This window comes from Microbacterium sp. KU4F (assembly GCF_056868075.1).
The window spans coordinates 1,964,311-2,019,596 of sequence record NZ_CP200324.1 but is presented as its reverse complement, the minus strand read 5'-3'; the positions used below and the strand labels follow the sequence as shown (position 1 = coordinate 2,019,596).

Sequence of the window (55,286 nt, the reverse complement as noted above, 5' to 3'; positions counted from 1 at the left end):
ACGAGCGCGGATAGATCTGGTAGATCACGGCGGTGCGCCACCACTCGGATCCGGGCGCGGCGATCAAGGTCGAGGCATCGTGCGTCGAGGTCATGCATCCGATGGTAGCGGGTGGGATCGTATCGATTCGAAGCCCGGTTTTCCGTGGGGTGCTTCGTGTTCTCCTGCTCCGGTGGCGGGCGGCGTCCACGGTGCGGCGACTACCATCGACGGGTGACCCCCTCGAATTCCGCCGCGCTCGAGCGCGCCGAAAAGCTCATCGCCGTCATCCCCGACTACCCGGAGCCCGGCGTGCTCTTCCGCGACATCGCCCCGCTGCTCGCCGACGGTGAGGGCCTTCGCGTCGTGATCGACGCGATGCTCGAGCCGTTCACCGGAACGTACGACGTGGTCGCCGGTATCGAAGCGCGTGGCTTCCTGCTCGCCGGTGCCGCCGCGATCGCCGCGGGGGTCGGTCTGGTTCCGATCCGCAAGGCGGGCAAGCTGCCGCGGCCGGCCGCATCCGTCGACTACGCGCTCGAGTACGGCACGGCGACGATCGAGATGCACGACGACATTGCGCCGGGCACGCGCGTGCTGCTCCTGGACGACGTTCTCGCGACCGGCGGCACGATCGCTGCGGCGCGCGACCTCGTCGAGCGGATCGGATGCTCGGTGGCGGGTGTGGCGGTGCTGATGGAGCTCGATGCGTTGGGCGGCCGCTCGGTGGCCGGACACGACGACCTGCATTCGGTCTTCCACGCCTGAGTCCGCGTCACGCGGCGTGTGGTCAGAACGCGGCGCGTGGTCAGAGCGCCGCGCGTGATCAGGCTGCGTAGATGATGCTGCGAAACAGGAGATAGCCGCCGAGGACGACGATGCTGCCCACGAGCGGAGCCCACGACCGTGCTCGTTGCCGGATGTAGCCCGTCACGATCCCGGCGAACGTGATCACCCATCCGACGACCAAGGCTCCCGTGAGAACCCAGCGTGCGGTCTGCACCGCCGGGAAGCACTCCGCGCAGGCGATCTGGGAGAACGCATCCCAGAACGCGAACAGCAGGACGAGGCCGGTGACGACGAGCTGCAGGAGCGCGAGGCCGATGCTGGGTGCCACGACGCGGATGTCGCGCGTCTGCTCCGTCGACGTCATGGTCCCGAGTATGGGCCCTTGCGGCCGACGCGCGCAGCAGCCGGTTTCTCGCTCGACGGTGGACCTCGTGGGAATCTCTTCACCGACGCACGCGTGCGCCGTACGCTCGGGGTATGGCCTCCGCCTCGACCGACGTGCCCGCGTGGCTCCGTGTCGTGGTCTGGTCACTCGCTCTCGGACTCGCCGTGCTCGGCGCCGCGCTCGCTCTGGCCGCTGCGAGTTGGTGGCCGCTCGTCGCTTTCCTCGGGCTTGCCATCCCGCTCCTCCCGATGTCTGCGACCCGCTCTCGACGCTGATCTCCGCGATCCGCTCTCGACGCTGATCTCCGCGATCCGCTCTCGACGCTGATCTCCGCGAGTCGCTCGGCACTGCGACGTGCTCTCGGGCCCACCCTCTGTGACGCGCTCCGGATCCTGAGCTTTGTGGGCCTGCTCTTCACGATCTCTGCGGGCGGCTGTCGAGGCTGATCTCTGCGAGTCGCTCGTCACGATCTCTGCGACCGGCTCTCGAGGCCGCCCTCTGTGACGCGCTTCGGATCCTGAGCTCTGTGGGCCTGCTCTCGCCGCCTGGCTCCTGGCCGCCGATCTCTGCGATCTGCTCGCGACACGTCTCCTCGACGCCGCGCGCGCCGAAGGGTCGCGTGCGCGCGGTCGAGCATCAGCCGAACCTGGGGTCAGAACGGCGGGGACGCCCCGGAGGGTGGATCATCGGGCTCGAGCGGACCGAACTCGGGGATGAAGTGCACGCTGGGCGAGGGCGGTTCGTCGATGTAGGTGTATCCGAGGGGCGAGGTCCACGCGAGCACGCCCGCGTGAATCTGTTTCACCCGCCAGCCGGTGAACTGCTTCATAGAGTGGTGGCGCTGGCACAGGCCCTCGAGGTTCTCCAGCGTCGTGCTCCCGCCGAGGGCGTGGTCGTGCGTGTGATCGTGCTCGTGGCGGATGGCCGGCACCCGGCATCCGGGAAACCGACAGTGCGCGTCGCGGGCGCGCAGTCGACGTCGGAGGTCGGGGGTGGGCTGGTAGCGGTCGGTGGCGAGCACCTGGCCGGAGACCGGGTGGGTCAGGAGGCGATCCCATCCCGGTGCGATTCCCGCCAAGAGCCGAGCCGTCTGGGCATCGATCGGGGCGCGTCCGGCGAGGTCGGCCGGGTGCTCGGATGCGTGAAGCAGGGTGAGGGCGGGCACGACGACCTGCACGTGGGCGCGGATCGCACCGAGCGAGCCGGGCTGGTCGCCGCTCGCGGTGGGGTCGGCCGTCGGGGCCGCGCTCAGGAGGAGGTCGGCGAGCACATCCGCACGCACCTGGTCCATTGTCCGCGTGTCGGACGCCACGATCTCGTCTGTCGATTCACCGCCCGTGCGGAGCCGCTGTGCGGCGGCACCCCGGGCATCGTGGATGACGGTGGCCATGCGAGTGAGGCGATCGTGGATGGCGTCGCCCAGCAGCAGAGGAATCGTGGCGGTCAGCTCGCACATTCCGTCGTCGAGCGGCTGCACGGTGACGGCGCGTCGCTCGGCCGCGTCGCGGTGGCGCTCGGTGAGGGTTCGAGGGTGCAGCCGCTCCGCGAGCATCTGCACGCTGGTGCGTACGCGGCCCGCGGTGTCTTCCTCGCATCGCACGAGCGCGTACTGCTCGAACTCCGCGCGCGTGTGCGCGGGAAGACTTCCGCCGCTCTCGCTGATCACGCGGACGTGGGCCTGCGTGATGTGTCCCGCCTCCCACGCGTCGACGGTTGCCGGGTAGCTGGTCACGAGCTCCGCGGCCTCGACCATCCGGCGCTGCATCGTGCGGTCGGAGATCCGCAGCGGAACCGCCAGTTCGCTCGCGATCGCACGATGGGCCATATCCGCGCCGCGCGCCGAGCGACTCTGCCCGTCGCTCATCCGGCAGGCGAGCTCCTCCGCGCGGGCGAGAGCTCGCACCAGACGCGCTTGGGCCGCGGCCAGCTCGGCCTGCGCCGTATCCACCTGGTGTGCGATGGATGCGAGCGCCGCCGCATCCGCGTCGGAGAGGCCGACGACACTCGCAACCTTCGAAGACATGTTCTAAGAGTAGGAGGGGCCTCAGACATCGCGACCGGCGTCCGGCTCGGCGTTTCGTCTCTCTTCGCTCGCCCAACGATCGAGGGGCAGTGCCTCGCCAGCGCTCGTCCCGCGCGTGCAGACGCGAGGGCCGGAGAATTGAGAATCGATCTCGGATCGTTGCCTCCGCGGCGGGCGTAGCCTGACGATGCGCACGGTTACATACGTGCGCATTGAGTTTTCTCAGGAGGTTTGCCATGTCCACCACCGCCCTCGCCGCCGTGCTCAATGGAGTCGACGAATCGTTCGTCTTCGAAGACGTCGTGCTTCAGGATCCCCGTCCCGACGAGCTGCTCGTCCGCATCGTCGCGGCCGGCCTGTGCCACACCGACCTCGCTGTGCAGCACGGCCACATCCCGAGCGCCTTCCCGCGTGTGCTGGGGCACGAGGGGGCCGGCATCGTTGAGCGCGTCGGCGCTGATGTGACCGGCTTTGCCGAGGGCGACCACGTCGCCGTGTCGTTCGCGTCGTGCGGTCGCTGCGAGAACTGCCTCGCCGGGCGTCCTGCCTACTGCCTGGAGTTCATGCTCCTCAACATCGGCGGCGTGCGGGCCGACGGAACCGGCACGATGGCCATGCCCGACGGCGGCGAGGTCGTCGGCAGCTTCTTCGGGCAGTCGTCGTTCGCGACGCACGCACTCGTCGCGGCGCGCAATGCCGTGAAGATCGACCAGGACGTCCCTCTCGAGCTCGTGGGTCCGCTCGGATGCGGCATCCAGACCGGCGCGGGAACCGTGCTCAACTCGCTCGGCGTCGGCGCGGGTGACGCGCTCGTGGTCAGCGGAACCGGCGCCGTCGGGCTGTCGGCCATCATGGCGGCGAAGGCCGCGGGCGCGACGACGATCGTCGCCGTGGACGTCCTCCCCGAGCGCCTCGAGGCAGCCAAGCGCCTCGGCGCCACGCACCTCGTGGACGGCAAGGCGGACGACGTCGTCGACCAGATCAAGGCGGCCACCGGCGGCGTCGGTGCCGAGTACGCGGTCGACACGACGGCCATCCCGGCGGTCATCGGCAACCTCATCGCGTCGGCTCGCTTCGGCGCGAAGATCGCGACGGTCGGCGTCCCGAAGCCGGATGCGGTCGCCCCCGTCGCGCTGTTCTCGGGCTCGGGCGTGACGCTCGTCGGCGCGATCGAAGGGGATGCGGTGCCGCAGACCTTCATCCCGAAGCTGCTCGCCATGTACAAGGCGGGCGAGTTCCCGTTCGACACACTGGTGACGACCTACCCGTTCGATGAGATCGAGAAGGCGATCGCCGACACGCAGTCCGGTGCGGCGGTCAAGGCCGTGCTGGTCATGCCCTGACCGTCTCCTGATCGGGGGCGACCGGCGGATTCCGCAGGTCGCCCCCGAAGGCCCCAGGGGTCGCGGCGCAGCGTCGGCGCCCACTGGCATGGTGGCGGCATGGTCATGCTGTTTGATTTCGGCCGGAAGCCCACACTCGCCGACGTGAAGGCTTACAGGTCTCTGTCCGAAGAGGAACGTCTGCAGGCGCGCATCGCGCTCGCGGGCAAGGCCCAGGTGAACACGGCCGTCGCGGTGTCTGCCACTGCCCTGGTCGTGGCCACGATGGGCTTCGTCCCCCGGCTCACCGAAAGCTGGTCTCTTCCGAACCTGGTCGTCATCCTGCTCTTCTGCGTCGCGGTCATCTCCTTCGCGGGCATGGCCCTCGTGTTCGCGGGCCTCGACCCGCAGCGCACACGTCGCGCCTGGCGGGAGGTCTTCGACTATGTCGATGCCCACCATCCACCGGCCCCGGATCCTGATCCGGAACGGTCGATCCTCACGCGGTGGCGGAGGCGCCTCGCGTCGATGCGCGCCCGGTGAATCGAGCGGCTCGGGCGCTCGGCGACCGGTGCGCGTCCGTCAGCCGACGCCGCCGAACTCCTGCACGCCGACCACATCCAGCAGCCGCAGCTTCTCCTCGTCGCTCGAGCCGGGCTCCGCGGTGAGCACGAGGAGGGCCTGTGACTGGTCCTCGGTGAACAGCACCTGGCAGTCCACCTCGATCGGTCCGATCTCGGGGTGCACGAGCACCTTGTGGTCGCTGAACCGACGGGCGACCTCCTGCCTCTGCCAGAGCGCGGCGAACTCGCCGCTGACCCGCAGCAGCTCGTCGACGAGCGCCTGCGCACGTGTCCCCTCGACAGCGAGCACGGCGCGAAGTCCCGAGACGAGCGCGTGCGACTGCCGCTCGTGGTCGTCGCTCGGATAGTGGGCGCGTTCCGCATCCGGATGCGCGAACCAGCGGTACGCCTCGTACCGCTCCCACCCGCTCGCCCCGGCGTGGTCGCCGAGCAGCGCCGCCCCCATCCGGTTCTGCAGCAGCGTCTCGCCCAGCGACGAGATGATCACGGCAGGCGTATCGCCGAGGCGGTCGAACACGCGCTGCAGCGGCGGCGCCACGTGGTCACGAGCCAGGATGCGGTCGGGAGCGTTGTGCCCGGCCACGCGGAACAGATAGTCGCGCTCATCCGCCGACAACCGCAGTGCCCGCGCGAGCGAGGCGAGCATCTGCGTGCTCGGCTGCGGGCCGCGCTGCTGCTCCAGACGGGTGTAGTAGTCGGTCGACATCGCGGCGAGCTGCGCCACCTCCTCGCGGCGCAGACCGCTCGCACGCCGGCGCGGCCCCGCCGACAGTCCCACGTCGCCGGGCCGCAGCCGCTCGCGACGCGAGCGGAGGAAGTCGGCGAGAGCGGCGCGATCCATGCGTCCATTGTGCGCGCCGCGCCGCATCCTGAACCAGGGATCGACGATCCGCCCGTGACACGGCAGGGTGGGAGTGACGCGACGAGGGGAAGAGTGGGATGCGCAGACTGTTCGCCGCCGTGGCGCTCCTCGCTGCCGCGATCGCGCTCGCCGGATGCACCTCCGTCGCGTGCGGCGAGTCCGCCGGCTCCCGCGCCACGCTCTACGACTCGATCGAGGCGCTCGCGGCGGACAGCTCACTCGTCGCCGTCGTCACGATCACCGAGCGTTCGGCCGCCGGCTGCGACACGACGGTCACCGCCCGCATCGACCGGCGATTCGAGCCGCCAGCGCTCGGCGGCACCCCCACCGCCGAGCGGAACGACGTGGTCGTCCGCCGCACGGGGCCGAGCGACACGCTCGTCGAGGGCCGCTCCTACCTGCTCTTTCTCACACCCACGATGCTCGAGGGCTCGGCCGCCGACGACTACTTCGTGACGGGCGTGACGGCCGGTGTCTACCGCGTGGAGGGCGATCGCTTCGTGCACGTCCCCTCGGAGGGCGACGACCTGCCGGCAACGTTGACGCCCGCCGACCTGCAGGGATGATCGCGCGAGAGCTTGAGCGGAGGGGACCTCGCGGTTAGGGTCCGACGCATGACCGACCGCGCGGTTCCCCACCTCCCGTCCCGCGACTTCGACGCCACGGTCGTGTTCTATGGCGGCTTCGGGTTCGCGACCACGTATCGCGACCGCGAGTGGCTGATCATGGAACGCGGCGGCCTGCAGCTCGAGTTCTTTCCCGCCGCCGAGCTGGATCCGGCGCAGAGCCCCTTCATGTGCGGACTCCGCGTCGACGATCTCGATGCGCTCTACGCCGCTATCCGGGCGAGCGGAGTCGCCGAACGGACGACGGGGCACCCGCGGCTGCACGCCCCGGTCCTTCAGCCCTGGGGGCGGCGTGTCGCGCACCTCATCGACCTCGACGGCACGCAGGTGAACCTCATCGAGAACGAGGTCTAGGCGGAGACCTCCGTGCGTGCGAGCAGACGCCAAACCCTCGCGCCGACAAGGAATGCGGTGACCGCCATCGCGGCGGGAACGACGAGCCATTCCACCCCGCCCGACCAGCCGATGCCGATCCCGTCCGCGTTCGAGAACGCCATGACCGGGACGAACAGGAAGTGCGCCTGCGCGCTCATGGGCGAGGCGGCATCGACCACCGCCAGCATCCCGCCGGCGAACGTGAGGAACACGACCCAGTACCCGAAGAGCGCGGTTCCCGCGGTGACCACCCCGATCGACCAGAGCGGCCGCTGTCGCCCGCCCTCGCCGTAGCGCGCCGCGAGCGTGCGCGGTGACCCGAGGTCCGCGAGCGCCTCCTCGACCGGCCGCGGATCCTGGTCGATCTCCTCGCGCAACGAGCGCAGGATGCGGCGGCGTTCGGATCCGGAGACCACGGCTTCGAGGTGCCAGTCCAGGCGCATCAGATACAGCGATGCGCGGAGCTCGGACGAGCGCCGGGTGAGTCGGGAGCCGGTCATGTGCGTTCCTTTCCGGAGGCCATCGCGCGATCGACGGCTGCGGCCGCCTGCTCCCACTGCGCCCGCGTGTCTGCAAGCGCTGCTACGCCCGCAGCGGTCAGCGAGAAGTACTTGCGGGGCGGACCGCTCGGCGAGGGCTTGGAGAGGGTCCGCACCCAGCCATCGCGCTCCATCCGGTTCAGCACCGGATAGACGAGGCCCGTGCTCACATCCAGGCCGAGCCCCGCGAGCCGCTGGACGAGCTCGTAGCCGTACGACTCGCGGGCATCGATGAGTCGGAGCGTGAGCAGCGGAAGAACCGCACGCGTGAGCTGCGCATCCTGCCTCGCCTGTATCCGTGACACGCTAATAGTGAAACACGAATAGCGCCATGCCTCAAGCGGGTCCAGGGACCGCCGATCCCCCGATGAGCGATCCCTTCCGGGACTCGGCTACGCGGGCGACGCTCGAGACATGGACATCACCGGAAACACCGTCTTCATCCCCGGCGCGACCAGCGGCATCGGCCTGGCGCTCGCCCTTCGTCTGCAGGCCGCCGGTAACACGGTCATCGTCGGCGGTCGGCGCCGGCAGCTGCTCGACAAGATCGCGCAGGAGCACCCCGGCATCGACACGGTAGAGATCGACACGGCGGATGCGGCCTCCGTGCGCACCGCCACCGCATCCGTCATCGAGCGTCACCCTGCCCTGAACGTGCTCGTCACGATGGCCGGCATCATGCACGTCGAGGACTGGACCCGAGCCGACGGGTTCCTCGCCTCGGCCGAGCAGACCGTCACCACCAACGTGCTGGGACCCATCCGGCTCATCGCCGCGGTCATCGAGCAGCTGCGCGCGCAGCCGTCCGCGACGATCATCACGGTCTCGTCCGGCCTCGCCTTCGCGCCGCTCGCCGCGACCCCCGGCTACAACGCGTCGAAGGCCGCCATCCACATGCTCAGCGAATCGCTGCGCCTGCAGTTGGCGGGAACGTCCGTCGCGGTGAAGGAGCTCGAGCCGCCCTCGGTGGCCACCGACCTCCTGCCGGGTCAGCGTGACAGTGCGTTCGCGATGCCGCTCGATGCGTTCGTCGACGAGGTCATGCAGCTGCTGCGCGACGAGCCGGACGCGCCGGAGATCCAGGTGGAGCGGGTCAAGTTCCTGCGGTACGGCGAGGCGCGCGGCGACTACGACCAGGTCGTTGCGACGCTCAACCAGTCCGATCCGCACGGCAAGTGAGTGCGCCGACATCTGCACGACCGGGTGCCCTGATGTCGCCTCATCTGCCGCATCCGTTCACTCCCGTACCGCCGGTCGTGCAGATGTCGCGCTACCGGCGGCCCCGCGAGGGTTCGGCGCGCCGCGCTCCCCGGCGAGCGGACGCGGCGCGCCGCTTCGCCGGGATCAGTGTGAGATGACGGTGAAGGTCATCGTGGCGCGGTAGGTGCCCCCGGGAGATCCCTCAGGGGCGGCGAGGCGCAGCCCCGCGCCCAGCACCGCGGTGCCGACGCCGGAGCCCGCCGGTGCGCTCGCGAAGACCGTGCTCGCCGCCGAGCCCGCGAACGCCGCCGCCGGCACGACGCCGAGGGCCGTGCTTCCGGGTTCGAGTCGGGGGGTGACCGTCATCGATGCAGCGGGAATCTCCGCGGACCCGGAGGAGAAGTCGGTGATCGTGGTGTGGACGGTGTACCCCGGCCTGCTGAGCGCGCGACCGTCGACCACTCTGAACGTGGTCAGGTCGCCCGTCGAGACCGAACGGCCGTCGACGATCTGCGGCGCATCGAGCTGCGCCGGTGTCGATGCGGGCACCTCGAGCGAGAGTTGCGTGTCGTGGGGCGACAGCACGTCGGCCTCGATGCCGATCTCCGAGGCGGACGCCTGCTTCGCCGGGATGCGGGCGATCTGCGCGCGCCCCGCGGCGACGAGCGCTGCGGGAAGCGGGGCGTACCCGAGGCCCGCCGCTGCGGCCTGGCCCTCGCCGAGTGCGTAGTCGGCGAAGGCGCGCAGTGCGGCGGCGCGCTCGGGAGTGAACGTGCCCCCGAGGCGGGTCGGGACGATGAGATAGGTGTAGCTCGAGAGCGGGTACGCGGTCGGCGCGGGGTTGGCGTAGACGTCGTCGAGCACCTGCGTCAGGTAGTCGGGCGAACTCGGGTCGTCGACGGTCCTCGCGGACCCGAGGGCCGTCTGCACGTTCACCGCATCCGGCGCGACGTATGCGCCAGACGCATTGCGCAGATCCGCGACGGGGAGCCCTGCGCCGTGCGCGTAGGCGTTCTCGACGTAGGTGATCGATCCCGAGCTGGAGGAGGCGCTGACGTACCCCGACACACCGACCGAGCCGCTCTGTGACTTCCAGCCGAGCGTCGCCGGAAAGAGTTGTGTCGCCCCGTGGGTCCAGATCTGCGGGTACTGCGCCGCCATCCAGGCCGTGAACTGCGCCGTGGACCCCGATCGGTCGGACCGCACGACCGGGGTGATCGCCCGATCGGGCAGCTCGAGCCCGGGATTGTCCGCAGCGATCGCCGCGTCGTTCCATCGGGTGATGTCGCCGGCGAAGACACCGGCGACCGTCGCCCCGGACAGGCGGAGGTCGGTGACGCGGCGTCCGTCGATCTGGAGGTTGTAGGCGAGCGCCGTGCCGCCGGCGACGAGCGGCACGTAGGTGAACTCGCGGTCGGGCACCTCCGGCGCGGACCCGTCCTCGGACTGGCGCTGGAAGGGGAGCTCGCTCATCGCGAAGTCCACGCTGCCGCGGATGAAGTCCGCCCGGCCAGCGGATGCACCGGTTCCGGAGTACGCGACGGCCTGGCCGCTCGTGACGGAGAGGTCGCGACGCCAGGCGTCGACCAGACTCTGGACGGCGGTCGATCCCGAACCCGAGACGGATGCCGCGGTCCTGGCCTGAGCGCTCAACGGCAGCATCGACCCCAGCACGATCGCCGACCCCGTCAGCGCCGCGAATGCGCGCCATGACCGTGAACGCATGTCGCATCCTCCCCAGACACTGCGACGTTATCGGTGAGGCGGGCGGAGGACGGGTCGCTCACCGGATGGTCGCCGAGCCTTCATCTGCCGCTCACCTGCGCGCGGGCCGCGGGAGTCGGCCCGCTCGGGGCGGCCGCGTTCGGCGGAGTCAGCTCCCGCGGTAGGTGGAGTACGCGAACGGGCTCAGCAGCAGAGGCACGTGGTAGTGCGGGCGGTCGGCGACCGTGAAGGTGACCGTCGCGAGCGGATAGAAGGTCTCCACGCCGCGATCGGCGAAGTACGCCCCCGTCGCGAAGGTCAGCGCGTACATGCCGGGCTCGAGCAGGTCGGGGCCGATCGCGAGCCGGCCGTCCGCATCCGTGAACCCCTCGGCGACGCTCTCGATCCCCCCACCCTCGAGATGCCGGTGCAGCGTGACCGCGACATTCGGCGCCGGCGTCCCGGCGGTGGCGTCCAGGATGTGGGTGGTCAGGTGGCTCATTCCGCCTCCTCCGGCTCGACGCGGTCGGCGACGATCGTCGAGTCCAGGCGCAGCAGCGCGATCTCGGCGAGCTGAGCGGTCGCCTCGCGGGCCTCGGTGTCGTCGTCGTTGTCGAGTCTGCGGTGCAGCTCGGCGAGCATCTCCTGGGGGCTGCGACCCGCGGCGCGGATGAGGAAGACGCGCCCGAAGCGCTCCTCGTACGCCCGGTTGCCGGCGGAGATCGCGGCCGCAACCTCGTCCGCCGCGCTCGCCATCGCGGACTGCTCCTTCCGGGAAGCATCTGCCGCAGCACCCGTTCCCGACGGCTTCTCGCCGATCCGCGGATGGTGGGCGAGGGCCGCATCCAGGTCGGCGCGCGACCAGACCGCTGCGAGGTCGCCCGCGTAGGAGCGCAGGGCGTCGATCGAGGCGTAGGGGCGCGCCGCGACGATCGCGTCGACCCAGCCGGGCACCGCCGCCCACACCGACACGACCAGGGATGCCTCGGCGGCATCGAGGGCGTTGAACTCGTCCAGTTGCATGCGCGCCACCCTACCCAGCCCGCGTTGCCACGACGTGACTCGCCGGATGCGGGTGCCCGGAATGTTGGTAACAGTTACATTTGCGAAATGTGGAGCACTTAGCGTTGTCGGCATGACGACCCCCGCATCCGCCGTCATCGCGGCGCGACGTGTGTTCCTCGACGGGGCCTTCCGCCCCGCGACCGTGACCGTGGCCGACGGGCGGATCAGCGGGATCGGAGATTTCGATCCGGACGCGGAACGCGTTCTGCCGGAGGATCTCGTGCTGCTGCCGGGACTGGTCGACTCGCACGTGCACCTGAACGACCCGGGCCGGGCGAGCTGGGAGGGCTTCGACACGGGGACGGCGGCGGCCGCCGCGGGCGGCGTCACGACCGTGCTCGACATGCCGCTCAACAGCATCCCGGTCACCACCTCGCCCGATGCGCTCGCCGCGAAGCGCGCCGCAGCGACCGGGCGCCTGGCCGTCGATGTGGGTTACTGGGGCGGCGCCGTGCCCGAGAACATCGGGCACCTGCGGGAGCTCGCCGAGGCGGGCGTCGTTGGCTTCAAATGCTTCCTCTCCCCGTCGGGCATCGACGAGTTCGGACACCTCGGCGCCGAGCAGCTCGACGAGGTGCTCACCGAGCTCGCCGCCTTCGACGGACTGCTCATCGTCCACGCCGAGCACCCCGCCCACCTGCACGCCGACGGCGCGCTCGGTGTGCATTACGCGGACTTCCTCGCCTCCCGCCCGCCCGCCAGCGAGCGGGCGGCGATCCAGCTCGTAATCGAGACCGCCCGGCGCACGGGTGCGCGTGTGCACATCGTGCACGTCTCCGACGGCACGGCGCTCGACGACGTGAGAGCGGCCAAGGCCGAGGGTGTACGGATCACGATCGAGACGTGCCCGCACTATCTGACCCTGGATGCGGCGGCCGTCCCCGACGGCGCCGCATCCTTCAAGTGCTGCCCGCCGATCCGCGACCTCGCCAACCAGGACCTGCTGTGGCAGGGCGTCCTCGACGGCACGATCGACGCGATCGTCAGCGACCACTCGCCCGCGACCCCCGAGCTCAAGGGCGAGCCCGACTTCGGCCTCGCGTGGGGCGGGATCTCGGGCCTGCAGACGGGGCTGTCGAGCGTGCACACGAGAGCGCGCGAGCGCGGCATCCCGCTCGAGGCGTTCCTGCCGCTCATGACGACGGGGCCCGCGCGGATCGGCGGACTCGGCTCCCGCGGCACGATCGCGGTCGGCGAACCCGCCCATCTGGCGATCTTCGCGCCCGACGAGGAGTTCACCGTGGATGCGGCCGCCCTCGAGTACCGCAATCCACTGTCGCCGTGGGACGGCGCGCGTCTCACCGGGGTGGTCGCCGAGACCTGGCTGCACGGGGAGCCGGTGTACCGTCGCGGCGAGGGCCTGCTCGCGCGCACCGGGCGCGAGCTGATCGCGGCAATCGACGAGGAGCGCCAGTGAGCACACCCATCCTGCAGCCGGGCGTCGGCGACGTCACGGGCGAGCACTATCTTCCCGCCGCCGTCGAGAACGTCTTCTGGGGCCGGCTGCCCTGCGCCACCGACGCGCCCGTGCTCCGGATCGAGCCCGGCGCCACCGTCACGGTCGACACCGTCAGTCACGAGGGGATCCTCGAGGACCAGGGCAAGGACCCCCTCGCGTTCTTCGGCGCGCACGGCGTCGCGGCCGAGCAGGTGCTCGACGATGCGGTGGCGATCGCCGCATCCCTCTCGCGCGACGTGATCGCCGACGGCCCGCACGTGGTGACCGGGCCGATCCACGTCGCCGGCGCAGAGCCCGGCGACCTGCTGCAGATCACGGTCGTGCGGCTCGAGCCCCGGGTGCCCTACGGAGTGATCAGCAATCGTCACGGAAAGGGTGCGCTCGTGGGCGAAGCTGCCCCGCGGCGAGCACAACGTGAGCGTGTTCACCCCCGTCGTGGAGCAGGACGGCGCCCTCGTGGGCGCGTTGCCGCTGATCGAGGGGGGACCGGCCGCGGTGACCTTCCCGCTGGCGCCGTTCCTCGGCACGATGGGGGTGGCCGTCGCAGGCGACGACCGCCCGCACTCCGTGCCGCCCGGCGCGCACGGCGGCAACATCGACATCAAGCTGTTGACCGAGGGCGCCGTGCTGTACCTGCCGGTGCAGGTGGCGGGCGCGCTCGCGTACGTCGGCGATCCGCACTTCGCGCAGGGCGACGGCGAGGTCGCGCTCACCGCGCTCGAGGCGTCGCTGCGGGCCACCCTGCGGTTCGACGTCGTGCCGCGTGCGGTGGCGCTGGCCGAGTTCGGCGAGCTCCTCGGTCCGCTCGTGCGCACCGACGAGTACCTCGTCCCCACGGGGCTCGACCCCGACCTCGGCGAGGCGATGCGCCGTTGCGTACGCGCGGCACTCACCCTGCTTCAGGCGCGGTACGGCATGGCAGAGCACCTCGCCTACGCGTACCTCTCGGCCGCGACCGACTTCGACATCTCGCAGGTCGTGGACATCGTGTGCGGTGTGCATGCCCGCATCCGCGAGTCGGACTTCGCGAATCCATCTTCCGCGACGGATGCGGAGGATCGGGCATGAGCGAGATCCCCGCCGACCTCCGCGCCGCCTTCGACCGCTACGAGCGTGCCATCCTCGACAACGACCTCGCGGTGCTCGACGAGATGTTCGCCCCCGGCGACGAGACGCTGCGCGGGGATGCGGCGGGCCTGCTCGTCGGCCACGACGTGATCAGCGCCTTCCGGGGCGTACGCGGCGGAGTCGCGCCGCGCACGATCCAGCGCATCGAGTACCGTCCGCTCGCCGATGATCTCGCGCTGCTCGTATCGGTGTCGCGGTTCACCGGCGGTGGCACGGGGCTGCAGACCCAGCTGTGGCGCCGCGGCGAGAGCGGATGGGTCATCGAGGCCGCGCACGTGACGGGCAAGGCGCAGGCGCTCGACCGATCGGTCTGGCGCACGGTCGGCGACCCGCTGTGGCAAGGGGCGTGGGAGGGGCCGCTCGAGGGGCTCAACGTCGCCGTCAAAGACCTCTTCGCCATCAAGGGCTACCGCATCGGTGCGGGCAACCCGACCTTCCTCGAAACGGCGAGGCCGGAGTCCACCACGGCTCCCGCCGTCGCCGATCTGCTGCGCGGCGGGGCGTCGCTGCGCGGCATCGCGCGCACCGACGAGTTCGCCTACTCGATCGCGGGCGACAACGCGCACTACGGCACCCCGCCCAACGGTGCGCTTCCGGGGGCGCTGCCGGGCGGCTCGTCGAGCGGGCCCGCATCCGCCGTCGCGACAGGGCAGGCGGAGGTGGGACTCGCCACCGACACCGCGGGGTCCGTCCGTGTGCCCGCGTCGTACCAGGGACTGTGGGGGCTGCGAACGACCCACAACCTCGTGCCGCGTCAGGGGATGCTGCCCCTCGCGCAGTCCTTCGACACGATCGGTTGGCTCACGCGCGACGGCAACACCCTCCAGCGCGTCGTCGACTGGTGCCTGAGCTACGACGGCTCCGAGTCGACCGAGAGCGTGTTCGGCGAATCCGCGGGCGACCTGCCGTGGCGCTTCGCCGTTCCCGAGGAGGTGCTGACGCACGTCGAGCCCGACACTCGGGCGGCGTTCGACGCGTACGTCAAGCGGCTGGCCGCATCCGAGAACGCGCCGGAGGTCCAGACGGTCTCGATCGGCGATCTCGACGAGTACTTCGAACCGTTCCGCACCGTGCAGGCAGCGGAGGCGTGGCGCAACAACCGCGACTGGCTGCGCGCGCACCCGGGCTCCACGGGTGCGGCGGTCGCCGAGCGGTTCCGCATCGCCAGCGAGGTCACGGCCGACGCGGAGCGCGTCGCGCGACAGGCGCTCGAACCGCTTCGGGAGCGCGTGCAGTCGCTGCTGCAGAGCGCCGTGCTGCTGCTGCCCACGGTGCCCGGCCCCGCGCCCATGCGCACATCCGACCCGGCGAAGGTGGATGCGGTGCGCCAGGCGACGCTGCGCATGACGACGCCCGCGGCTGTCGCCGGCACCCCCGCCCTCTCGATCCCGCTGCTGACCGTCCGCTCGGCAGCTGGGCCCGCACCCGTCGGCGTCTGCCTCGTCTCGCGCAGTGGCACCGACATCGCCCTCGTCCGTCTCGGTCGCCGCCTCGCCGCGCTCTGACCGCGATCATCCAGGAAGCACTCATGACCGACACCCTCCCGATCGACCCGCCCGCCCGCCTGCTCATGGGGCCGGGGCCGATCTCCGCCTACCCGTCCGTGCTGCGCGCCATGTCGGCGCCGCTGGTGGGCCAGTACGACCCGTTCATGACCCACACGATGAACGAGACGCAGGAGCTGTACCGCCAGGTGTGGGCCACCGAGAACGAGGCGACCCTGCTCGTCGACGGCACCTCGCGCGCCGGCATCGAGGCCGCGATCGTCAGCCTCATCCGTCCCGGGGACCGCGTGCTCGTGCCCGTGTTCGGACGCTTCGGGCACCTGCTCGCCGAGATCGCGGAACGCGCGCTCGCCGAGGTACACACGATCGAGACCGAGTGGGGGCAGGTGTTCACCCCCGCGGCGATCGAGGAGGCCATCGTCCGGGTGAAGCCGACGCTTCTCGCCCTCGTGCAGGGCGACACGTCGACCACGATGCTGCAGCCGCTGGAGGAGATCGGCGCGATCTGCCAGAGGCACGGCGTGCTCTTCTACTCGGACGCCACCGCGTCCCTGGGCGGCAACGCGTTCGAGGCCGACGCCTGGGGACTGGATGCGGCGACCGCCGGCCTGCAGAAGTGCCTGGGCGGCCCGAGCGGCTCCGCTCCGATCACGCTGAGCGAGCGCGCCGTCGAGGTCATCCGCTCGCGCAAGCGGATCGAGGCCGGCATCCGCGAGGCGGGCGACGAAGACGCCCCGGACTTCGTGCGCTCCAACTACTTCGACCTCGGCATGATCCTCGACTACTGGGGTCCGCGCCGGCTCAACCACCACACCGAGGCGACGAGCATGCTCTACGGCGCCCGCGAGTGCGCGCGTCTGCTGCTCATCGAGGGCCGGGACGCGGTCATCGCCCGGCACGAGCTCGCCGGCCGCGCGATGCTCGCCGGCGTCGAGGCGCTCGGTCTCGCCGTCTTCGGCGACGTGGCGCACAAGATGAGCAACGTCGTGGCCGTGTACATCCCCGAAGGCGTGCCCGGAGATACCGCCCGCGCCGCGATGCTGGAGGACTTCGGCATCGAGATCGGGACATCCTTCGGCCCGCTGCACGGCAAGGTGTGGCGCATCGGCACGATGGGCTACAACGCCCGCAAGGACACGGTGCTCACCACGCTGGCCGCACTGGAGGCGGTGCTGCGCCGCCACGGCGTCGCCGTTCCCGCCGGCGGCGGGGTGGAGGCCGCATCCGACGTCTTCGCGGGGCGCGCATGATGCTGGAGGTGTCGCCCGATCGCATCGCGGCCGCCGCGCGTCGCGTGATGGCGCGGTGCGACGAGCTCGCGCGCGTCACGGCGACGCCGGGCCGTATCGAGCGGGTCTACCTCTCGCCCGAGCACGCACGCGTGAACCGCCTCGCAGCCGAGTGGATGCGCGAGCTCGGCATGCGTACGCGCCAGGATGCGGCCGGCAACCAGATCGGCCGGCTCGACCGCATCGTCGGCGACACGCTCGACCCCGACGCGCCCGCGCTGATCATCGGCTCGCACCTCGACACCGTGCTGGATGCGGGGCGATTCGACGGGATCGTCGGTGTGCTCATGGGACTCGAGATCGCCCGGCTTCTGCGGACGCCGGTAGGCGACGGACGCTTCGGCGTCGCCCTCCCGTTCGCCCTCGAGGTCGTCGCGTTCTCGGACGAGGAGGGCACGCGCTTCGGCAAGGCCCTGCTGGGGTCGTCGGCGGTGGCGGGACTGTGGGACGAGGACTGGTGGGCGCTGACGGATGCCGACGGCACGAGCCTGCGACAGGCCTTCCTCGAGTTCGGACTCGACCCTGCGCGCATCGGTGAGGCCGCCCGACGACCCGACGAGCTGATCGGGTACCTCGAAGCGCACATCGAGCAGGGACCGGAGCTCGACCGGCGCGGTGAGCCGCTCGCCGTGGTCTCCTCGATCGCCTCCGCGCGTCGCTTCCAGCTCGTCGTCGAAGGTGAAGCCCGCCACGCTGGCGGCACCCCCTACGACATGCGCCGCGACGCGCTGCTGGGCGCGAGCGAGGCGGCGCTCGCCGTCGAGCGCATCTGCCGCGACGAGCACCACATCATCGGCACCGTCGGCCAGCTCGAGGCCTATCCGGGTGCGGTGAACGTCGTGCCCGGCGAGGCGCGCTTCTCGCTCGACCTGCGCGGTGAGTTCGACGAGACCCGCGACCACGTGTGGGACGAGCTCTCCCGCGAACTCGACGTGATCATGGGCCGCCGGGGGCTCCGCTGGAGCTCACGCGAAGTGCACAGCGCCGCCGCCGTCATGTGTGCGCCGCTCCTGCAGGACGTCGTGCGCGAGGGCATCGGTGCCGCCGATGCGCCGGGCGGCACCGACCCGGCCGTGATCTTCAGCCGCGCCGGCCACGATGCGATGTCGATCGGGGCGATCACCGACGTGGGGATGCTGTTCCTGCGCAACCCCGACGGCATCAGCCACCATCCGGGGGAGTCCGTCTCGGCCCCGGACGTGGCGCTCGGCATCCGCGCCCTCGCCGAGTCCGTGCTGGCGCTCGCCGCCGACGTCCGCGTGCGCTGACGCAGGGGTGCGGTCCGGCAGGTGATGGCCGCGCCGCCGGGCCCGCATCCGCTACACCTTTCCGCATCCGCGACAGTGTTTGACTGGCGCAGGTGCGCATTCGTGTGGCACTTGCGCACCTGCGTCGCAACTCGGGCACGAGATCCCAGGAGACCGCGCCGGGCGATCAGCGGGGGCGGGGGACGCTCGTGACGAAGAGGGCGACGACACGCTCCTCGCCGACGAGACGCCAGCGGTCGCGGGCGCCCGCGGGGAAGCGGATGAAGTCGCCCGGCCCGAGTGCGTAGGTGCCGGCGCCGAGCACGTCCACCTCGAGGCGTCCTGAGACCAGGTACAGGCCGCTCTCTCCGGGCGACTCGAACCACTCGGCGATGTACTCGTCGGGACCGAAGGCGTACTCGACGACCTCGAGCGCCGAGCTCTCACGCAACAGCAGCGCGCGCCCGAGCGCCGCGTCGTCTCGCTCAGCGACGGGGATGCGGCGTCCCTCCCCGGCGCGGACGACATCGACCTCGTCGGCGCCCACGGCCGGCAGCAGGTCGCCGGGGCGCACTCCGAGCGCGCGGGCGAGGCGGTAGACCGACGCCATCGAGGGGGCGCTCGCACCGCGCTCGATCTGGCTCAGAAACGGCTGGCTCATCCCCGCTGCGGCCGCCAGTTCGCGGGTCGAGAGGCCGGCCGCATCCCGTAGCCGCCGGATCTCGGCACCGACGACCGAGCCGAGATCGGCCTCGAGGGAGGGATCGCTCAATTTACGCTCCGGAAACGTTCGCCGAATGCTCTCGTCATCGCATCCATCGAATATGAATGCTGTCAGTTATCGCCGAGGGCGTCTCCCTCAGTTTAGAAGCACGGGGAGCCCATGAGCACAACGGCCGAGATCGAGCGGATCGTGCGGGGCCTGCCCAAGGTCAGCCTGCACTGCCACCTCATCGGCTCGGTGCAGGCGGCAACCCTCGTCGAGCTTGCGGCCAAGCACGGCGTCGTGCTCGACGGCGGACGCACCGCGGAGAACCTGTTCGACCACGCCAGCTATGAGGACCTCGACGAGTTCCTGCGCGTGCTGGATGTGGCGGGCTCCGTCACGCCGACGACTTCCACCGCGTCACCTACGAGTCGCTGACGGCGGGAGGTGCGGCGCACAACGTGCTCTACCGCGAGATCTTCCTCAGCCCTCCCGGCCACCCCGGCATCGGGTACCGCACGATCATCGACGGCGTCCGAGCCGGGATGCGTGACGCCGAGACCGACACCGGCATCCGCAGCAACCTCATCGTCGGCCTCAACCGCAACGACACCCCCGGGGCCGCCACCGAGCTCGTCGAGACGATGATCGCCAACCCCTACGACGAGGTCATCGGGATCGGGCTCGACTACTCCGAGATGATCGGGCCACCCGAGAAGTTCTGGAAGGCCTTCCGCCTCGCCGGCGAAGCGGGTCTGCAGCGCACCGCGCACTCCGAATCGGGGCCGCCGCACAACATCGAGACCATCCTCGACCTGCTCGGGTGCAGCCGCGTCGATCACGGATATCACGTCGTCGACGACCCCGACATCACACGCCGCTGCGTCGAGGAGCGCATCCCCTTCACCTGCACGCCCGTCTCGAGCGACATCGGCCGCTACTCCGGCAGCGGCGACGGCAGCCACCTCCGCATCAAGCAGATGGTGGATGCGGGGCTGCTCGTGACCATCGACTCCGACGACCCGCCGATGTTCGGCACCGATCCCACCAACGACTACCGCGCCCTCGCTCACGCGCTCGGGTACGGCCTCGAGACCCTCGCCTCCTTCACCGACAACGCGATCGAGGCGAGCTGGCTCGACGCGGACGGCAAACGCGACCTGCGCCAGCGCGCCGACCGCATGGTCGCCGACCTCGCCGCACCGGTCGCGACGACCCCCTGACCCACCCATCCACCACCAGGAGCACCCATGTCACGCAGCCACCGATCCCGCCTGGGAGTCGCCCTCGCGGGCCTCGTCGTCTCGGCCGCCGCCCTCACCGCCTGCGCCGGCGGGTCGGCGGAGCCGGCCGCATCCGGATCGTCCGACGGGGCCGGTCTCGGCGACGTCACCCTCCAGCTCAGCTGGATCCTCAACGAGGAGTTCGCCGGCGAGTACTTCGCCGACTCGAAGGGCTACTACGAAGAGGCGGGCCTCGGAAAGGTGCGGCTGATCCCCGGCCCCTCGACCGGCGTCGCGGAGCTGCTCAGCGGCACGACCGACATCGCGATCAACGATGCCGTCTCGGCCGGCACGGCGGTGGCCACCGAGGGTGCGCCCATCAAGATCATCGGTGCCACGCTGCAGAAGAACCCCTTCACCATCCTGTCGCTGGCCGACGGGGGCAACATCCTGAAGCCCGCCGACATGATCGGCAAGCGCATCGGCGTGCAGGACTCCAACCGGGCGCTCTTCTCGGCGCTGCTGGCGGCGAACGACATCGACCCCTCCCAGGTCGACATCGTCCCCGTGCAGTACGATCCGGCGCCGCTGACCAACGGTGAGGTCGACGGCTTCACGGCTTACCTCACGAACGAGGCCATCACGGTTGAGATGGCCGGGTTCAAGACGGCCAACCTGCCGCTCGCCGAGAACGGCCTGCCGTTCGTCGCGGAGACGTTCTCGGTCACCGACGACACCCTGAAGAACCGGCGCGACATGCTCAAGGCATTCCTCGTCGCCGAGATCCGCGGGTGGACCGACGCTCTCGCCGACCCCGACGAGGGTGCGCGTCTCGCGAAGGACGTCTACGGCACCGACCTGAACCTCGATCCCGCCAAGACGATCGCCGGACTGTTGGCCACCAACGCGCTCATCACCACGGACGAGACCGCCGAGAACGGCCTGTTCACCATCTCCGACGCCCTGCAGAAGCAGACGATCGCGAGCCTCGCCGGGGCCGGCATCACGCTGGAGGCGTCCGATCTGTTCGACATGAGCCTGCTCGACGAGGTCTACCAGGAGAACCCCGACCTCATCGCGTACGCGGGCTGAGTCATCCCACGCCGCCGCCCCGCATCCCACGCCGGATGCGGGGCGGTGTGCCGTGTGTGGGGGGCCATGTGGGGTGTCGGGTGCGGCCCCATCCGTCGCCGCGGGCTCGAGAGCGACACATTTCCGCATCCGCCACAGTGATGAACTGGCGCACGTGCGCAGAAGTGGCGCATCTGCGCAGATGCGACGCAGTTCGGCACCGGAAGCGCGCCTCGCGCACCGGAAGCGCGCTTCGGGCGGGGGCTTGGCGCCACGCGCGCGAAACATCGCAGTGTTAGCGTCACCAACATCCGTGTCGTCCGCCCCGAACCGAACAGGAGTCCCATGAGCCTGCTGATCACGCACGCCCGCCTCATCACCGTGCCCGCCGGCACCGAGGACGCCGGCTACATCGAAGACGGGTGGATGCTCGTCGAGGACGGACGGATCGCTGCGCTCGGGTCGGGAGTTCCCGCGGTCACGGCCGACGAGGTTCTCGACGTCGACGGCGCCTTCGTCGCCCCGGGGTTCGTGTCGAGCCACTCGCACCTGTTCACGAGCGGGCTGCGCGGTCTCGGCGTGGGCGAGACGCTCTACGGATGGTGCGACTCGATGCTCGGCATGACCTCCGCGGCGACGCCCGAGGACATCTACTGGTCGACCCTGCACGGTGCCCTCGACTTCCTCGGAAACGGCGTCACCACCGCCTACAACTTCACCGACCCGCTGCAGGCCTGGGAATCGATGGTCGACGGCAAGCGCGTCGGCAACGCCGCGATGCGCGGGCTCGAGTACCACACCCGTCAGGCCGACGGCTGCCTCGATGCCGGCATCCGCTTCGTCGACGCGATCGGCATGGATGCGACCGTCGGCAGCGACGAGGAGATCTTCGACCGGTTCGCCGCCGAGGTCGCGCACTCGCGCGCGATGGACCCGGCGTTCGCGCTGGGCGCGTCGATCATGGGCCAGGTGCAGTGGTCGCCGCGACCGGATGCGGCCGAGGTCGAGGTGGAGGCGATGCGCCGCTTCGGGGTGACCAACCAGGCCCACTTCCTCGAATCCCCCGAGGCCGTGCCGCTGCAGCAGTCGAAGTTCGCCATGTACCGGGATGCGGGAGCGCTCGGCCCGGGCATGATGTTCGGGCACTTCATCCAGACCACGCCCGAGATCATCGAGCAGACCGCCGCCGGCGGTGCTTCTATGTCGTGGCAGCCCGCATCCAACGGTCGCCTGGCCTCCGGTGTCGCTCTCGTGCCGGAGATGCTGGCGATGGGGATGAAGGTCGGGATGGGACTCGACGACCAGGCCTGCACGGACGTCTCCGACCCGTGGCAGAACATGCGTGCGGGCATCTTCATGCAGCGCGCCCGCACGAAGGACCCGCTGTCGATGATGCCGGAGCGCGTCCTGCGCCTGCACACCCTGGGGGAGCTGCGATCCTGGGCGTCGACGACCGCGTGGGCAGCCTCGAGGTCGGCAAGTTCGCCGACTTCGTCGTGGTCGACCCCCGCAAGCCCGACGTCGGGCCGCTCTGGCACCCCGTGCGCAGCTACGTGCTATCGATGACGCCCCGCAACCTCAAGCGGGTCTATGTGGGCGGCCGTCTCGTCAGCGAGGAGGGCGTCTCGACGAACCCGCTCGCGCCGGAGGCGACCATCCGCGTGCACGAGGATCTTCCTCGCGTGGCCGAGCGACTCGGTCGCCACCCCGCCTGACGCCGCGAACGACGAAGGGGGCCGGGATGACCCGGCCCCCTTCGTGTGCGATGGGTCAGCGCGCGGCGCCGGCGAGCGTGCCGGTGACCTGCTCCGCCGTGTCGACGACGAGGCAGGAGACCAGGCGGTCGTTGCCCTGGTCCAGCTCTGCTGGGTGGGCGCGAAGTACGAGAACTCCAGCGTGGACTCTTCGTAGGCGATGCCGACGAAGTTCGCGAACTCGTTGTAGCAGCCCTCTTCAGCGGCGGAGTACACCTCGTCCTTGCCGGGGTACTCGCCGTCCGGCAGCGAGAACTCGTAGTAGACCTCGGTGTCGTGCGGGTCGCTGCAGGGCACGACCGGGACGTCGGTCACCTCTTCGTTGGAGGTGTTGTTCATGCAGTCGCCCACGGAGAGGGTGAAGACGTCCGCCTTGCCGGCATCGGTGATCTCGCCCGTGTCGGAGTCGCGCACCGCCTCGGGGCCGCCCCCGAGGTCGCTGATCTGGAAACAGCCGCCGAGGAACAGGGCGGCCCCCATGACGGCGGTGGCGGTAAGGAGGCGGGAGGTACGCATGGCACTCGCTTTCGGGCGCGCTCGGACGGCTGTGCCGCCGGAGGAGGCTGAAGGGGACGTGTTCGCTGTGGTGAACGGCCGCCAGGCTATCGGTCCGCGCGCGCTCGCATGAGCCTCTTGACGCGGACCTGTGGATAGGTCAGGTGTAACGGTGCGGAAACACGACCGCCAGTGTTCGTGAAATCTACATCGCTTAGCGTCGGACTCGTCACGCAGACCGCTGCCGCCGGGATGAACCCGAGCACGGGAGGCGCCGGCATCCCAACCACCCGAAGTGCACCACCCGACAAACCGGGAGACAGCTTATGTCCCGCTTCACCGCACGCCGCACGCGCGTCGCCGTGTCCATCGCCGCCGTCGCTCTCTCGGCCCTCGCGCTCAGCGCGTGTGCCGGATCCAGCGACCCCGCATCCTCGTCGTCCTCCGGCGGCGACGCCGCGGGCCTGGGCGACACCACGATCCAGCTCAGCTGGATCAAGAACGAGGAGTTCTGCGGCGAGTTCTTCGCCGACTCCAAGGGCTACTACACGGACGCGGGCTTCAGCAGCGCCACGCTGGTGCCCGGACCCTCCACGAGCGCCACCGAGCTGATCGCCGGATCCGCCGACTTCGGTCTCAGCGACGCCGTCGCCATCGGCTCCGTCGTCGCGAGCGAGGGCGCGCCGCTGAAGATCATCGGCACGACCTACCAGAAGAACCCGTTCACGATCCTCTCGCTGAAGGACGGCGGCAACATCGCCACGGTCGCCGACCTCAAGGGCAAGAAGATCGGTGTGCAGGACCCGAACACGTCGCTGTTCAACGCGTTCCTCGCCGCCAACGGGCTGACCACGTCCGACGTCACGGTCGTCCCGGTGCAGTACGACCCGGCGCCCCTCACGAACGGCGAGGTGGACGGCTTCGTCTCCTACCTGACCAACGAGGCCATCATCGTCGCGAACGAGGGCTACGAGACGGTCAACCTGCCCTTCGCCGACAACAACCTCGCGTTCCCGGCGGAGACCTTCGTCGCGACCGAGGACATGATCAAGAACAGCCCCGAGAAGGTCAAGGCGTTCCTGAAGGCCGAGATCCAGGGATGGACCGACGCGATCGCCGACCCCGCCGAGTGCGCGCGTCTCGCCTACGAGGACTACGGCAAGGACCTCAACCTCGACCCGAAGAACTCCGAGGCCGGTGCCGCCGCCCAGCTGAGTGACCTCGTCGTCTCCGACGAGACCGCCGAGAACGGCCTGTTCACGATCTCCGACGACCTCAAGGACGCCACGATCAAGAGCCTGTCGGAGGCCGGCATCGACGTGACCGCCGACCAGCTGTTCGACACCTCGCTCCTCGAGGAGCTCTACAGCGAGAACCCCGACCTGGTCAAGTACGCAGGTTGACCCCGCGAGGGCGCCCGTGCGCGGGCGCCCTCGTACTCCCCTCCCCCCGTCGGTGACCCACCGACCCCGAGCGAAAGCAGCCATCGACGTGACCCAGACTGTCGTCGAGACCGGCGCGACCGATGCCGCGCTCGGCACCGGCCTCCAGATCACCGGCCTGAACAAGGTTTTCACCACCGGCCGCAAGTCGGTCGTCGCCCTTCAGGACACGAACCTCCACACCGACCAGGGCACGTTCCTGTCGCTGCTGGGACCGTCCGGATGCGGGAAGTCGACCATCCTCCGCATCCTCGCGGGCCTCGAGCAGCCCACGAGCGGCACGACTCGCGTCGACGGCAAGAGCCCCAAGGAGATGCGTCGCGAGAACAAGCTCGGGATCGCCTTCCAGGACTCGGCGCTGCTTCCGTGGCGCAGCGTCTACGCCAACATCCGTCTGCCGTTCGAGATCGCGGGCAAGAGCCCCGACAAGGCGTACATCGACGAGATGATCGCCCTGGTCGGGCTCCGCGGCTTCGAGAAGGCCAAGCCGGCGCAGCTGTCGGGCGGGATGCGGCAGCGCGTGTCGATCGCTCGCTCGCTCATCATGCGCCCCGAGGTCCTGCTGTTCGACGAGCCCTTCGGCGCTCTCGACGACATGACCCGCCAGAAGCTCAACCTCGAGCTGCTGCGGATCTGGACGGAGAAGCCGGCGACCACGCTGCTGGTGACGCACGGCATCTCCGAGGCCATCTTCCTCTCGGACCAGGTCGCCGTGATGAGCCCGCGCCCCGGCCGCATCAAGGAGGTCATGACGATCGACCTGCCGCGGCCGCGCCTGCCCGAGATGATGCGCAGCCCGGAGTTCCACTCTTACGTCGATCACGCCTCTGAGCTCCTGTTCGGAGCGGGAGGGGCCGCGGCAGATGACGACCACTGACGCATCGCCCAAGGGCAAGGCGGTCCAGTGGGAGGACGTCCGCCTCCCCGCATGGCTCATCGGAGTCATGGGCGGGATCGCCCTCATCGCCTTCTGGTGGCTGATCTCGACGATCTTCCTCAACCCCTCGGGCCGCCAGATCATCCCGAGCCCGCCCGACGTCATCGGGGCGTACATCACGACCGGCTGGGACTACTTCGCCCGCAACTTCTCGGTGACCCTCGTCGAGGCGGGAATCGGATACCTCTGGGGGAACGGGCTCGCCCTCGCCCTCGCGTTCATCGTTCTCCTCGTTCCGCGGTTCGAGGGCGTGGCCATGCAGTTCGCGATTCTGACCTACTGCGTGCCGATCGTCGCGATCGGCATGCTCGCCGTCGTGCTGTTCCCCGTTCCGAAAGCGGGCGAACCCAGCGGTACCGCGGTCTTCCTCGCCGCCCTCTCGGTCTTCTTCACGACCGTCGTCGGAGCGCTGCTGGGGCTCAAGTCGGCCGACCGGTCGAGCTTGGATCTCATCACCGTCTACGGCGGCAGCAAGCTGACGCAACTGCGCAAGGTGCGCCTCATCGCAGCGCTTCCCGCCATCCTCAACGCGTTGCAGATCGCCGTCCCGGCCGCCTTCCTCGGCGCCGTGCTCGGTGAGTTCTTCGGCAAGATCGAGGCCGGGGTGGGGCTGGCCATGATCCTCGCGCAGCAGAACTCCGACGCGCCCCTCGTCTGGGCCCTCGCCCTCGCCTCCGGCGCCGTGGCCCTCGCGGGCTTCGCCCTCGTCGGACTCGTCGCCCGCCTCATCGCGCCCTGGTCGAAGGGAGCCCACAAGTGACCGAAGCAGCCATCGCAGCCACCGGCACGCGGCAGTCCGCCGAAGCCATGAACCAGCCCTCCGGCCCGCAGCCGCCCGCCCGGAAGCCCGATCTCCAGGTGACAGTGCGCAAGCAGGTGGCGTCCGGTGCCCTGAAGGCGTTCGGCTGGGGCATGGTGACCTTCGTCGGCACCCTCGTGGGCGTGCTCGCCCTCTGGGTGGGTGTCCTGGCGATCCTCAACGTCTCGCCCATGATCGCCAAGGGCCCCATCGACGTATGGAACTACCTCTTCACGCTGCCGGCAGCCGAGGCGAACCGCGAGCTGATGTTCGGAAACCTGGCCGTCACGCTGGGGCACTCGCTCATCGGCTTCGTGTCGGGACTGGTCGTCGCGATCCTCGGGGCGAGCATCTTCCAGCTGAGCAAGGGCATCGAGCACGCGCTCATGCCGGTCGCGATGCTCCTGCGCTCGGTGCCACTGATCGCGATGGCGCCGGTGATCATCATGATCTTCGGCCGCGACATCGCGACCGTCGCCGTCATCGGCGGGATCGTCGTGCTCTTCCCCGCCCTCGTGAACATCTCCTTCGGGCTCAAGTCCGCCTCCGCGCAGATGAACGACCTCGTCGAGGTCTACGGCGGCGGCTCCTGGGCCAAGCTGCGCAAGATCGCCATGCCGTCCTCGCTTCCCGCGTTCTTCGCCGCCGTGCGCATCTCCGTGCCCGGTGCGATCACCGGTGCGCTGCTCGCCGAATGGCTCGCCGTCGGCGGCGGGATCGGCGGCTCGATCGCCGGCTACATCCCGCAGGCGCAGTTCAGTGCGCTCTGGACGTCCGTGGTGCTCGTCACGATCGTCTCGCTCGTGCTGTACAACGTCATCCAGATCGTCGAGAACGTGGTCCTCGCCCGCATGGGCATGCGCGCCCAGACCGGCATCTGACCCTCGCGGCTCGCGCCGCATCCGCCTCTTCCAGGAAGATCTTCGGTATGACCGATCTCACCGCGTTCGCGCACGGCCTGCCCAAGGCAGAGCTCCACCTGCACCTCGAGGGCACACTCGAACCCGACCTCAAGTTCGCGCTCGCCGAGCGCAACGGCATCGAGCTCGCCGAGAAGACGGTCGACGAGGTGAAGGCCACCTACGACTTCACAGACCTCACGAGCTTCCTCGCGGTGTACTACCCGGCGATGCGGGTCCTGGTCACGGCCGACGACTTCCACGACCTCGCCTGGGCCTACCTCCAGCGGGCGGCGGCGCAGGGCGTCGTGCACGTCGAGATGTTCTTCGACCCGCAGGCGCACACCGGTCGCGGAGTGCCCTTCGCCGATGTGATCGGCGGGTATCGCCGTGCCGTGGTGCGCGCGGAGCGCGAGCTCGGCATCTCGGCCGAGCTCATCATGTGCTTCCTGCGCGACTATTCCGCCGAGTTCGCCTTCGCGACGCTCATGGAGGCGCTGCCCTACAAGCAGTGGATCCTCGGGATCGGCCTGGACTCCGACGAGCGCGGCAACCCGCCGGAGAAGTTCGCCGAGGTCTTCGCCCGGGCGCGCGCCGAGGGCTTCCTGCTCACGATGCACTGCGACATCGACCAGCCCGGCTCCATCGACAACATCCGCACGGTGCTCGATGAGATCCAGGTCGACCGCATCGACCACGGCACGAACATCGTCGAGGACCCGGCGCTCGTCGCCCTCGCCATCGAGCGCGGGCTCGGCTTCACCACGTGCCCCGTGTCGAACTCCTTCGTGACCGAGCAGATGAAGGCGGACGAGATCGTGGGGTTGCTCCGGCAGGGCGCCAAGGTCACGCTGAACTCCGACGACCCGGCGTACTTCGGTGCCTACGTCGGCGACACGTACGTCGCGCTCGCCGAGCAGGCGGGGCTGACCGAGACCGATCTGGTGCAGTTCGCGATCAACTCGTTCGAGGCTTCGTGGCTGACACCGGCTCGCCGCGCCGGCTACCTCGCGGCCGTCGCCGACTATGCTGCGCGCCACGGCGTCGCGATGCCCGCCGCATAACCTCGGACCATGACCGACCCTGTCGCCACGATCGCCGCGGACGAGGATGCGGCCGGCCAGCGTCTGGGCGCCCGCATCCGCGAGCTGCGACAGGCGCGCGGACTCACCCTCGTGCGCTTGGCCGCCGCCACCGAGCTCTCGCATCCGTTCCTGAGCCAGCTGGAACGGGGGCTCGCGCAGCCGAGCCTGGCGTCGCTGCGACGCATCGCGGTGGCGCTGGAGACGAGCCCGATCGAGCTGATCGCCGCCTCCGACGAGCCGCGCGAGGCCGCATCCGCGATCGAGATCCAGCGCGCGGGATCCGGCGCCGTGCCGGAGGGGTTCGCATCCGGTACCGCGCGGATGCTGGCGCACGACGCGCGCGCCTTCCACCCGGTCGAGGTCGTCGCCGACGCCCTCGTGCCCGGTGAGAGCTTCACCCACGAGGAGGAGGAGTTCCTCTATGTGGTGGCCGGGGGCATCCGGATCGAGCTCGACGGTGAGGCGCACGATCTGACCGCCGGCGACTCGGTGCACTTCCCCGGGGGCGTCGTGCACCGCTGGTGGTCGCTGGACGGGGAGCCGTACCGGCTTCTCGTCGTCAAGAGCGCGGGCGTTCTCAGGCCCCGCACACCCGGAGGAACACCGTGATCTCGTACGCCGACTACCTGCAGCTGCTGCCCAAGACGGAACTGCACTGCCACTTCGCCTCGACCATGACGGCGACCACCTTCATCGAGCTGGCCGCGCGCTACGGCGTGGAGCTGTGGGGCGATGACCCCGAGACGCTCTTCGACTTCGCCGACCTGCCCGAGTTCCTCGTCGCCTTCCGCGCCGCGCACGACGTGCTGCGCGAGCCGGCGGACTTCGAGCGCGTCGCCTGGGAGGGTGTGCGGGCCGCTGTCGCCGAGGGCAACCTCCGCTACCGCGAGTACTACGTGAACCCGCAGTACTTCGCCGCCCGCGGGATCGGTTACCGCGACGTGATGGACCCGATCATCGCGGGCCTGCGACGCGCCGAGGCCGACTTCGGCGTCGGGTTCCGCATCGTTGCCGCGATCAACCGGCGCGACAGCCCGGAGTCCGCGGTCGCGATGGTGCGCGAGGTGATCGAGCACGGCATCCCGGAGGTCGTGGGCATCGGCCAGGACGACCTCACCCCGGAGAACACCGAGGACCCCACCCGGTTCGCGGCCGCGTACCGGCTGGCCGCATCCGCCGGTCTGAAACTGACGGCGCACGTCGGCGAGACGCCGACGGCGACGCCGGATGCGGTGCGCGAGGCGATCGAGGTGCTGGGCTGCGACCGCCTCGACCACGGGTACCGCATCGTCGACGATCCGGCCGTCGTGGCTCTCGCGCTCGAGCGCGGCATCGGGTTCGCGACGACGCCCGTGTCGACGACGATCTGCTCGGGCTGGACCCTGGACGAGGGGCACCGACTGCGCGCCATGATCGACGCGGGGCTCACGATCAGCGTGTCCACCGACGATGCGATGTTCTTCCGCACCGACATCGGCAAGGAGTACCGCGAGGGACTCAGGGCATTGGGTGTCGATGCGGCCGCGGCGAAGCGGATCGCGCTCGCCGGCATCGACATCTCGTTCGCGGATGCGGCCACGAAGGCGCGCCTGCGCGGCGAGTTCGAGGGCGCCTTCATCGCCCTCGACGCCCTCCTCGAGCCCTGAGTCCCGGCGTCGGCCGCTGCTGATCCTCCTGCTCCTGCTCACTGTTCGCCTGTCACAGATCGACGGGAACCCGTCGATCTGTGACAGGCGAACAGGCCCGGGACGCGGTCAGGCGGCCGCGGTACGGCGACGAAAGTACGGGTTCGAAGCCGGCAGGTACATCAGCACGGCTGCGGCGATTGCGACGAGCACGATGAGGATGTCCACGATGTTGCCCGCGGCGAAGGCGGGGAGCCCGGCCAGCACCGCGATGATCGCCAGGATGAGCAGCACGATGCGTGCCCAGTTGCGTCCGCGGAGCATGTAGACGGCGAACAGGATGCGCAGCGCCGCCCCGACGGCGAGGCCGATGATCGCCGCGGCAGGACCCACGGCGGCGGCGACCTGTGCGTTGCCGCCGACATCGACCACGGCGTAGCTCCCGTTCGCGAGCGACGTGAGGATCGAGATCGCCGAGAGCGCGACGCTCGCGATCCAGAGCCAGAAGGATGCGGTGACCGCCGTCGGGCGTGCGCTGTTGTCCATGATCGTTCCCCCTCCGAGCCCCCCACGATGGGTGCTCTGGCTCAGACCATAGGGCACGCACAGGCGCGCCGCCGGGCTGTGCGCGTCGGGGACCGGCCCGGTCGTGCTTCCTCCGGCGGTATCGCGCACGCGTGGTCGCCGCATCCCGTCGGTCGCCGCATCCAGTCGGTCGCCGCATCCCGTGTCCCGGACCCGTGTCCCGCATCCCGTGTTCGAGGACCCGTGTTGTTGTGCCGAGGGCGTGCGGTCGGCGTTTCGGGTCTCTCGAACGGAGCTTGCCGGTGTTCGAGAGACGCGAATCGCCGCTTCGGGGCCGGTTGGACCGCGTTTCGGGTCTCTCCAACAGAACTCAGGCGAAGAAGCCCGGGGCGGGGGATCAGCGAGCGGCGGCGACGAGTTCGGCGCCGCGCTCGGCGATCGCCACGGTCGGGGCCTGGGTGTTGCACGTCGGGATCGAGGGCATCACCGACGCGTCCGCCACCCACAGCCCCTCGAGGCCCCTCACCCGCAGCGCGGGATCGACCACCGCGAGCTCGTCCGTGCCGATGCGCGCGGTGCCCGAGCAATGGAAGAACGTGCCGATGTTCTCTCGCACGAACCGAACCCTGTCCGCGTGCGCGAGTCCTGCGGCCGGCGTGATCGGGCCCTCCGCGAGATCGGCGTAGGCGGATGCGGCGACGAGATCCTGCACGGCGTCGACCGCCTCGACCATGGCTGCGAGATCCGTCGGATCGGCGAGGTAGTTCGGATGGATGTCGGCGGCAGCATCCGGATCCGCCGAGCGCACCCGCACCCAGCCGACGCTGCGCGAGCGGTACAGGCCCGGGACCAGGGCGAACACGCGATTCCCGGACAGGTCGTGGCGCGCGTGCAGCACGTCGTCGCCGCGAGAGCCGTGCGCGACGACCGTGTGGAGGTCGGGGCCGGTCTCGGCGTAGGAGCTGCGCCAGTTGAGCATCGCGCCGCCGCCGTTGCCGATCACCGGGCCGAGGTCGTCCCGGGCGCGGAAGTTCATGCCGAGGATCAGCGGGTGATCCTGGAAGTTCTCGCCGACCCCGGGCAGATGGTGCATCGCTCGGATGCCGGATGCGGCGAGCCGCGCGGCGTCCCCGATCCCCGACAGCTGCAGCAGCCGCGGGGTGTCGAGCGCCCCGGCCGCCAGCACGATGCGCGTGGCGGCGGTCTCTACGGCGACATCGCCGACCGTGTGCCGCACGCCGGTGACGCGGTCTCCGGTCAGGACCAGCGCGTGGACCCGGCTATCGACCAGCACGTCGAGATTCGCTCGGCCGAGCGCGGGCTCGAGATAGCCTCGCGCGGTGCTCCAGCGCTCGAAGGATCCGTCGTCCCCCTCGACCGCGTTGTAGTCCGGGTAGGTCGCGCCCTCGTTGGACGCCGCATTCGCGTCGTCGATCACCGGGAGGCCGCGTTCGGCGGAGGCGGCGATGAGCGCGTGCGCGATCGGGTGCACGTGCGCGAGAGGCCCGACCCGCATCGGCCCCGTGAGCCCGCGGTACGCCCGGTCGCCGCCGGCGCGGGACTCGGACCGGCGGAAGTACGGCAGCAGATCGTCGTAGCCCCAGCCGGCGGCGCCCGCATCCGCCCACGCGTCGTAGTCCGCGCGGTTGCCGCGGTACCAGAGCATGGCATTCGTCGAGGATGATCCGCCGAGCACCTTGCCGCGCGGCATCGCGAGGGAGCGACCGAGAACGTGCGGGGTGGGCGTCGACCGGTAGCCGTGGTCGTACGCCCCGCCGATGAGGGCGTCCCAGTGCGCGGCCTCGAGGATCTCGCGCACGCCGCGGTGGTCGCCGCCCGCTTCGATCAGGAGCACGCGGACAGCGGGATCCTCCGACAGGCGCGCCGCCAGCACGCATCCGGCCGCCCCGCCGCCGACCACAATCTCGTCGTAGCCGGCGGCGGGGGTGCGCACCAGGGGCATCACGCGCTCCTGGGCGCGAGGGCGTCGTCTTGCGACGCTCGTGGAGCGACCGGCACGATCTGAGACGCGACCATCAGTTGTGCTCGCTCGGGCCCATGATGCTGATGCCCTCCGTGGCCTCGACGTGGCGCACGAAGATGTACTTGTCCTCGCGTCCGTCGGAGTGCTTGCGCTTGATCCCGGGCTCGAGGATCCCGTCGGTCTTCGCGACGACGATGTACGGCTCGGATGCGGCGAGTCCAGCCGCGCAGTGCGCGTCGAACTCTTCGAGCGTCTCGGCGGTGAACGCCTTCTCGACACCCGCGCCGCGGGCGATCGCGGCAAGGTCGACGCGACCCTTCGCCGTGTGCGTGGCCGGGCCCCCGATCGACTGGTATTGCTCGTTGTCCCACACGACGATGAACAGGTTCGCCGGGCGCTCGTTGCCGAGGGTCGCGAGGATCCCGAGGTTGAACAGGAGGCCGCCGTCGGTGTCGAGCGAGACGATGCGGCGGTGGGGCAGGCCCACGGCGAGGCCGAACGCCTCCGGCGTCACGCATCCGAGCTGCTGCTGGAACAGGCTCGCCTCGCGCATGTGCGGGGCGGCGTTGTACCACTCGTCGACGGCGCCGCCGAGGGAGAGGATGACCAGCTCGTCCGCAAGGCGTGCGGCGAGCAGCTTCATGGCTTCGAATCGGGAGTAGCTCATCGGACCAGATCCCCTCCGAGGACGATGGCGGCGTGGTAGTACGACGCGTAGGCGGTGTCGTAGGCGCGGACGATCGCCGTCTCGAGCTGGTCGACGTCGCGGACGATCGTGTACGGCGTGCGCAGCGCCTTCAGCAGCGGCTCCATCGTGATGCCGTGCGGGATCGCCCACCAGTTGTTCTCGCCCATCTCGCCGCGGTAGCTCATGATCATGACCACGGGGATGCCCGCGCCGAGACCCATGCGGGCGAGGTGCTCGGTCGCGGCGCGCAGCCCCGAGTTCTCCATGACCAGCACGGCGCGCTTGCCGGAGAGGAACACGCCGCCGGCGATCGCGGCGCCCTCACCCTCGTTCGTGACCGGGATGGTGCGGATGTCGGGGTCCGCATCCAGAGCCGGGTACAGCTCCTTCAGCAGCGAGTCGGGCAGATACGTGGCGACGGAGACGCCGGCTCGCTTGAGCCCGCGGATCACCGCCTCGACGGCGTCGGCTCTCATGTGGTCTCTCTTTCGTGCGGGTGGGTGGAGTTTCTTCCCGGCAAGGGACGGCGGATCAGGACGGAACGGATGCGGTCTCGCGCACCACGAGCCGGTGCGCACGGTGGGTGGCGGCGAGGCGGGGGCCGCCGCCGAAGTGCTCGCGCAGCGTCGCACCGGCGGGCGGGCTGACGCGTCCCCGTTCGGCCAGCACGGGCACGACGAGGTCGATGAACGCGCGATATGCGCCGGGCCCGCCGAACGTCGGCTCGAGCATGAGGCCGTCGAGCCCCGAGCCGTCGACGATCGCCTCGATCTCGTCGGCGACCTGTTCGGGGGAACCGGTGATCTGGAACCCACGGATCGCCTTCGTGCGGAACTGGTCGAGGATCTCGCCCACCCGCATCTCGGCGTTCTGTCGTGCGTAGCGCTGGATGAGGGTCTGTCCAAGGTCGGTGCGCAGGTCCACGACCTTGGTGTCGGGGTCGATGCCGGTGAGATCGAGTCCCGTGATCCCGGCGAACATGACGGCCGCATCCGCGCGCTGCAGCACACTCTCGTACTCCTCACGGAGGACGCGTGCCTCGGCCTCGGTGGCAGCCACGGTCACGGTCATGCCCGAGATCACGGCGATGTCGTGCGGGTCGCGCCCGTGGGTCACGGCCTGTGCGCGGATGTCGTCGACGTGCGCCTTGGCGGCGGCGATCGACTGGCCCTGGATGAACACGGCCTCGGCGTTACGGGCGGCGTAGGCGCGACCACGATCAGAGGTGCCGGCCTGGAAGAGCACGGGCGTGCGCTGCGGGGTGGGCGGCACCGCGAAGATCCCGGCGGTGCGCTGGTACGTGCCCTCGACCTCCACTCGGTGCAGCTTCGCCGGGTCGGCGTACACGCCCCGATCACGGTCACGCAGCTCGGCGCCGTCGTCCCAGCTGTGCTCCCACAGGCGCAGGCACGTGTCGAGGAACTCGTCGGCCGCGTCGTAGCGCTGGTCGTGATCGAGCGTCTCGGTCACCCCGAACAGCTGGTCCGTGGTCGCCTGAGAGCTGCCGGTCACGACGTTCCAGCCGATGCGTCCGTCGGTGAAGCGGTCGAGCGTCGCGAAGCGGCGCGCGGTCCCGTAGGGCTTCTCCACGGTCGTGGGGGAGGTGACCACGAAGCCCAGGCGTTCGGTCGCCCGCGCGAGGGTCGCGATCGCCAGCATCGGATCCAGGGCGGGGAACTGGATGCCGTGGGCCGCGACCTCGTCGGGCATCCGCCCGTCGAGGGTGGCGTAGCCGTAGGTGTCGGCGAAGAAGAGGAAGTCGAAGCCGGCCGCATCCAGTTCGCGCGCCAGGTCCACCCAGTAGTCGAGGCGGTCCCAGTCGTCGCCGCGGCCGTCGGGATGCGTCCACGTCGGCATCCCGTTGGAGGGGTTCATCATCTCGAAGACCCCGAGCGCGATCCGTGTCATACGACCATCACCACCGACTTCGTCTCGAGGTAGTTCTCCAAACCCTGCGCTCCGTTCTCGTAGCCCCAACCGGACTCCTTGTGCCCGCCCTTGGGCAGCTCCGGACCGAGGAAGGAGTGGCAGTTGACCCAGACGGTTCCCGCTTGCAGGCGCGCGGCGACGCGGTGGGCGTTGCTGAGCCCCTCGGTCCAGATGCTGGCGGCGAGCCCGTAGTCGATGTCGTTCGCCCAGCCCACGACCTCGTCGAGGTCGTCGAAGGGGGTGACGACGGCGACGGGTCCGAAGATCTCCTCCCGCATGAGACGGGCGTGCGGCGGGACGTCGGTCAGGACGGTCGGCGTGAAGAACGTGCCCGACGGACCTGACCGCTCGCCACCGGTGACGACGGTGACCCCGTCGGCTGCGCCCTCGTCGACGTAGGCGGCGACGCGTCGGGCCTGCGTCTCGCTCACGAGCGGCCCGAGGTCAGTGCCGGCCGCGAGGCCGTGGCCGAGTCGCAGGGCGTCTCCCGCCGCTGCCATGCCGGCCACGACCTTGTCGTAGACGTCGCGGTGCGCGTAGATGCGTGCGCTCGCGACGCACACCTGGCCGCCGTTGTCGAAGATGCCGCGCGAGACGCCCGCGACGGCGGCGGACAGATCCGCATCCGGCAGGATGATCGAGGGCGACTTGCCGCCGAGCTCGAGCGTGAGCCGGGCGAGTCGGTCGGATGCGGTGGCCACCAGCTTCTTGCCGACCGCGGTGGAGCCGGTGAAGGCGATCTTCGCGACGCCGCGGTGTTCGACGAGCGCCTGCCCCGTCTCGTGCCCGTAGCCGGTGACGATGTTGACGACGCCGTCGGGCAGCCCCGCCTCCTGCAGCAGGCGCCCGAGGTAGAGCGCGCTGAGCGAGGTGTTCTCGGCGGGCTTGAGCACGATCGCGCAGCCTGCGGCCAGAGCGGGGGCGAGCTTCATCGCCGTCATGATGAGCGGCGAGTTCCACGGGACGATCGCCGCGACCACGCCCACGGGCTCCCGCCGCGTGTAGGCGAACACGTCCTTGCCCTCGGGCGTGCGGGTGAGGGAAGTCGGAATCGTCTCGCCCGTGATCTTCGTGGGCCAGCCCGCGTAGTAGCGGAACTGCGAGATCGCGGCGGGGACCTCGCCGAAGCGGGCCGTGCCGAGGCTCTTGCCCTGGTCGAGCGTCTCGAGCTCGGCGAGGTCGTCGAGGTGCTCCTCCATGACGTCGGCGATGCGCCACAGCAGCTTCGAGCGGTCGGCCGGCCGCATCCGTGCCCACGCCGCGGTCTCGAGTGCGGCGCTCGCCGCGCGGACGGCGGCATCGACATCGCCGGTCGAGGCGCGGGCGACGTGCGCCAGAGTCTCGCCCGTCGCCGGGTCGAGCGAGGCGAACGTGTCGGATGCGGTGACCCAGCGTCCGCCGATGAGCAGGCGTCCGGGGTCATCGGCGAGGAAGCGGGCGACCCGCTCGCGGAGCGGCCCGTGATCGAGCGCGATGGTCATGGCGTGGCCTTTCGGGGGAACAGTCCGTCGAGCTCGCCCTGCGCCGCGATCCACGCGGAGCGACGGGCGAAGAGGTCGGGAACGAGCGCGCGCACGCGGTCGATCAGCTCGCCGAGGTCGGCGTTCACGAGGCGGCCGTCGCGCACGACGATCTCGCCGTCGACGACCGTCATGTCGACGTCGGAGCCACGCACCGCGTGCACGAGGTTGTGGTGGATGTTGGGATATGCGCCCTCGGGCATGAACGGGGTCATACGGGGCGTGTCGGTGCGGACGGCCACGAAGTCGGCCTTCCGGCCCGGCGTCAGCGCACCGAGCTCGTCGCCGCGGCCGATCGCCGCCGCGCCGCCGCGGGTCGCCATGCCCAGCACCTGCCACGAGTCCATCGCGGCCGCATCCATCGTGCGCAACTTGCCGAGGAGAGAAGCGACCTTCATCTCCTCGAACATGTCGAGATTGTTGTTCTCCTTCTCGCCGTCGGTTCCGAGTCCCACGTCGACGCCTGCCGCGAGCATCTCGGCGACCGGCGCCATGCCGCTGGCGAGCTTCATGTTCGAGACGGGGTTGTGCGAGACGCCCACGCCGCGCGCGGCGATCAGATCGACCTCGGCCTGATCCAGCCACACAGCGTGGGCGATCATCGCGCGCGGCACATCGAAGAAGCCGAGCTGCTCGAGGGCGAACATGGGGCGCGCGCCGTGGCGGGCGGCGAAGTCGGCGAGTTCGATCTCGGATTCGCTGCAGTGCGTGTAGAGGCCGGTGCCGTAGGCGTTCGCCAGTGTGATCGCCCGGCGCTGGCCCGCCGCATCCGCGTAGAACGGGTGCTCGAGTCCGACCCAGGGCATGATGCGGCCGTTGGCTGCGCCCGTCCATTCGCTGAGCATCCGCTCGTTGTCGTCGAGGGTGTCGAAGTAGTCGAAGTCCGGGTGCTCGCCGACGTAGTTGACGGTGACGACGCGGTTGCCGAGGGCGGATGCGGCGCGCGCCGCGCCGTCCATGTAGCGCCACATGTCCACCACGGTCGTCGTGCCCGACAGGAGCCCCTCGGCGTAGCAGAGCCACGCGGCGGCCTCGGCCTCGTCGGGGCGGAGCACGCGGTGCATCGGGTCGATGTGCAGCCGCAGCCACTCCCAGACCGGCAGGTGCTCGGCGGTGCCGCGCAGCATCCCGGAGTGGTGGTGGGCGTTGATCAGCCCCGGCATGAGCAGGCGGTCGGGTAACTCGATGCGCTCGGCGTCGGGGTGGGCCGCGATCAGCTCCGTGCGGGGCGCGACGTCGGTGATCGTGTCGCCGGTGACGAGCACGCCCGCATCCGTGAGGACGCGGCGTTCGTCGTCCATCGTGACGACGAGTTCGGGCAGAAAGAGGCGCGCGGTGGGAGGCACGCTGTCGATCGTAGATACCTATCGTTGATTACACATACCAATCGCGTTTCGCGCGCGTTACCTCTGGCGGGGCGGCCGTGCGGGTCTCGTGCGCGTTACGTGTCGCGAGGCGCGGGGAGCTCGTCTCCGGCTCCCCGTCCGACAGTTCGCCTGTCACAGATCGACGCCGTCGCGTCGATCTGTGACAGGCGAGCGAATGGGGTGCGCGGGCGAGAGCCCGACGCGCAGGGCGGGGCGGCGGGCGAGGACCGGAAGCGCGGGGCGAGGCGCCGCGGGGCGGGGCGCGGGCGCCGCGGGCGCGGAACGCTGCCGCTCAGGGCTCAGGGCTCAGCGGTCACCTCTCAGTGCCGAGTGCCCAGCGCTCAGTGCTCAGCGCTCGGCGACGTGCACGAGCAGCAGCACGGCCGGGTCGGCGCCGTCGATGCGCCAGCGGTTGCGCAGCGCTCCGGGGTGCGAGAGGGCGTCGCCCGCGGAGAGCGTCCACGACCCGCGGTCCTCCAGTTCGACCGTCAGCGACCCCGCGACGAGGTAGATCGTGTTCTCGCCGTCGGACTCGAACCACTCGCCCACATACGGGGCGCGGGCGATGCGGTACTCCTGCACGGTCGCGCCGCGTGTGGCGGCCGAGGAGATGATCCGGCTGACGGCGCCGTCGTCGCTCTCGGAGACGGGAACGAGCTCGCCCTCCCCGTGGCGGACGACGTGGATCGGCTCCGGCTCCTCGTTCGCCGGCAGCAGCTCGGACGGCGAGATGTCGAGCACCTTCGCGAGCTTGAAGAGCGTGAGGATCGACGGCATCGTGCGGCCGCCCTCGATCTGGCTGAGGAACGGCTGACTGATCTCCGCCGCACCCGCCAGTGCCCGCATCGACAGCTTCTTGGCCGTGCGGGCGGCGCGGATACGACGCCCGAGCGAGACGCCGATGTACGCCTCCGCGCCGGCGGGGCTCGCCGCATCCGGCTCGGTCAGGGCGTCGGTCGTCACGGACCCAGGATCGCACCGGCCCCGCTGTGCCACAAACCGCACCGGCCGGCCGAAACACTGCGCCCCGGCCCGACCCGTGCGCCGAGCGTGTTCGAGGGACCCGAATCGCGTGCTCCCGACGTGTTCAAGGGACCCGATTCGTGCTGTTTCGGGCCGTGGAGCCGCGCTTCGGGTCTCTCGAACAGAGGAATCGGCGCCGGCGAGTGTTCACAGGGACCCGAAACGTCGTGTTTCGGCCCGCGGAGCCGCGCTTCGGGTCCCTCGAACAGGGGATGCGGCGCGCGCGAGCGTGGGAGCCCCGCGGGTCACGCGTGCGCGGGAGCCCCGGGGCTCACCCCTGGGCGAGCCGCCAGACGCGCTCGCGGGTGAACGGCTGCTGGTACGGGCGTACGCCCAGGGCGCGGGCGATGGCGTTGCCGATCGCCGGGGCGACCGGGTTGTACGGCGACTCGCTCATCGACTTCGCCCCGAACGGACCGAGGTCGTCGCGGGTCTCGGCGAAGTACACCTCGGTGTCGACGATGTCGGCGAACTGCGGCACCCGGTACGTGCGGAACACGGGATTCTCCACCCGGCCGTCCTCGTCGATCAGCACCTCCTCGTACAGTGCGCTGCCGATGCCCTGCGCCGCGCCGCCCTCGACCTGTCCCCGGCACTGCGCGGGGTTGAGGACCGTGCCCGCATCCGCCGACTGGATGGACTGCAAGATGCGCACCGTCCCCGTGGAGGGGTCCACGGCCACCCGCACGGCGTGCACGTTGAACGCGAGCGAGCGCACCTCGCCGAGCTCCGCGCCCGTCGCCGTGAGGCCCTCGGACGTCGCGTCGGATGCTGCCGCCACGATCTCCGCGAAGGAGACCAGCCGTGCGCCGGCGCGCACGCCGTCGGGGGTGAGCTCGGGCTCCGCATCCGGGACGAGATCGCGCGCGATGTGCAGCATCCGCTGCTCGAGGGCGAGGCAGGCGGCGTAGAGCGCCTTGCCGGCCACCGTTACACCTGCCGAGGCGAACGCTCCCGTGTCGTGGCTGACCAGATCGGTGTCGGCCGTCTTGAGGTCGAGACGGTCGACGTCGACACCGAAGACGGATGCGGCGATCTGCCGCAGCACGACCGTGGTGCCGTTGCCGAACTCGCTCGTGCCGGCGCGCAGCGCATAGGTGCCGTCGGGGCGCAGGGTCGCGGTGGTGTGCGAGATGTGGCCGAAGGGAGCCATCGTCGCGATCATCGCGACCGCCATGCCCTCGCCGACCGCCCAGCCTTCCGGCGCTTCGACGCCGTTGCCGCGGCGCAGCGCGGTCTCGGCCAGATCCAGGCACTGGTCGAGCCCGTACGAGCCCCACCGCAGGTCGGGCTCGTGCAGGTCGTCTCCCGGACGGATGACGTTGCGTCGCCGCAGCTCGAACGGGTCCATGCCGAGGGTGAGAGCCAGCTCGTCCATCGCCGACTCGACGCCCAGGATCACCTGGCCGAGCCCGTATCCGCGGAAGGCGCCGGAGGGGACGTTGTTCGTGTAGACGACCTCCGCGTGGATGCCGCGCACGGGCGAGCGGTACACCGTCATCGCATCGGCGCAGGCGTGGAACAGCACGCCCCGCGAGTGGTTGCCGTAGGCGCCGGTGTCGCTCAGCAGGTCGAGCTTCATCGCGGTCAGCACGCCCTCGCGGGTCGCACCGAGGGTCACCGCGACGCGCATCGGGTGGCGGAGGGCCGCACGTTGGAACTCGTCGGTGCGCGAGAACTCGTACGAGACCGGCCGGCCGGTGTCGAGCACGGCGAGCGCCACGAGGTCCTCGGTGAAGATCTCCTGCTTGCCGCCGAAGCCGCCGCCGACACGGGCGGCGAACACCCGCACCTGGGCGGGCTCACGGCCGAAGATCCGCGCGATCTCGTCGCGCACGAGGAACGGCACCTGCGTGCTGGAGCGGATGACGAGCCGGCCGTCGTCGTCGATCCACCCGATCGAGCCGTGCGTCTCGAGCTGCGCGTGCGTGACACGACCGGTCTGCCACGTTCCCGTCACGGTGACCTCGCTCGCGGCCAGCGCCTCGTCGACGTCGCCGCCGTGGTGCTCCTGCAGCGACAGCACGGTGTTGCGATCGGCATGGTCGACGCGGTCCTGCGGAGTGCGGTCGGGGTGCAGCAGCGGAGCACCGGGCGTGCGGGCGGCCTCCGCGTCGAAGACGGCCGGCAGCACCTCGTAGTCCACCCGGATGGCGCGGCAGGCCGCATCCGCCGCCGCGGCCGACTCCGCCACGACGGCGGCGACGCGCTGACCCACGTGGCGCACGACCGAGTCGAGCAGGCGGGTGTCGTCGGGGTCGTCCGTGCGGTGCTCGTGGCGGCCGGTCGAGTACAGGACGTCGGGCACGTCCTCGTGCGTGTACACCGCCACGACGCCTTCGATCGCGCGGGCGGCGGACGTGTCGATCGACCGGATGCGGGCGTGCGCGTGCGGCGACGAGAGCACACGCAGCACGAGCGTGCCGACGACGGGCTCGTCGAACGTGTAGGGCTCCAGCCCCTGCACGATCCGGCGGGCGGCGGGTGGTACGAGCGAGGTGCCGACGGCGCCGGTGGCCGCGGGCCCGGTCTCGCGCACGGGGCCCAGAACCGATGAACGGATGGCCTCGCGGATGGGGCGGTACCCCGTGCAGCGGCACAGGTTGCCCTTCATCTTGCGGTCGAGATCGTCGAGATCGTGCTCGCAGACCGTGGATGCGGTCACGCTCATTCCGGGCGTGCAGAAGCCGCACTGGAACCCGAAGTTCTCCGCGATCGCCTCCTGCACGGGATGCAGCTCGCCGGGCGGGGCGAGACCCGCGGCGGTCGTGACCGAGCGGCCCTCCATCCGCACGGCCGGGATGATGCAGGAGTGCACGGGCTCGCCGTCCAGCAGCACGGAGCACGCGCCGCAGTCGCCGGCGTCGCATCCCTTCTTGACCTCGGTGTGGCCGTGCTCGCGCAGGAGCGTTCGCAGGCACTGACCTGGAGCAGGTTCCGCCTCGATGCCGGTGCCGTTGACCTCGAACCTCATGCGGCCTCCTCCAGCTCGGCGCGGATCCGCTCCGCGAACTCGATGCTCACTCCGCGCCGCCAGTCCGCAGCCCCGAGGGGATCGGTGTAGTAGCCGGTCACCGATCCGACGGATGCGGCGAGGGTCTCCGCATCCGGCAGCTCGGAGAACCGCAGCACGGTGGGCGCCGCGGTGGCGGCGGTCAGGGTGAACACGCTCGTGCCGTCCTCGTCGACGCGGCCGGTGACGACCGCGCCGGAGCGGCCCAGCTCGGCGAGCGCGATCTTGCGCAGGCGCACGGTGGAGCGCAGAGCGGATGAGGGGAACTCGAGCGCGCGCAGGACCTCACCGCGGGCCAGCACGTTGGTGCCGTTGCCGGTGGGCACCTCGGCCACGGGCATGCGGCGCTCGCCGCCGTCGGGCGTCCAGATGACGGCCGTCGCGTCGAGTGCTGCGGCGAGGGAGATCATGGCGCCCGCGGCGAACGAGCGGCACACGTTGCCGCCGACGGTGGCGGTGTTCCAGATCTTGAACGAGGCCAGAAGGGCGTGCGCCGCATCCGTGACGAGGTGCGCGGCGGTCCACTCGGGAGGCACCGGTGGCAGGTCGGCGGCGCGTCCCTCGGCCCAGGCGAGGAAACGGGCGATCGTGCAGGTCGCGCCGACCCGCAGACCGTCGTCGGTGAGCTCGATCTCGGGCCAGTCGAGGGTGGTGAGGTCGACGAAGCCCGTGGTGCCCGGCAGGGGCTCGCTCATGAGCCAGGTGCCGCCCGCCAGGAAGACCTCGCCCTCGTTCAGGCGCAGGTCGGACCGGCTTCTCGCCGGTCGGAAACTCGTGATGGTCGTGATGTCCACGGCTGCCTCGGGATGTTGGTCACATGAACAGCCCTCAGTGAACCAGGGCGGCGTTTCGTGGGTGTTTCGCGTGCGTGAGCCCGCGGTCCCTCGGCGAGCAGGCTACGCCCGCACGCGGACGCAACTCCTGCAGAACCGTGGCGCGGGCCCCGTTGCGGGCCCCGAACCGCCGGTTTTGCAGGAGTTCGGGGGCGCGGATGCGGCGGGATCCGCGCTCGGGTGCGAGCCGCATCCGACCCTTCACGGCGACGTAACTCCTGCAAAACGGGGTGCTACCCCCGGTCTCGGCCCCGAAGCGGCGGTTCTGCAGGAGTTCGGGCGCCGTGACGGTGTGGACGGCGGGGCGCCGGATCAGCGCGGCGCCCACCCGGTGGCCAGGATGCGGGCATTGTCCACCAGGTCGGCTGCCGCCGCGGGCTGGGCGCGCACGATGGCCATGGCCGAGAGCACGTGCGCGGTGCAGGAGCGGGTGAGCACGGCGCGGTCTTCCGCATCTAGGTCGGGGCGGCGGGCGCCGACGCCCGCGGCGAAGGCGGTCGTGAGCTCGGTGCGGTACTGATCGACCGCCCGCTTGACGTGCTCGTCGTCCGCGAGGGTGCCGCGCACGGTGTTCATCAGGAGGCAGCCGTGCTCGGCGAGATGTGTGCGCGGGGCTTGCAGAGCGGCGGCAAGACCGGTGAGGTAGGTCTCGAGCGCATCGGTGCTCACGTCGGGTCCCAGGAGAGGGGCGAGTCGTGGTCGGATCACCTCGTCGAGGTAGCTCTCGATCGCCGCGTCGAACAGCTCGCGCTTGCTGCCGAACGAGTGGTACAGGCTCGACCGGCCGAGCCCGGTGGCCGCCTCGAGGTCCGGAACGGATGCCTCGGCGTAGCCGTGCTGCCAGAACACGTCGCGTGCCGCGCGCACGACCGCGTCCTCGTCGAAGGTGCGAGTACGACCCATTTCGACCACCGCCTTTACTAGAACGTCCATTGCAGTATATATTGAAACGACCGTTGCAATAACAGGAGGATTCCATGCTCATCGTCGGACTCGTGTTCGCCGGCCTCGCCGCCGTGCTGCACGTCTACATCTTCTGGATGGAATCGTTCGCCTGGGATCGTCCGCGCACCCGCCAGACCTTCGGCCTGGGCAGCGATGAGCAGGTGCAGATGACGAAGCCGATGGCGTACAACCAGGGCTTCTACAACCTGTTCCTCGCGATCGCGGTCTTCGTCGGCATCGTCGGCGTCGCCGCGGGTGCGACCGCGGTGGGCGCGGCGCTCGTGCTGACCGGCACCGGGTCGATGCTGGCGGCGGCCCTCGTGCTGCTGCTCTCCGATCGCACCAAGGCCCGCGCCGCGATCACGCAGGGGACCCTGCCGCTGCTCGCCGTCATCGCGACGACGATCGGCCTGCTGCTGCAGTAGAGCCCGCCCTGACGGCAACGACCTCGGGGGCATCCACCCGATGCCCCCGCCTTCCCTCACCCCACGAGAAAGAGGAACAACATGCGCGCCATCGTGCACTCCGCCTTCGGTGATCCTGCCGAGGTCCTTCACGTCGAGGATGCCCCGCTCCCCGAGCCCGGCGCCGGGCAGGTCCGCGTGCGGACGCTGCTCTCGCCCATCCACAACCACGACCTGTGGACCGTGCGCGGCACGTACGGCTTCAAGCCCGAGCTCCCGGCCCGCGCCGGCACCGAGGCCGTCGGCGTCGTGGATGCGGTCGGTGAGGGCGTCGAGAACCTGAGCGTCGGCCAGCGCGTCGCCACCGGCGGCACGTTCGGCGTCTGGGCCGAGTACTTCATCGGCCACGCGGCTGCGATGATCCCGGTACCCGACGCGATGGACGACGTCACGGCGTCGCAGCTGGTCTCCATGCCCTTCAGCGCCCTGAGCCTGATCGAGTTCCTCGAGCTCGAGCGCGGCGACTGGCTCGTGCAGAACGCGGCCAACGGCGCCGTCGGACGCCTCGTCGCGCAGCTCGCGGTCGCCCGTGGCCTGAACGTGCTCGGTCTCGTCCGCCGCGATGCGGGCGTGGCGGAACTCGAGGGTCTCGGCATCGGCAACGTCGTCTCGACCGAGGGTGAGAACTGGCGCGAGCGCGTCGCAGAGATCACCGGCGGCGCCCCGATCGTCGCCGGCGTCGACTCGGTCGGCGGTGCCGCATCCGGCGAGGTGCTCTCGCTGCTCGCCGAGAACGGCACGCTGGTCGCCTTCGGTGCGATGGCCTCGCCCATCATGGAGATCGCCTCGGGCGACGTGATCTTCAAGCAGGCGACGGTCAAGGGCTTCTGGGGCAGCAAGGTCAGCTCGTCGATGGCGCCCGCGCGCCGCGGTGAGCTGCTGCGCGAGCTCGTGACCCGCATCGGCGAGGGCGTTCTCACGCTCCCGGCCTCGCACACCTTCAGCTTCGACGAGATCTCGGATGCGGCCCGCGCCAACTTCGAGCCCGGCCGCATCGGCAAGGTGCTGCTCAAGCCCTGACCGGCGTCATCCCGCCGAGCGAGCATCCGTTCGCCGAGCGCGCATCCGATGGGGTGCTCACTCGGCGAACGGGTGCTCTTTCGCGTGGACGGGGGCTACAGCTCCAGCTCGACCGCGGTCTCCAGGGCCGCCTCGATCGAGCGCATCCAGCCGTCTTTGAGCGCGGTGTTCTTCTCGTCGTACAGCGACGCGCCGTCGACGAGGTTGCTCGAGCAGGCGCACACCATGCCGGCGCGCAGTCCCCGCATCCGCGCGACGATGTAGAGCGCCGACGCCTCCATCTCGACGTTGAGGATGCCCATCCGGTTCAGCTGGCCGATCCACTCCGGCGTCTCGGCGTAGAACGCGTCGTCGCTCACGCTGATGCCGCTGTGCGAGCGCGTGCCGGATGCGGCGGCCAGCCGCTCGGAGTGCCGCTGCAGAGCGAGCGTGAGCGCGAGGTCGGGTACGGCAGGAAAGCCCTTGGGCAGGTACGCATCCGTCGTGCCGTCATTGCGGAAGCTTCCCTCGCTGACGAGCAGATCGCCGGGTTCGATGCCCGGTTGGAGTCCGGCGGAGCTCCCGACGCGGATGAACGAGGTCACGCCGACGCGGGCGAGTTCCTCCACGGCGATCGCGGTCGAGGGGCAGCCCATTCCGGTGGAGGTGGCCGTGATGTGGCGCCCCCTGTACCAGCCGGTCATCGTGCGGTGCTCGCGGTTGTGCGCGACCTCGCGCACGTCGGTCAGGAACTCCGCGACCAGCGGTACCCGGAACGGGTCGCCCGGCAGGAGAGCCACGGACGACACCTCTCCCGGTGCGATGCCGATGTGGTACTGCCGGGCGGTGAGACCGGCCTGGGACTTGTCGACGGGCTGAGACATGGTTGCTCCTCGGGTGCTGAGACGAACGGTTCGTCGCAGTCCCCGCCCTGGCTGCCGCCATGGTTGTTAGGACGCGCGGTCAGGCTAGCACCGCGTGCGCGGCTCCTTCGCCGAGCGCGCCCTCATTCATCGAGCGAGCACCCGATCGAATGCTCGCCCGACGAAAGGATGCTCTCTCGGGAGGCGGAGGTGGATGCGGATGTGCGGGGGTGCAGGGCGCCGGTCCCCGCGCGCAGCGGCAGGCCCGACCCGCCGCGGCGCGCGGCGACGATCTCGGCCAGCACGGCGATCGCCGTCTCCGACGGCGTGACGCCGGCAAGATCCAGCCCGAGCGGCGAGTGCAGGCGGGCGAGATCGGCCTCGGTGACGCCCGCCTCGCGCAACAGGTCCGCCCGCCGGGCGACCGTGCGCCGCGCCCCCATCGCGCCCACGAAGCCGACGGGCAGGGCGAGGGCGGTCTGCAGCGCCGGGATGTCGAGGCGCAGGTCGTGGGTGAGCACGCAGACCGCGGTGCGCCCGTCGAGCTCGCCCCGCTCGTGCAGCTGCTGCAGGTACTCGTGCGGCAGCGCGCAAACCCGTTCGTCGGCCTCGGGGAAGCGCTGTTCGGTGACGAGGGTGTCCCACACGTCGCACACCGACACGGCGAAGCCGGATGCGGCGGCCACCCGGCTGAGGGCTGCGGCGTGCTCGCCCGCGCCGAGGATCACGAGGCGTGGGCGGCGAGGCGCGGCGACCACGAGCAGGTCGTCGTGCAGGGCGCTCTCGGGCACCGTGTCGTGCGGCACGAGCGTGCCGGCGCCGGGCCCCGACGCGACGATGCCGATGGCGGCGGGGCGATCCGCCGCCGCTCGCTCGAGCGCGTCGAGCGCGACCGCATCCGTGGGCGAGACGACGCTGATGACGGCGTCGATCGTGCCGCCGCAGGCAAGGCCCGCGGCGAACGCCTGATCGTCGGTGAAGCCGAACCGCGCCGCATCGCCGGTGCCGCGGGCGAGGGATGCGAGGGCGAGTGCGACCGCGTCGCCCTCCACGCATCCGCCTGAGATCGAGCCGATCACCCGGGCGTCGCGCGTCACGGCCATCGCCGAGCCGATACCACGGGGAGCGGAGCGGGCGACTCCCGTGACGGTGATGGTCGCCACGGTCTGCCCCGCGCGCAGCAGCGGCAACAGGTCGGCGGCGAGTTCGAGCATCCTCCCACGCTAACCAGCGCGTGTTTCGTGCGCGATACGCTGACCTGATCATGCCCCAGCCACGCGTCGCCGGCCTCGTGCTCGCCGCGGGTGCGGGGCGCCGGTTCGGCTCTCCCAAGGCGCTCGCCCGTACCCCCGACGGACGTTCGTGGCTGGCGCTCGCCGTCGGGGCGCTGCGGGATGCGGGCTGCCTGCCGATCTACGTTGCCGTGAGCGCGGCCCTCGACGAAGTGCTGCCGCTCGTGCCCGCCGGTGCGGAGCCGGTCCTCGTCGCCGATCCGTCGGAGGGGATGAGCGCCTCGCTGCGCGCGGGGCTCGCGGCCGCGACCGCCTCGGATGCGGTCGCTCTCGCGATCGTCACCGTGGACACGCCCGATCTCCCCGCCGCCGCGGTGCACCGCGTGGCGAGCGATGCGGATGCCGCAGCGCTCGCGCAGGCGGTGTACGACGACCGACCGGGGCATCCCGTGGTGATCGGCCGGGAGCACTGGCCAGCGCTGGCCGCATCCGTCGTCGGCGATCGCGGCGCCCGCGACTATCTCCGTGCCCACGGGGCGCGGATGATCGACTGCGCCGATCTCTGGTCGGGCGAAGACCGCGACACCCGCTGATGCGCCCGGATGCGGTCGCAGCCCAGAATGGGCCTATGCCCGACGACACCGACGACGAGCTGGCGCGTCTGCAGGCGCGTGCGTACGGTCCCGCCGCGGACATCGACGCGGAGGGCCTTGCCCGGCTCGCCGAGTTGCAGGAGGGCAGGGCCTCCGCCGTGCCCGCCCCCGCGCAGAGGACGGATGCCACGGACACGCTCGCCGCGCTCTTCGGACCGCCGGCGGAACCTGAGGGCGTCGCCTCCGCTGTCGCGGGCCCGACGCGGCGCGGCCTGCGTGCCGGACTGCGCGAGGACGACCTCGCGCCCGCACCCGAGCCCGAGGTCGTGTTCGAGCCGCTGCCCGAGGCTGCGCCGGAGGGTCCCGCGGAGGAACCGGCGGTGCCCGCACGACCGAGCGCCGTCTCGCGGATCGCTCCGCTGCTGCCGAGCGGACGGATGCGGTGGGTCTGGATCGCGAGTCTCGTGGTGGCCGTGGTCGTGACGGCGCTGGTGACGACGTGGGTGCGTCCCTCGGACGGCGCGGGACAGTTGGCGAGCATGCATCTCCAGGGCGACGTCGTGAGCGGGGAACGTACGCGGGGAGGGATGTCGGAGCGGGAGGGTGTTCGCTACTACGGCGACTACCTCGGTCTGCACATCTACTCGCTGAACTCGTGTCTTCAGGCCGCTGTGGGCGAGACGCGCACACCTGTCTCGGGCACCTGCGCAGGCGAAGGCCTCCCGCCGATCATGGACATCTACTTCGGCGGGACGAGTTCCGGTGGGGACGCGGCGGTGCCGGATGCGGTGCGCGAGCGGTACCCCGACGGCGGCGTGCTGCGGTTCACCCTTCGGGACGACACTGTGCTCGTCGACGAGGGTGATCTCCCCGGTCGCACCTGACCGCCCCGGTCCAGCCCGACACCGAGCAAGGAGGAACATGTCCGACCCGACCGAGGAAGAGCTCGCGCGCCTGCGTGCCCGCGCCTACGGACCGGATGCCGATCTCGACGAGGCGGGGTTCGCGCGGCTCGCCGCGCTCGAGGCGGAGCTCTCGCCGCGGGGGTCGAGCGCCGCGCGCGCCCCGGAGCCGGAGACAGAACCGGAACCGGAGCCGGAGGCAGAACCGGTCGCCACGCCGGCTTCGGTCACCGCGGAGGACCCGCCTTCCGCCGAGGAGTCTGAGCCGATGCCGCTCATCGCCCCGGTCTCGCTGAGTGCGGAGCCCGTGCCGCGGACGCTCGATCGCCGTCTGCGCGTGGCCTGGGCCGTCAGCATCCTCGTGACCGCGGGGATCGCTGCCGGAGTCACGGCGTGGACGCTGCCGTGGGGCGTGCGCGACGACCAACACCACGCGGCGCGGCTCACCGAGCAGTCGGGGGAGGTCCCGGCGATGACCGAGTGGGAGATCCCCGGGTTCGAGCAGGGCGACCTGCGTTCGTACGGCTCCTACAGCGGTCTGGAGGTCTACGCGACCGACGTGTGCATCATCGTCAGGGCCATGACGCAGGACGAAGGCGGGTCGGGCTCCGGCACGTGTGCGGGCGCGGGTCTCGAGCCCACCGTCGATTTCTACGTCACGCGCACCTCGGGTACGGGGGCCGGCGGCATGGGCTATCCCGAGGAGCTGCGCACGCGCTTCCCCGACGGGGGCGTCGTGCGTTTCACGCGCCACGGCGACGTCGTCCTCGTCGACGAGGGGGAACTACCGCCCGGGTTCTGAGTCCTCAGGTGCGGATCACGACGTTCTCGGGCTCCTCGCCCGCGAGCAGGTGGGCGATCTGGCGCCGCACGAGGGCCACCATCCGCGGCTGCATCGCCGTCGATGCGCCTCCGACGTGCGGCGAGATGAGCACGCCCGGCAGCTCCCAGAGCGGGTGATCCGCCGGGAGGGGCTCGGGATCGGTGACGTCGAGCCCGGCGCGGATGCGGCCCCGACGCACATGATCGACCAATGCGTCCGTGTCGATGAGGCTGCCGCGTCCGACGTTGACGACGAGCGCGCCGTCCGGCAGGGCGGCCAGCTCCGCGTCGCCGATGATCCCGCGGGTGCGCTCGGATGCGGGGAGCGCGAGGATCAGCACCTCGGTGTCGGCGAGCACCGCGTGGAGATCCTCGAGCGCCGCCACCTCGACGCCGTCCTCGGTGCGGGCATGCGTCGCGACGGCGCGCAGGTGCACCTCGAAGGGACGCAGACGCGCGGCGATCGCCTTGCCGACGCCGCCGAAGCCGAGCACGGTGGTGCGGCGGTCGGCGAGGCTCTGCGCGAAGGCGCGCGTCCATTCGCGCTGACGGGCGAAGACGTCGAGTTCGCGCTGCACGGCGAGGGTCAGAGCGACGGCCAGCTCCGCCGTCGACGTCTCGTGCACGGTTGCCGCGTTCGCGAACACGATCCCCGGGGGCAGCGAGCTTCCGTGCCCTCGTAGCCGATCGACTGGCTCTGTACGAGGCGGGTCCCGACCCCCTCGAGTCGTGCGACGACGTCGCGCGCGCTCATGTACGGCGGTACGACCAGATCGATCCTGTCCGCCGGGGCGGCCGCATCCATCGGCCACACCTTCACCTCCACCTGCTCACCGAGGTCCGCCAGCTCGGTGGCGAAGGAGGGATCGGGCACGGACACGATGAGGCGGGAGGGCGTCATGCTGCGAGCGTAGCCACCCCGTCGATGAGCAGCCGGGGTGTTGCGTCGCCGCATCCGTTGCGGGTCGTACCCGCGTCCGCCCCGCACCCGCGTCAGCGACCGCTCTGCAGGAGATCGCCGTTGTTCAGGAGGATCCCGCCGGAATCGTCCTGCTGAAGGGATTTTTCCTGCGCACGGGATGCGGCCGCGGCCCATGCCCGCTCTAGCCTGGCGTCGTGTCCGCCATCCGGGTCGTGCGTCCGGCGCGGCCGCGCGTTCGCGCGGCGGTGGCGATCGCCGTGGTCGTGGTCCTCGTCGGGGCCATCGGGACAGCGGCCGCACTCCTGTACCCGGTGGTGTCGGACGCCAGTGGCCGTCTCACCGTGTTCTTCGGGGTCTACCTCGCGATGGTGACGCTCGTCATCCTCGCGCACCGCTTCGACGGGCTGCGAGCGAGAATCCCGCTCGGCCTCACCCGCGAGCGACCCGCACGGCAGATCATCGCCGGCATCCTGCTCGCGGCTCTTCTCCTGCTGCTGGTCGTCGGCGTTCCCGCGCTGGCGGGTGCGGATGTGGGCGGCATCGTCGGCGCGGGCCAGAACGCCCTATGGTTTGCGCTCGTCTCCTCCCTCACGGTGGGTGTCGCCGAGGAGCTGATGTTCCGGGGATATCTGCTGGGGCGGCTGCGGATCGCCCTCGCATCGCGCACGGGCGCGATCATCGTCTCCTCCGTGCTGTTCGGGCTTCTCCACCTCGTCAGCGGCGACATCGTGCAGGTGTTGGTGACCGCGTGCATCGGAGCGCTGCTCGCGACAGCCCGAGTGATCTGGCCCAGCTGCTCTCTCGCCTCGGTCATCGTCGCCCACGTCCTCTACGACGCGAGCCTGGCCGTCATCGGCGCATCGATCGCCGGCTGACAGCCGGTTCAGCGGGAGCGGTCGCCCCACTCCTTCTCCGACACGACTCTCGCGACCGTGAGCCCGATCGCGAGCGCCGCCACCACGAACAACGCCTGCACGCTGTTCTGCACCGCCGCGAGGGTGTCGCCGTCGATCGTCGCGACGATCGCGCGATACGCGGCCGCGCCGGGGACCATGATCACGACCGCCGGAACCGTCAGCGCCACCCGCGGCGCGTCGAGCCGGCGGTAGCAGGCGAAGGCGCCGAGGCCCACGAGCACCCCCGCCGCCATGGCCGCGACGGCGGGCATGAGTCCCGCATCCACCGCCGTCAGACGCGCGGTGTTCGCGATCGCGCCCACCGCTGCCGAGGCGATCGCGATGCGCCAAGGAGTGGCGAACAGCAGCGCGAAGCCGAGAACGCCGACGAATCCCGCCACGAGGCGCATCACGGCGAGCACGGGCTCGTCCAGCAGAGGCGTCGCGACCACGCCCGGCGACGTGGCGAACAACGCGGCCACCGCCCAGACGGCGGAGCCGGCGGTGAGCAGGATGAGGCACGCGTAGACCACACGGGCGATCCCCGCGTTCAGGTCGAGGCGGGCGAGGTCCATCGCGCCCGTGACCAGAGGGAAGCCGGGCACGAGGAAGAGCACGGCGCTCGTGAGGGCGGCGTCGTGGGCGAACGGCTGGCCCAGCACCTCGAAGAACTGGGAGGCGCCGAGGTAGATCAGCAACGCCGTCGCCGCGGCGACGAACACGGTGAGGAACTCGTTCAACCGTGCGCGGCCCAGCAGCATCCGGACCGCCTGACCGGCGGCGGCGCCGACGCCGACGGCGACCGCTGCCGCCCATCCGCCGTTGTTGAGCAGGGCGAATGCGGCGCACGCCGCGCCGGCGGCGAGGATGCGCAGCAGCATCCCGTAGCGGGCCGGGCGCGCGGCGATCGCATCCAGACGTGCGGCGAAGTCGTCGACGCTCCCGCCCGCCTCGGCCTCGACCTCGTGCGAGAGGCGTTGCAGGGCCGCGATGCGTTCTGCGTTGACGACGGGGCGCGCGACCTCTGCCACGCGGGTGCGCACGAGCTGGCCGCGGCTGACAGTGAGGACGATGTCGAGCATGCCGACGCGGGCGTTCATGGTCTCGATGCCCCAGGCGCGGCCGACGCGCTCCATCGTGGTGCGCACGCGCGCGGAGGAGGCGCCCGCGCCCAGCATCAGGATTCCCAGCCGCAGCACCGCATCGGTGAGCGCGACGAACCGCACGGGTTCGAGACGCGTCTCATCGAGGGGGGTGGCGTCGCCGTCGTCCGCCGGGATCATACGGGCGCCGGCCATGCTGCCATCCTCCCATCCCGACGCGGCCGGATGCGGGACCAAGGCCCCACCGCCCCCGCCTGCGCCTCTCGCCCTCCCCGCCGCGCCTCTTCTCGTCTGTTCGCCTGTCACAGATCGACGCGTTCCGCGCGATCTGTGACAGGCGAACGTGGGTTACGGCGACCTAGGAGACGGCGACCTCGTTCGGGGTCACGGCGAGCGTCGTGCTCGCGAGCACCTCGCCGCTCGTCAGGTCGACCGCGTGCACCTTCCTGGCTGCGGGCTCGGTCACGTAGGCGATGTCGGCCGACACCACGATCGCGGGATGCGGGTCCTGCCACTCGAGCGGGCCCTCCCACGGTGCGATGACCGAGAACTCGTCGACCAGCTCGCCGCTCGTCGGATCGATCACGTGGATGGATCCGTCGGTGGCGAGGATGTAGCCGAGGTCCTTCGGCCCCCGGGCGAGGTCACGGAACGTGTACTCGACGCCCTCCGGGAGCGGCACGACCTTCATGCTCGCCTTCTCGGTGTCGATCAATGCGACGTTCGAGAGGAGGTAGCCCTCCGCATCCGGGTCGCTCTTGTAGTCGCCGACGACGAGGGGGCTCGTGTCGGTGACGAAGATGTTGCCGGTGCGTCCGTATGCGTCGGGCGCCGCGACCTTCTCGATCTCGCCGTCGCGGTAGATGAGGGCGCCGTTCTCGCACCCGAAGACGACGACCTCATCGGCGGCCGTGCCCTCGCCGTGCACGCCGGGGCAATCCGCGTTCGAGGTGATCTCGGTGCCGTCCTCGTCACGCACCGTGATGCCGGTGCGACCGTTCGCCGATCCCACGGTCGTCACGAATGTGCCGTCCTCGAGCACGATCGACACGCCGTGGTGCGCCTCGGTGCCGGGGATCGTCGTCGAGGCGGGGAGGGCGTCGCCGAGCGAGGCGAACGCATCCGTGTCGACGATCGTCGTGTCGCTCGTGCCGTCGGCGTAGAGCACCGTCTTGCCGGCGTGCCGCACGACGTGCCCGGGAGCGTCAGCGGGGAACACGAGGTCGGTGAGCACGGGCTCGGACCCGGATGCGGCGCCGGTGTCGAGGACCTGGAAGCCCTCGCTCATCGTGACCAGCACGTGCGAGCCGTCGCCGGCCCGGTTGAGCCGGGTGAACTCCTCGGAGGCGAGGTCTCCGACCGTCTCCAGCGTCGTGCCGTCGAGCACGAGGATGCCGCCTTCGTAACTGATCGCGATGCGCTCGCCGGCGGTTGCGTCGGCGGAGATCGAGGATGCGGGGGCGGGCGCGGTGCCGGCGCAGGCGGTCAGCGTCGCCGCGGCGACGAGTCCGAGCGCGAGCAGCGCGGGACGTCTCAGGTGCATGTGGTGCCTCTTTTCTGTGGTTCGCGGGCGGGACCCGCCGGCCGGTGCGGCCGTGTGATGGGGCTCAGGAGAGCCCGGCCACGATGCGCTCCGTATTGACGCGCATCATGGTCAGGTAGTCGGGTGCGGCGCCGTCGGCGGCGGTGAGTGACTCGGTAAACAGCTCCTCGACCCGCACCTCGATGCCGGCCTCCGCGGCTAGTGCGCGCATGAGCCGGTCGGGCGAGGAGGACTCAGCGAAGATCGTGCGCACGCCGGCTTGCCGGATGGCGGAGACGAGCTCTGCGAGGTCGGCGGCGCTCGGAGCGGCGAGCGTCGTGCCGCCGGGGATCGCGGCACCCACGAGACGCACGTCGAAGCGGTCCGCCAGGTAGCCGAAGACGTGGTGATTGGTCACGAGCGCACGCCTCTCGGCGGGGATGGCGGCCAGGGCCGCGCTCATCTCGGCGTCCAGAGCCGCAAGCTCGGCGCGATATGCGGCGGTGTCGGCGCGGAGAGTCGCCGCATCCACCCCGTCGGTGCCTGCGAGGGTCGCCTCCAGCGCGTCGACGACCTGCAGCATCCGCGCGGGATCAGTCCAGAAATGCGGGTCGTCGGCGCCATCCGCCTCCTCGCTCGCGTACGGCAGGACGTCGATGACGTCACCCGCGACGAACTGGCTGACGCCCTCGTCCGCCGCCGCCTCGAGATGCTGCGCGAGACCCTCCTCGAGCCCGAGACCGTTCGAGACCACCAGGTCGGCCGAGCGCAGTCGCGCCGCCTCCTGGGCCGAGATCTCGAAGGAGTGCGGGTCCGAGTCGGGCTTCATGAGGGTCACGACCTCGGCCTGATCGCCGACCAGCTCGGTCACGACGTCGCCCAGGATGTTGGTGGACACCACGACGAGGGGTCGATCCTCGATCGGCGGGGCGCAGGCCGACAGCGCGCCCGCGACCAGGAGGGCGGCTGCGAGCGCGGCGATGCGCCGCCTGGCGGTCATCGGCCTGTCTCCGCGACGAAGGCC

The 55,286-nt window shown here is 70.7% G+C and carries 56 protein-coding genes and 3 pseudogenes (2 of these 59 only partly in view); 29 read left to right on the top strand and 30 right to left on the bottom strand.

Going from position 1 to position 55,286, the window contains the following annotated elements; genetic code table 11:
• Positions 1-94: the 5' portion of a glycoside hydrolase family 13 protein gene (locus tag AC1VNH_RS10300; RefSeq protein WP_483111246.1), read on the bottom strand. 1,580 nt of this gene lie to the left of the window's left edge; only the first 94 of its 1,674 coding nucleotides appear in the window; it begins with the start codon at positions 92-94; the stop codon falls past the left edge of the window.
• Positions 95-213: 119 nt separating this feature from the next.
• Here AC1VNH_RS10300 and AC1VNH_RS10295 point away from each other — a divergent pair, with 119 nt between their 5' ends.
• Positions 214-747 carry an adenine phosphoribosyltransferase gene (locus tag AC1VNH_RS10295; RefSeq protein ID WP_483111245.1) on the top strand — a complete coding sequence of 178 codons (534 nt, stop codon included), beginning with the start codon at positions 214-216 and terminating at the stop codon, positions 745-747.
• A gap of 58 nt (positions 748-805) precedes the next feature.
• Here AC1VNH_RS10295 and AC1VNH_RS10290 read toward each other — a convergent pair whose 3' ends face one another.
• On the bottom strand, positions 806-1,132 hold the full coding sequence (locus AC1VNH_RS10290) for a hypothetical protein (RefSeq protein ID WP_483111244.1): 327 nt from the start codon (positions 1,130-1,132) through the stop codon (positions 806-808).
• A 113-nt stretch (positions 1,133-1,245) separates the two neighbouring features.
• On the opposite strand from AC1VNH_RS10290, the gene AC1VNH_RS10285 reads away from it, so the two are divergent.
• Complete coding sequence (locus AC1VNH_RS10285) at positions 1,246-1,428, top strand: hypothetical protein (RefSeq protein WP_243232282.1); 183 nt, start codon at positions 1,246-1,248, stop codon at positions 1,426-1,428.
• 377 nt (positions 1,429-1,805) lie between these two features.
• Here the strand turns inward: AC1VNH_RS10285 and AC1VNH_RS10280 are convergent, their stop codons facing one another.
• Entirely contained in the window at positions 1,806-3,176 is a 1,371-nt protein-coding gene (locus tag AC1VNH_RS10280; RefSeq protein WP_483111243.1) for an HNH endonuclease signature motif containing protein, read from the bottom strand.
• 236 nt (positions 3,177-3,412) lie between these two features.
• On the opposite strand from AC1VNH_RS10280, the gene AC1VNH_RS10275 reads away from it, so the two are divergent.
• On the top strand, positions 3,413-4,519 hold the full coding sequence (locus AC1VNH_RS10275; protein WP_483111242.1) for an NAD(P)-dependent alcohol dehydrogenase: 1,107 nt from the start codon (positions 3,413-3,415) through the stop codon (positions 4,517-4,519).
• Positions 4,520-4,618: 99 nt separating this feature from the next.
• Positions 4,619-5,041 (top strand): hypothetical protein, encoded by a 423-nt coding sequence (locus AC1VNH_RS10270; protein ID WP_483111241.1) that lies wholly within the window; start codon positions 4,619-4,621, stop codon positions 5,039-5,041.
• A 39-nt stretch (positions 5,042-5,080) separates the two neighbouring features.
• Here the strand turns inward: AC1VNH_RS10270 and AC1VNH_RS10265 are convergent, their stop codons facing one another.
• Positions 5,081-5,923: a helix-turn-helix transcriptional regulator gene (locus AC1VNH_RS10265; protein WP_483111240.1), complete on the bottom strand. Its 843-nt coding sequence runs from the start codon at positions 5,921-5,923 to the stop codon at positions 5,081-5,083.
• Between the two features lie 98 nt (positions 5,924-6,021).
• Here AC1VNH_RS10265 and AC1VNH_RS10260 point away from each other — a divergent pair, with 98 nt between their 5' ends.
• Together AC1VNH_RS10260 and AC1VNH_RS10255 are read left to right on the top strand one after the other, a co-directional pair.
• On the top strand, positions 6,022-6,510 hold the full coding sequence (locus AC1VNH_RS10260) for a hypothetical protein (protein ID WP_483111238.1): 489 nt from the start codon (positions 6,022-6,024) through the stop codon (positions 6,508-6,510).
• Between the two features lie 48 nt (positions 6,511-6,558).
• Entirely contained in the window at positions 6,559-6,924 is a 366-nt protein-coding gene (locus tag AC1VNH_RS10255; RefSeq protein WP_483111236.1) for a bleomycin resistance protein, read from the top strand.
• Here AC1VNH_RS10255 and AC1VNH_RS10250 read toward each other — a convergent pair.
• Positions 6,921-7,445 (bottom strand): HAAS signaling domain-containing protein, encoded by a 525-nt coding sequence (locus AC1VNH_RS10250; RefSeq protein WP_483111235.1) that lies wholly within the window; start codon positions 7,443-7,445, stop codon positions 6,921-6,923. The two genes, AC1VNH_RS10255 and AC1VNH_RS10250, sit on opposite strands and share 4 nt — an antisense overlap.
• Positions 7,442-7,789, bottom strand: a complete 348-nt coding sequence (locus AC1VNH_RS10245; protein WP_483111234.1) for a PadR family transcriptional regulator — start codon at positions 7,787-7,789, stop codon at positions 7,442-7,444. The genes AC1VNH_RS10250 and AC1VNH_RS10245 overlap by 4 nt, the downstream gene beginning before the upstream one ends.
• Before the next feature lie 109 nt (positions 7,790-7,898).
• Between AC1VNH_RS10245 and AC1VNH_RS10240 the strand changes: the two genes are divergently transcribed.
• Positions 7,899-8,663 carry an SDR family oxidoreductase gene (locus tag AC1VNH_RS10240; protein WP_483111233.1) on the top strand — a complete coding sequence of 255 codons (765 nt, stop codon included), beginning with the start codon at positions 7,899-7,901 and terminating at the stop codon, positions 8,661-8,663.
• A gap of 165 nt (positions 8,664-8,828) precedes the next feature.
• Here AC1VNH_RS10240 and pstS read toward each other — a convergent pair whose 3' ends face one another.
• From pstS to uraD, 3 genes are all read right to left on the bottom strand, one after another.
• Positions 8,829-10,409, bottom strand: a complete 1,581-nt coding sequence (gene pstS / locus AC1VNH_RS10235) for a phosphate ABC transporter substrate-binding protein PstS (RefSeq protein ID WP_483111232.1) — start codon at positions 10,407-10,409, stop codon at positions 8,829-8,831.
• A gap of 148 nt (positions 10,410-10,557) precedes the next feature.
• A complete protein-coding gene (uraH, locus tag AC1VNH_RS10230; RefSeq protein ID WP_274286655.1) occupies positions 10,558-10,890 on the bottom strand; it encodes a hydroxyisourate hydrolase in 333 nt (110 codons plus the stop codon).
• Positions 10,887-11,411, bottom strand: a complete 525-nt coding sequence (gene uraD, locus AC1VNH_RS10225) for a 2-oxo-4-hydroxy-4-carboxy-5-ureidoimidazoline decarboxylase (RefSeq protein WP_483111231.1) — start codon at positions 11,409-11,411, stop codon at positions 10,887-10,889. Before uraD ends, uraH begins: the two co-directional genes overlap by 4 nt.
• A gap of 112 nt (positions 11,412-11,523) precedes the next feature.
• On the opposite strand from uraD, the gene allB reads away from it, so the two are divergent.
• The 5 genes and pseudogenes from allB to AC1VNH_RS10200 all read left to right on the top strand — a co-directional run bounded on the left by allB (position 11,524) and on the right by AC1VNH_RS10200 (position 18,102).
• The gene (allB, locus tag AC1VNH_RS10220; protein WP_483111230.1) at positions 11,524-12,870 is read left to right on the top strand and encodes an allantoinase AllB; all 1,347 of its coding nucleotides are present in this window, start codon (positions 11,524-11,526) and stop codon (positions 12,868-12,870) included.
• Positions 12,867-13,980, top strand: a pseudogene (locus AC1VNH_RS10215) (acetamidase/formamidase family protein). Before allB ends, AC1VNH_RS10215 begins: the two are co-directional and overlap by 4 nt.
• On the top strand, positions 13,977-15,545 hold the full coding sequence (locus tag AC1VNH_RS10210; protein ID WP_483111229.1) for an AtzH-like domain-containing protein: 1,569 nt from the start codon (positions 13,977-13,979) through the stop codon (positions 15,543-15,545). The pseudogene AC1VNH_RS10215 and the gene AC1VNH_RS10210 overlap by 4 nt, the downstream one beginning before the upstream one ends.
• A 23-nt stretch (positions 15,546-15,568) precedes the next feature.
• Positions 15,569-16,795 carry a pyridoxal-phosphate-dependent aminotransferase family protein gene (locus AC1VNH_RS10205; RefSeq protein ID WP_483111228.1) on the top strand — a complete coding sequence of 409 codons (1,227 nt, stop codon included), beginning with the start codon at positions 15,569-15,571 and terminating at the stop codon, positions 16,793-16,795.
• Positions 16,792-18,102, top strand: coding sequence for an allantoate amidohydrolase (locus AC1VNH_RS10200; protein WP_483111227.1), 1,311 nt, complete (start codon positions 16,792-16,794; stop codon positions 18,100-18,102). The genes AC1VNH_RS10205 and AC1VNH_RS10200 overlap by 4 nt, the downstream gene beginning before the upstream one ends.
• Positions 18,103-18,268: 166 nt before the next feature.
• Here AC1VNH_RS10200 and AC1VNH_RS10195 read toward each other — a convergent pair whose 3' ends face one another.
• Positions 18,269-18,853: a helix-turn-helix domain-containing protein gene (locus AC1VNH_RS10195; protein WP_483111225.1), complete on the bottom strand. Its 585-nt coding sequence runs from the start codon at positions 18,851-18,853 to the stop codon at positions 18,269-18,271.
• Positions 18,854-18,964: 111 nt separating this feature from the next.
• Here AC1VNH_RS10195 and add (AC1VNH_RS10190) point away from each other — a divergent pair.
• From add (AC1VNH_RS10190) to AC1VNH_RS10175, 4 genes and pseudogenes are all read left to right on the top strand, one after another.
• A pseudogene (gene add / locus AC1VNH_RS10190) lies at positions 18,965-20,010 on the top strand (adenosine deaminase).
• Positions 20,011-20,037: 27 nt separating this feature from the next.
• Positions 20,038-21,102 (top strand): ABC transporter substrate-binding protein, encoded by a 1,065-nt coding sequence (locus AC1VNH_RS10185; RefSeq protein WP_483111224.1) that lies wholly within the window; start codon positions 20,038-20,040, stop codon positions 21,100-21,102.
• Positions 21,103-21,426: 324 nt separating this feature from the next.
• Positions 21,427-22,647, top strand: coding sequence for an amidohydrolase family protein (locus tag AC1VNH_RS10180; RefSeq protein WP_483111222.1), 1,221 nt, complete (start codon positions 21,427-21,429; stop codon positions 22,645-22,647).
• Complete coding sequence (locus AC1VNH_RS10175) at positions 22,539-22,796, top strand: amidohydrolase family protein (protein WP_483111221.1); 258 nt, start codon at positions 22,539-22,541, stop codon at positions 22,794-22,796. The genes AC1VNH_RS10180 and AC1VNH_RS10175 overlap by 109 nt, the downstream gene beginning before the upstream one ends.
• 147 nt (positions 22,797-22,943) lie before the next feature.
• On the opposite strand, the pseudogene AC1VNH_RS10170 reads toward AC1VNH_RS10175, so the two are convergent.
• Positions 22,944-23,315 (bottom strand): annotated as a pseudogene (locus AC1VNH_RS10170) (septum formation family protein); the annotation flags it as partial.
• 341 nt (positions 23,316-23,656) lie between these two features.
• On the opposite strand from AC1VNH_RS10170, the gene AC1VNH_RS10165 reads away from it, so the two are divergent.
• The 7 genes from AC1VNH_RS10165 (at position 23,657) to add (AC1VNH_RS10135) (ending at position 30,138) form a co-directional block, all read left to right on the top strand.
• Positions 23,657-24,733 (top strand): ABC transporter substrate-binding protein, encoded by a 1,077-nt coding sequence (locus AC1VNH_RS10165; protein WP_483111220.1) that lies wholly within the window; start codon positions 23,657-23,659, stop codon positions 24,731-24,733.
• Between the two features lie 88 nt (positions 24,734-24,821).
• The gene (locus AC1VNH_RS10160) at positions 24,822-25,649 is read left to right on the top strand and encodes an ABC transporter ATP-binding protein (protein WP_483111218.1); all 828 of its coding nucleotides are present in this window, start codon (positions 24,822-24,824) and stop codon (positions 25,647-25,649) included.
• Positions 25,636-26,469, top strand: a complete 834-nt coding sequence (locus AC1VNH_RS10155) for an ABC transporter permease (protein WP_483111216.1) — start codon at positions 25,636-25,638, stop codon at positions 26,467-26,469. The genes AC1VNH_RS10160 and AC1VNH_RS10155 overlap by 14 nt, the downstream gene beginning before the upstream one ends.
• Entirely contained in the window at positions 26,466-27,389 is a 924-nt protein-coding gene (locus AC1VNH_RS10150; RefSeq protein WP_309734434.1) for an ABC transporter permease, read from the top strand. Before AC1VNH_RS10155 ends, AC1VNH_RS10150 begins: the two co-directional genes overlap by 4 nt.
• A 47-nt stretch (positions 27,390-27,436) precedes the next feature.
• A complete protein-coding gene (add, locus tag AC1VNH_RS10145) occupies positions 27,437-28,471 on the top strand; it encodes an adenosine deaminase (protein ID WP_483111215.1) in 1,035 nt (344 codons plus the stop codon).
• A gap of 9 nt (positions 28,472-28,480) precedes the next feature.
• On the top strand, positions 28,481-29,101 hold the full coding sequence (locus AC1VNH_RS10140) for a helix-turn-helix domain-containing protein (RefSeq protein ID WP_483111213.1): 621 nt from the start codon (positions 28,481-28,483) through the stop codon (positions 29,099-29,101).
• A complete protein-coding gene (gene add, locus AC1VNH_RS10135; RefSeq protein ID WP_483111211.1) occupies positions 29,098-30,138 on the top strand; it encodes an adenosine deaminase in 1,041 nt (346 codons plus the stop codon). Before AC1VNH_RS10140 ends, add (AC1VNH_RS10135) begins: the two co-directional genes overlap by 4 nt.
• 108 nt (positions 30,139-30,246) lie before the next feature.
• On the opposite strand, the gene AC1VNH_RS10130 is transcribed toward add (AC1VNH_RS10135), so the two are convergent.
• The 11 genes from AC1VNH_RS10130 to AC1VNH_RS10080 form a co-directional block, all read right to left on the bottom strand.
• A complete protein-coding gene (locus AC1VNH_RS10130) occupies positions 30,247-30,663 on the bottom strand; it encodes a hypothetical protein (protein WP_483111210.1) in 417 nt (138 codons plus the stop codon).
• 376 nt (positions 30,664-31,039) lie between these two features.
• Positions 31,040-32,605 carry a GMC family oxidoreductase gene (locus tag AC1VNH_RS10125; RefSeq protein ID WP_483111209.1) on the bottom strand — a complete coding sequence of 522 codons (1,566 nt, stop codon included), beginning with the start codon at positions 32,603-32,605 and terminating at the stop codon, positions 31,040-31,042.
• A 73-nt stretch (positions 32,606-32,678) separates the two neighbouring features.
• On the bottom strand, positions 32,679-33,293 hold the full coding sequence (locus AC1VNH_RS10120; protein WP_483111207.1) for a thiamine pyrophosphate-dependent enzyme: 615 nt from the start codon (positions 33,291-33,293) through the stop codon (positions 32,679-32,681).
• Complete coding sequence (locus AC1VNH_RS10115) at positions 33,290-33,790, bottom strand: thiamine pyrophosphate-binding protein (protein ID WP_137418374.1); 501 nt, start codon at positions 33,788-33,790, stop codon at positions 33,290-33,292. The genes AC1VNH_RS10120 and AC1VNH_RS10115 overlap by 4 nt, the downstream gene beginning before the upstream one ends.
• Positions 33,791-33,845: 55 nt before the next feature.
• Positions 33,846-35,222 carry an NtaA/DmoA family FMN-dependent monooxygenase gene (locus AC1VNH_RS10110; protein ID WP_483111206.1) on the bottom strand — a complete coding sequence of 459 codons (1,377 nt, stop codon included), beginning with the start codon at positions 35,220-35,222 and terminating at the stop codon, positions 33,846-33,848.
• Positions 35,219-36,724: an aldehyde dehydrogenase family protein gene (locus AC1VNH_RS10105; RefSeq protein ID WP_483111205.1), complete on the bottom strand. Its 1,506-nt coding sequence runs from the start codon at positions 36,722-36,724 to the stop codon at positions 35,219-35,221. Before AC1VNH_RS10105 ends, AC1VNH_RS10110 begins: the two co-directional genes overlap by 4 nt.
• Positions 36,721-38,109: an amidohydrolase family protein gene (locus tag AC1VNH_RS10100; protein ID WP_483111203.1), complete on the bottom strand. Its 1,389-nt coding sequence runs from the start codon at positions 38,107-38,109 to the stop codon at positions 36,721-36,723. Before AC1VNH_RS10100 ends, AC1VNH_RS10105 begins: the two co-directional genes overlap by 4 nt.
• A 369-nt stretch (positions 38,110-38,478) precedes the next feature.
• Positions 38,479-39,093: a helix-turn-helix domain-containing protein gene (locus AC1VNH_RS10095; RefSeq protein ID WP_483111202.1), complete on the bottom strand. Its 615-nt coding sequence runs from the start codon at positions 39,091-39,093 to the stop codon at positions 38,479-38,481.
• A gap of 331 nt (positions 39,094-39,424) precedes the next feature.
• Positions 39,425-42,127, bottom strand: a complete 2,703-nt coding sequence (locus AC1VNH_RS10090; protein WP_483111201.1) for a molybdopterin-dependent oxidoreductase — start codon at positions 42,125-42,127, stop codon at positions 39,425-39,427.
• Positions 42,124-42,960 (bottom strand): FAD binding domain-containing protein, encoded by an 837-nt coding sequence (locus AC1VNH_RS10085; RefSeq protein ID WP_483111199.1) that lies wholly within the window; start codon positions 42,958-42,960, stop codon positions 42,124-42,126. Before AC1VNH_RS10085 ends, AC1VNH_RS10090 begins: the two co-directional genes overlap by 4 nt.
• Positions 42,961-43,311: 351 nt before the next feature.
• Complete coding sequence (locus AC1VNH_RS10080) at positions 43,312-43,902, bottom strand: TetR/AcrR family transcriptional regulator (RefSeq protein ID WP_483111198.1); 591 nt, start codon at positions 43,900-43,902, stop codon at positions 43,312-43,314.
• 74 nt (positions 43,903-43,976) lie between these two features.
• Here AC1VNH_RS10080 and AC1VNH_RS10075 point away from each other — a divergent pair, with 74 nt between their 5' ends.
• On the top strand, positions 43,977-44,369 hold the full coding sequence (locus AC1VNH_RS10075; protein WP_483111197.1) for a DUF1304 domain-containing protein: 393 nt from the start codon (positions 43,977-43,979) through the stop codon (positions 44,367-44,369).
• 81 nt (positions 44,370-44,450) lie between these two features.
• On the top strand, positions 44,451-45,428 hold the full coding sequence (locus AC1VNH_RS10070) for a zinc-binding dehydrogenase (RefSeq protein ID WP_243232191.1): 978 nt from the start codon (positions 44,451-44,453) through the stop codon (positions 45,426-45,428).
• Positions 45,429-45,523: 95 nt separating this feature from the next.
• On the opposite strand, the gene AC1VNH_RS10065 is transcribed toward AC1VNH_RS10070, so the two are convergent.
• Entirely contained in the window at positions 45,524-46,291 is a 768-nt protein-coding gene (locus AC1VNH_RS10065; protein ID WP_483111195.1) for a nucleoside phosphorylase, read from the bottom strand.
• 122 nt (positions 46,292-46,413) lie between these two features.
• Positions 46,414-47,484: an XdhC family protein gene (locus AC1VNH_RS10060; RefSeq protein ID WP_483111194.1), complete on the bottom strand. Its 1,071-nt coding sequence runs from the start codon at positions 47,482-47,484 to the stop codon at positions 46,414-46,416.
• Positions 47,485-47,534: 50 nt separating this feature from the next.
• On the opposite strand from AC1VNH_RS10060, the gene AC1VNH_RS10055 reads away from it, so the two are divergent.
• The 3 genes from AC1VNH_RS10055 to AC1VNH_RS10045 are packed head-to-tail and all read left to right on the top strand — an operon-like array spanning position 47,535 to position 49,799.
• The gene (locus AC1VNH_RS10055) at positions 47,535-48,095 is read left to right on the top strand and encodes a nucleotidyltransferase family protein (RefSeq protein ID WP_483111193.1); all 561 of its coding nucleotides are present in this window, start codon (positions 47,535-47,537) and stop codon (positions 48,093-48,095) included.
• Between the two features lie 35 nt (positions 48,096-48,130).
• Positions 48,131-48,979: a hypothetical protein gene (locus AC1VNH_RS10050; protein ID WP_483111192.1), complete on the top strand. Its 849-nt coding sequence runs from the start codon at positions 48,131-48,133 to the stop codon at positions 48,977-48,979.
• A 37-nt stretch (positions 48,980-49,016) separates the two neighbouring features.
• Entirely contained in the window at positions 49,017-49,799 is a 783-nt protein-coding gene (locus tag AC1VNH_RS10045) for a hypothetical protein (protein ID WP_483111191.1), read from the top strand.
• A 4-nt stretch (positions 49,800-49,803) separates the two neighbouring features.
• On the opposite strand, the gene AC1VNH_RS10040 is transcribed toward AC1VNH_RS10045, so the two are convergent.
• Both AC1VNH_RS10040 and AC1VNH_RS10035 read right to left on the bottom strand, forming a co-directional pair.
• The gene (locus AC1VNH_RS10040) at positions 49,804-50,445 is read right to left on the bottom strand and encodes an NAD(P)-dependent oxidoreductase (protein WP_483111189.1); all 642 of its coding nucleotides are present in this window, start codon (positions 50,443-50,445) and stop codon (positions 49,804-49,806) included.
• Positions 50,406-50,720 (bottom strand): hypothetical protein, encoded by a 315-nt coding sequence (locus AC1VNH_RS10035; protein WP_483111188.1) that lies wholly within the window; start codon positions 50,718-50,720, stop codon positions 50,406-50,408. The genes AC1VNH_RS10040 and AC1VNH_RS10035 overlap by 40 nt, the downstream gene beginning before the upstream one ends.
• 215 nt (positions 50,721-50,935) lie before the next feature.
• Here AC1VNH_RS10035 and AC1VNH_RS10030 point away from each other — a divergent pair, with 215 nt between their 5' ends.
• Positions 50,936-51,616 carry a CPBP family intramembrane glutamic endopeptidase gene (locus AC1VNH_RS10030; RefSeq protein ID WP_483111187.1) on the top strand — a complete coding sequence of 227 codons (681 nt, stop codon included), beginning with the start codon at positions 50,936-50,938 and terminating at the stop codon, positions 51,614-51,616.
• A gap of 8 nt (positions 51,617-51,624) precedes the next feature.
• Here the strand turns inward: AC1VNH_RS10030 and AC1VNH_RS10025 are convergent, their stop codons facing one another.
• From AC1VNH_RS10025 to AC1VNH_RS10010, 4 genes are all read right to left on the bottom strand, one after another.
• Entirely contained in the window at positions 51,625-52,935 is a 1,311-nt protein-coding gene (locus AC1VNH_RS10025; protein WP_483111185.1) for a threonine/serine exporter family protein, read from the bottom strand.
• Positions 52,936-53,098: 163 nt separating this feature from the next.
• Positions 53,099-54,283, bottom strand: a complete 1,185-nt coding sequence (gene aztD, locus AC1VNH_RS10020; protein ID WP_483111184.1) for a zinc metallochaperone AztD — start codon at positions 54,281-54,283, stop codon at positions 53,099-53,101.
• 64 nt (positions 54,284-54,347) lie between these two features.
• Entirely contained in the window at positions 54,348-55,262 is a 915-nt protein-coding gene (aztC, locus tag AC1VNH_RS10015) for a zinc ABC transporter substrate-binding protein AztC (RefSeq protein WP_483111182.1), read from the bottom strand.
• Positions 55,259-55,286, bottom strand: the final stretch of a protein-coding gene (locus AC1VNH_RS10010) for a YncE family protein (RefSeq protein ID WP_483111181.1). The gene runs 1,169 nt beyond the window's last position; only the last 28 of its 1,197 coding nucleotides appear in the window; the start codon falls outside the window, past its right edge; its stop codon occupies positions 55,259-55,261. Before AC1VNH_RS10010 ends, aztC begins: the two co-directional genes overlap by 4 nt.

Coding starts and splice junctions, on each gene's coding strand:
- AC1VNH_RS10290 (WP_483111244.1), bottom strand. CDS start 1,132: ATGACGTCGACGGAGCAGACGCGCGACATCCGCGTCGTGGCACCCAGC.
- AC1VNH_RS10285 (WP_243232282.1), top strand. CDS start 1,246: ATGGCCTCCGCCTCGACCGACGTGCCCGCGTGGCTCCGTGTCGTGGTC.
- AC1VNH_RS10280 (WP_483111243.1), bottom strand. CDS start 3,176: ATGTCTTCGAAGGTTGCGAGTGTCGTCGGCCTCTCCGACGCGGATGCG.
- AC1VNH_RS10275 (WP_483111242.1), top strand. CDS start 3,413: ATGTCCACCACCGCCCTCGCCGCCGTGCTCAATGGAGTCGACGAATCG.
- AC1VNH_RS10270 (WP_483111241.1), top strand. CDS start 4,619: ATGGTCATGCTGTTTGATTTCGGCCGGAAGCCCACACTCGCCGACGTG.
- AC1VNH_RS10265 (WP_483111240.1), bottom strand. CDS start 5,923: ATGGATCGCGCCGCTCTCGCCGACTTCCTCCGCTCGCGTCGCGAGCGG.
- AC1VNH_RS10260 (WP_483111238.1), top strand. CDS start 6,022: ATGCGCAGACTGTTCGCCGCCGTGGCGCTCCTCGCTGCCGCGATCGCG.
- AC1VNH_RS10255 (WP_483111236.1), top strand. CDS start 6,559: ATGACCGACCGCGCGGTTCCCCACCTCCCGTCCCGCGACTTCGACGCC.
- AC1VNH_RS10250 (WP_483111235.1), bottom strand. CDS start 7,445: ATGACCGGCTCCCGACTCACCCGGCGCTCGTCCGAGCTCCGCGCATCG.
- AC1VNH_RS10240 (WP_483111233.1), top strand. CDS start 7,899: ATGGACATCACCGGAAACACCGTCTTCATCCCCGGCGCGACCAGCGGC.
- pstS (WP_483111232.1), bottom strand. CDS start 10,409: ATGCGTTCACGGTCATGGCGCGCATTCGCGGCGCTGACGGGGTCGGCG.
- uraH (WP_274286655.1), bottom strand. CDS start 10,890: ATGAGCCACCTGACCACCCACATCCTGGACGCCACCGCCGGGACGCCG.
- uraD (WP_483111231.1), bottom strand. CDS start 11,411: ATGCAACTGGACGAGTTCAACGCCCTCGATGCCGCCGAGGCATCCCTG.
- allB (WP_483111230.1), top strand. CDS start 11,524: ATGACGACCCCCGCATCCGCCGTCATCGCGGCGCGACGTGTGTTCCTC.
- AC1VNH_RS10210 (WP_483111229.1), top strand. CDS start 13,977: ATGAGCGAGATCCCCGCCGACCTCCGCGCCGCCTTCGACCGCTACGAG.
- AC1VNH_RS10205 (WP_483111228.1), top strand. CDS start 15,569: ATGACCGACACCCTCCCGATCGACCCGCCCGCCCGCCTGCTCATGGGG.
- AC1VNH_RS10200 (WP_483111227.1), top strand. CDS start 16,792: ATGATGCTGGAGGTGTCGCCCGATCGCATCGCGGCCGCCGCGCGTCGC.
- AC1VNH_RS10185 (WP_483111224.1), top strand. CDS start 20,038: ATGTCACGCAGCCACCGATCCCGCCTGGGAGTCGCCCTCGCGGGCCTC.
- AC1VNH_RS10180 (WP_483111222.1), top strand. CDS start 21,427: ATGAGCCTGCTGATCACGCACGCCCGCCTCATCACCGTGCCCGCCGGC.
- AC1VNH_RS10165 (WP_483111220.1), top strand. CDS start 23,657: ATGTCCCGCTTCACCGCACGCCGCACGCGCGTCGCCGTGTCCATCGCC.
- AC1VNH_RS10155 (WP_483111216.1), top strand. CDS start 25,636: ATGACGACCACTGACGCATCGCCCAAGGGCAAGGCGGTCCAGTGGGAG.
- add (WP_483111215.1), top strand. CDS start 27,437: ATGACCGATCTCACCGCGTTCGCGCACGGCCTGCCCAAGGCAGAGCTC.
- AC1VNH_RS10140 (WP_483111213.1), top strand. CDS start 28,481: ATGACCGACCCTGTCGCCACGATCGCCGCGGACGAGGATGCGGCCGGC.
- AC1VNH_RS10130 (WP_483111210.1), bottom strand. CDS start 30,663: ATGGACAACAGCGCACGCCCGACGGCGGTCACCGCATCCTTCTGGCTC.
- AC1VNH_RS10125 (WP_483111209.1), bottom strand. CDS start 32,605: ATGCCCCTGGTGCGCACCCCCGCCGCCGGCTACGACGAGATTGTGGTC.
- AC1VNH_RS10120 (WP_483111207.1), bottom strand. CDS start 33,293: ATGAGCTACTCCCGATTCGAAGCCATGAAGCTGCTCGCCGCACGCCTT.
- AC1VNH_RS10115 (WP_137418374.1), bottom strand. CDS start 33,790: ATGAGAGCCGACGCCGTCGAGGCGGTGATCCGCGGGCTCAAGCGAGCC.
- AC1VNH_RS10110 (WP_483111206.1), bottom strand. CDS start 35,222: ATGACACGGATCGCGCTCGGGGTCTTCGAGATGATGAACCCCTCCAAC.
- AC1VNH_RS10105 (WP_483111205.1), bottom strand. CDS start 36,724: ATGACCATCGCGCTCGATCACGGGCCGCTCCGCGAGCGGGTCGCCCGC.
- AC1VNH_RS10090 (WP_483111201.1), bottom strand. CDS start 42,127: ATGAGGTTCGAGGTCAACGGCACCGGCATCGAGGCGGAACCTGCTCCA.
- AC1VNH_RS10080 (WP_483111198.1), bottom strand. CDS start 43,902: ATGGGTCGTACTCGCACCTTCGACGAGGACGCGGTCGTGCGCGCGGCA.
- AC1VNH_RS10075 (WP_483111197.1), top strand. CDS start 43,977: ATGCTCATCGTCGGACTCGTGTTCGCCGGCCTCGCCGCCGTGCTGCAC.
- AC1VNH_RS10070 (WP_243232191.1), top strand. CDS start 44,451: ATGCGCGCCATCGTGCACTCCGCCTTCGGTGATCCTGCCGAGGTCCTT.
- AC1VNH_RS10065 (WP_483111195.1), bottom strand. CDS start 46,291: ATGTCTCAGCCCGTCGACAAGTCCCAGGCCGGTCTCACCGCCCGGCAG.
- AC1VNH_RS10060 (WP_483111194.1), bottom strand. CDS start 47,484: ATGCTCGAACTCGCCGCCGACCTGTTGCCGCTGCTGCGCGCGGGGCAG.
- AC1VNH_RS10055 (WP_483111193.1), top strand. CDS start 47,535: ATGCCCCAGCCACGCGTCGCCGGCCTCGTGCTCGCCGCGGGTGCGGGG.
- AC1VNH_RS10050 (WP_483111192.1), top strand. CDS start 48,131: ATGCCCGACGACACCGACGACGAGCTGGCGCGTCTGCAGGCGCGTGCG.
- AC1VNH_RS10045 (WP_483111191.1), top strand. CDS start 49,017: ATGTCCGACCCGACCGAGGAAGAGCTCGCGCGCCTGCGTGCCCGCGCC.
- AC1VNH_RS10035 (WP_483111188.1), bottom strand. CDS start 50,720: ATGACGCCCTCCCGCCTCATCGTGTCCGTGCCCGATCCCTCCTTCGCC.
- AC1VNH_RS10025 (WP_483111185.1), bottom strand. CDS start 52,935: ATGGCCGGCGCCCGTATGATCCCGGCGGACGACGGCGACGCCACCCCC.
- aztD (WP_483111184.1), bottom strand. CDS start 54,283: ATGCACCTGAGACGTCCCGCGCTGCTCGCGCTCGGACTCGTCGCCGCG.
- aztC (WP_483111182.1), bottom strand. CDS start 55,262: ATGACCGCCAGGCGGCGCATCGCCGCGCTCGCAGCCGCCCTCCTGGTC.